Source organism: Calothrix anomala FACHB-343 (assembly GCF_014696435.1).
In the GTDB taxonomy this organism is placed as follows: Bacteria; Cyanobacteriota; Cyanobacteriia; order Cyanobacteriales; family Nostocaceae; genus Aulosira; species Aulosira anomala_A.
In genome coordinates this window covers 1-57,671 of record NZ_JACJQG010000063.1, presented here as the reverse complement: position 1 = coordinate 57,671, position 57,671 = coordinate 1, and the positions used below count along the sequence as shown (strand labels likewise).

General features: G+C 39.0%; 59 protein-coding genes and 2 pseudogenes (1 of these 61 running past the window's edge). 34 read left to right on the top strand and 27 right to left on the bottom strand.

Features of this window, described 5'->3' with window-relative positions; all coding sequences use genetic code 11:
• From H6G08_RS28180 to H6G08_RS38560, 5 genes are all read right to left on the bottom strand, one after another.
• A protein-coding gene (locus tag H6G08_RS28180) for a hypothetical protein (protein ID WP_190549114.1) crosses the window boundary here: on the bottom strand, positions 1 to 286 show its 5' portion. 803 nt of this gene lie to the left of the window's left edge; 286 of the gene's 1,089 nt are visible here — the first part of the coding sequence; it begins with the start codon at positions 284 to 286; the stop codon falls past the left edge of the window.
• A gap of 10 nt (positions 287 to 296) precedes the next feature.
• Positions 297 to 674 carry a hypothetical protein gene (locus tag H6G08_RS28175; RefSeq protein WP_190549112.1) on the bottom strand — a complete coding sequence of 126 codons (378 nt, stop codon included), beginning with the start codon at positions 672 to 674 and terminating at the stop codon, positions 297 to 299.
• 89 nt (positions 675 to 763) lie between these two features.
• Positions 764 to 1,306, bottom strand: a complete 543-nt coding sequence (locus H6G08_RS28170) for a hypothetical protein (RefSeq protein ID WP_190549110.1) — start codon at positions 1,304 to 1,306, stop codon at positions 764 to 766.
• Positions 1,303 to 3,516: a dynamin family protein gene (locus H6G08_RS28165; RefSeq protein WP_190549108.1), complete on the bottom strand. Its 2,214-nt coding sequence runs from the start codon at positions 3,514 to 3,516 to the stop codon at positions 1,303 to 1,305. The genes H6G08_RS28170 and H6G08_RS28165 overlap by 4 nt, the downstream gene beginning before the upstream one ends.
• An 868-nt stretch (positions 3,517 to 4,384) precedes the next feature.
• Complete coding sequence (locus H6G08_RS38560; protein ID WP_313943009.1) at positions 4,385 to 5,326, bottom strand: site-specific integrase; 942 nt, start codon at positions 5,324 to 5,326, stop codon at positions 4,385 to 4,387.
• A 105-nt stretch (positions 5,327 to 5,431) separates the two neighbouring features.
• Between H6G08_RS38560 and H6G08_RS28155 the strand changes: the two genes are divergently transcribed.
• Positions 5,432 to 5,785: a type II toxin-antitoxin system RelE/ParE family toxin gene (locus H6G08_RS28155; RefSeq protein WP_190549106.1), complete on the top strand. Its 354-nt coding sequence runs from the start codon at positions 5,432 to 5,434 to the stop codon at positions 5,783 to 5,785.
• Between the two features lie 12 nt (positions 5,786 to 5,797).
• Positions 5,798 to 6,148: a type II toxin-antitoxin system RelB family anti-toxin gene (relB, locus tag H6G08_RS28150; RefSeq protein ID WP_190549104.1), complete on the top strand. Its 351-nt coding sequence runs from the start codon at positions 5,798 to 5,800 to the stop codon at positions 6,146 to 6,148.
• Between the two features lie 51 nt (positions 6,149 to 6,199).
• On the opposite strand, the gene H6G08_RS28145 is transcribed toward relB, so the two are convergent.
• The 3 genes from H6G08_RS28145 to H6G08_RS28135 all read right to left on the bottom strand — a co-directional run bounded on the left by H6G08_RS28145 (position 6,200) and on the right by H6G08_RS28135 (position 8,339).
• Positions 6,200 to 6,700, bottom strand: coding sequence for a hypothetical protein (locus H6G08_RS28145; RefSeq protein WP_190549102.1), 501 nt, complete (start codon positions 6,698 to 6,700; stop codon positions 6,200 to 6,202).
• A gap of 188 nt (positions 6,701 to 6,888) precedes the next feature.
• Positions 6,889 to 7,488, bottom strand: coding sequence for a hypothetical protein (locus tag H6G08_RS28140; protein WP_190549100.1), 600 nt, complete (start codon positions 7,486 to 7,488; stop codon positions 6,889 to 6,891).
• Between the two features lie 209 nt (positions 7,489 to 7,697).
• Positions 7,698 to 8,339: a peptidoglycan-binding domain-containing protein gene (locus tag H6G08_RS28135; protein ID WP_190549098.1), complete on the bottom strand. Its 642-nt coding sequence runs from the start codon at positions 8,337 to 8,339 to the stop codon at positions 7,698 to 7,700.
• Positions 8,340 to 8,828: 489 nt separating this feature from the next.
• On the opposite strand from H6G08_RS28135, the gene H6G08_RS28130 reads away from it, so the two are divergent.
• From H6G08_RS28130 to H6G08_RS28115, 4 genes are all read left to right on the top strand, one after another.
• Positions 8,829 to 9,488, top strand: a complete 660-nt coding sequence (locus H6G08_RS28130; protein ID WP_190549096.1) for a general stress protein — start codon at positions 8,829 to 8,831, stop codon at positions 9,486 to 9,488.
• Between the two features lie 179 nt (positions 9,489 to 9,667).
• Positions 9,668 to 10,675 carry a mechanosensitive ion channel family protein gene (locus H6G08_RS28125; RefSeq protein ID WP_190549120.1) on the top strand — a complete coding sequence of 336 codons (1,008 nt, stop codon included), beginning with the start codon at positions 9,668 to 9,670 and terminating at the stop codon, positions 10,673 to 10,675.
• On the top strand, positions 10,672 to 12,042 hold the full coding sequence (locus tag H6G08_RS28120; RefSeq protein ID WP_190549094.1) for a DUF2254 domain-containing protein: 1,371 nt from the start codon (positions 10,672 to 10,674) through the stop codon (positions 12,040 to 12,042). The genes H6G08_RS28125 and H6G08_RS28120 overlap by 4 nt, the downstream gene beginning before the upstream one ends.
• Positions 12,039 to 12,641 carry a DUF2238 domain-containing protein gene (locus tag H6G08_RS28115; RefSeq protein WP_190549093.1) on the top strand — a complete coding sequence of 201 codons (603 nt, stop codon included), beginning with the start codon at positions 12,039 to 12,041 and terminating at the stop codon, positions 12,639 to 12,641. The genes H6G08_RS28120 and H6G08_RS28115 overlap by 4 nt, the downstream gene beginning before the upstream one ends.
• A 115-nt stretch (positions 12,642 to 12,756) precedes the next feature.
• Here the strand turns inward: H6G08_RS28115 and H6G08_RS28110 are convergent, their stop codons facing one another.
• The 6 genes from H6G08_RS28110 to H6G08_RS28085 all read right to left on the bottom strand — a co-directional run bounded on the left by H6G08_RS28110 (position 12,757) and on the right by H6G08_RS28085 (position 19,671).
• Positions 12,757 to 13,848: an AI-2E family transporter gene (locus H6G08_RS28110; RefSeq protein WP_190549091.1), complete on the bottom strand. Its 1,092-nt coding sequence runs from the start codon at positions 13,846 to 13,848 to the stop codon at positions 12,757 to 12,759.
• A gap of 89 nt (positions 13,849 to 13,937) precedes the next feature.
• On the bottom strand, positions 13,938 to 15,740 hold the full coding sequence (locus tag H6G08_RS28105; protein WP_190549089.1) for a response regulator: 1,803 nt from the start codon (positions 15,738 to 15,740) through the stop codon (positions 13,938 to 13,940).
• 214 nt (positions 15,741 to 15,954) lie between these two features.
• Complete coding sequence (locus H6G08_RS28100) at positions 15,955 to 16,158, bottom strand: hypothetical protein (protein ID WP_190549086.1); 204 nt, start codon at positions 16,156 to 16,158, stop codon at positions 15,955 to 15,957.
• Between the two features lie 80 nt (positions 16,159 to 16,238).
• Complete coding sequence (locus tag H6G08_RS28095) at positions 16,239 to 17,117, bottom strand: DUF8173 domain-containing protein (protein WP_190549083.1); 879 nt, start codon at positions 17,115 to 17,117, stop codon at positions 16,239 to 16,241.
• Positions 17,118 to 17,270: 153 nt separating this feature from the next.
• Entirely contained in the window at positions 17,271 to 17,897 is a 627-nt protein-coding gene (locus tag H6G08_RS28090; protein ID WP_190549081.1) for a hypothetical protein, read from the bottom strand.
• A gap of 220 nt (positions 17,898 to 18,117) precedes the next feature.
• Positions 18,118 to 19,671, bottom strand: a complete 1,554-nt coding sequence (locus tag H6G08_RS28085) for a PAS domain-containing sensor histidine kinase (protein WP_190549078.1) — start codon at positions 19,669 to 19,671, stop codon at positions 18,118 to 18,120.
• A gap of 172 nt (positions 19,672 to 19,843) precedes the next feature.
• Here H6G08_RS28085 and H6G08_RS28080 point away from each other — a divergent pair, with 172 nt between their 5' ends.
• The 15 genes from H6G08_RS28080 to H6G08_RS28010 all read left to right on the top strand — a co-directional run bounded on the left by H6G08_RS28080 (position 19,844) and on the right by H6G08_RS28010 (position 33,573).
• Complete coding sequence (locus H6G08_RS28080; protein WP_190549077.1) at positions 19,844 to 20,215, top strand: response regulator; 372 nt, start codon at positions 19,844 to 19,846, stop codon at positions 20,213 to 20,215.
• A 355-nt stretch (positions 20,216 to 20,570) separates the two neighbouring features.
• Positions 20,571 to 21,140, top strand: coding sequence for a DUF3611 family protein (locus H6G08_RS28075; RefSeq protein ID WP_190549074.1), 570 nt, complete (start codon positions 20,571 to 20,573; stop codon positions 21,138 to 21,140).
• 284 nt (positions 21,141 to 21,424) lie between these two features.
• Positions 21,425 to 22,087, top strand: a complete 663-nt coding sequence (locus H6G08_RS28070) for a hypothetical protein (RefSeq protein ID WP_190549071.1) — start codon at positions 21,425 to 21,427, stop codon at positions 22,085 to 22,087.
• Between the two features lie 151 nt (positions 22,088 to 22,238).
• Positions 22,239 to 23,042, top strand: a complete 804-nt coding sequence (locus tag H6G08_RS28065) for a hypothetical protein (RefSeq protein ID WP_190549068.1) — start codon at positions 22,239 to 22,241, stop codon at positions 23,040 to 23,042.
• A gap of 121 nt (positions 23,043 to 23,163) precedes the next feature.
• Complete coding sequence (locus H6G08_RS28060; protein WP_190549066.1) at positions 23,164 to 23,988, top strand: hypothetical protein; 825 nt, start codon at positions 23,164 to 23,166, stop codon at positions 23,986 to 23,988.
• Between the two features lie 139 nt (positions 23,989 to 24,127).
• Positions 24,128 to 24,976 carry a M48 family metallopeptidase gene (locus H6G08_RS28055; protein WP_190549064.1) on the top strand — a complete coding sequence of 283 codons (849 nt, stop codon included), beginning with the start codon at positions 24,128 to 24,130 and terminating at the stop codon, positions 24,974 to 24,976.
• A 40-nt stretch (positions 24,977 to 25,016) separates the two neighbouring features.
• A complete protein-coding gene (locus H6G08_RS28050) occupies positions 25,017 to 25,532 on the top strand; it encodes a PRC-barrel domain-containing protein (protein ID WP_190549062.1) in 516 nt (171 codons plus the stop codon).
• Positions 25,533 to 25,575: 43 nt separating this feature from the next.
• Entirely contained in the window at positions 25,576 to 25,968 is a 393-nt protein-coding gene (locus H6G08_RS28045) for a peptidoglycan-binding domain-containing protein (RefSeq protein ID WP_190549060.1), read from the top strand.
• A 75-nt stretch (positions 25,969 to 26,043) separates the two neighbouring features.
• Positions 26,044 to 26,640 (top strand): Nramp family divalent metal transporter, encoded by a 597-nt coding sequence (locus H6G08_RS28040; RefSeq protein ID WP_242046308.1) that lies wholly within the window; start codon positions 26,044 to 26,046, stop codon positions 26,638 to 26,640.
• Positions 26,641 to 26,680: 40 nt separating this feature from the next.
• Entirely contained in the window at positions 26,681 to 27,415 is a 735-nt protein-coding gene (locus H6G08_RS28035) for a ZIP family metal transporter (RefSeq protein WP_190549058.1), read from the top strand.
• A 6-nt stretch (positions 27,416 to 27,421) separates the two neighbouring features.
• Entirely contained in the window at positions 27,422 to 29,821 is a 2,400-nt protein-coding gene (locus H6G08_RS28030) for a glycoside hydrolase family 15 protein (RefSeq protein ID WP_190549056.1), read from the top strand.
• Positions 29,822 to 29,849: 28 nt separating this feature from the next.
• Positions 29,850 to 30,710 (top strand): HAD family hydrolase, encoded by an 861-nt coding sequence (locus tag H6G08_RS28025; protein WP_190549054.1) that lies wholly within the window; start codon positions 29,850 to 29,852, stop codon positions 30,708 to 30,710.
• 275 nt (positions 30,711 to 30,985) lie between these two features.
• The gene (locus H6G08_RS28020) at positions 30,986 to 31,849 is read left to right on the top strand and encodes a DUF1206 domain-containing protein (protein WP_190549052.1); all 864 of its coding nucleotides are present in this window, start codon (positions 30,986 to 30,988) and stop codon (positions 31,847 to 31,849) included.
• A 27-nt stretch (positions 31,850 to 31,876) separates the two neighbouring features.
• Positions 31,877 to 32,839, top strand: a complete 963-nt coding sequence (locus H6G08_RS28015) for a TIGR03885 family FMN-dependent LLM class oxidoreductase (RefSeq protein WP_190549050.1) — start codon at positions 31,877 to 31,879, stop codon at positions 32,837 to 32,839.
• 8 nt (positions 32,840 to 32,847) lie between these two features.
• On the top strand, positions 32,848 to 33,573 hold the full coding sequence (locus tag H6G08_RS28010; RefSeq protein ID WP_190549048.1) for a ZIP family transporter: 726 nt from the start codon (positions 32,848 to 32,850) through the stop codon (positions 33,571 to 33,573).
• On the opposite strand, the gene H6G08_RS28005 is transcribed toward H6G08_RS28010, so the two are convergent.
• On the bottom strand, positions 33,570 to 34,481 hold the full coding sequence (locus H6G08_RS28005; RefSeq protein WP_313942987.1) for an S-layer homology domain-containing protein: 912 nt from the start codon (positions 34,479 to 34,481) through the stop codon (positions 33,570 to 33,572). The two genes, H6G08_RS28010 and H6G08_RS28005, sit on opposite strands and share 4 nt — an antisense overlap.
• Before the next feature lie 435 nt (positions 34,482 to 34,916).
• Here H6G08_RS28005 and H6G08_RS28000 point away from each other — a divergent pair, with 435 nt between their 5' ends.
• Positions 34,917 to 35,768 (top strand): DUF2382 domain-containing protein, encoded by an 852-nt coding sequence (locus H6G08_RS28000; RefSeq protein WP_190549046.1) that lies wholly within the window; start codon positions 34,917 to 34,919, stop codon positions 35,766 to 35,768.
• A gap of 75 nt (positions 35,769 to 35,843) precedes the next feature.
• On the opposite strand, the gene H6G08_RS27995 is transcribed toward H6G08_RS28000, so the two are convergent.
• The 7 genes and pseudogenes from H6G08_RS27995 to H6G08_RS27965 form a co-directional block, all read right to left on the bottom strand.
• Entirely contained in the window at positions 35,844 to 36,443 is a 600-nt protein-coding gene (locus H6G08_RS27995; protein WP_190549044.1) for an SH3 domain-containing protein, read from the bottom strand.
• 71 nt (positions 36,444 to 36,514) lie between these two features.
• Positions 36,515 to 37,420, bottom strand: a complete 906-nt coding sequence (locus H6G08_RS27990) for a DUF3267 domain-containing protein (protein ID WP_242046307.1) — start codon at positions 37,418 to 37,420, stop codon at positions 36,515 to 36,517.
• A gap of 245 nt (positions 37,421 to 37,665) precedes the next feature.
• Positions 37,666 to 39,426 carry an alpha/beta hydrolase gene (locus H6G08_RS27985; protein ID WP_190549041.1) on the bottom strand — a complete coding sequence of 587 codons (1,761 nt, stop codon included), beginning with the start codon at positions 39,424 to 39,426 and terminating at the stop codon, positions 37,666 to 37,668.
• A gap of 15 nt (positions 39,427 to 39,441) precedes the next feature.
• Positions 39,442 to 40,230, bottom strand: coding sequence for an alpha/beta fold hydrolase (locus H6G08_RS27980; RefSeq protein WP_190549039.1), 789 nt, complete (start codon positions 40,228 to 40,230; stop codon positions 39,442 to 39,444).
• A gap of 126 nt (positions 40,231 to 40,356) precedes the next feature.
• Positions 40,357 to 41,541 (bottom strand): annotated as a pseudogene (locus H6G08_RS27975) (cation:proton antiporter); the annotation flags it as partial.
• A 118-nt stretch (positions 41,542 to 41,659) separates the two neighbouring features.
• Positions 41,660 to 42,889: a zinc-dependent alcohol dehydrogenase gene (locus tag H6G08_RS27970; protein ID WP_190549035.1), complete on the bottom strand. Its 1,230-nt coding sequence runs from the start codon at positions 42,887 to 42,889 to the stop codon at positions 41,660 to 41,662.
• A gap of 732 nt (positions 42,890 to 43,621) precedes the next feature.
• Positions 43,622 to 44,446, bottom strand: coding sequence for an amylo-alpha-1,6-glucosidase (locus H6G08_RS27965; protein ID WP_242046306.1), 825 nt, complete (start codon positions 44,444 to 44,446; stop codon positions 43,622 to 43,624).
• Here H6G08_RS27965 and H6G08_RS27960 point away from each other — a divergent pair.
• Genes H6G08_RS27960 through H6G08_RS27950 form a run of 3 tightly spaced genes read left to right on the top strand, consistent with a single transcriptional unit; the run spans position 44,403 to position 45,708 of the window.
• Entirely contained in the window at positions 44,403 to 44,840 is a 438-nt protein-coding gene (locus tag H6G08_RS27960) for a DUF2231 domain-containing protein (protein WP_313943013.1), read from the top strand. The genes H6G08_RS27965 and H6G08_RS27960 overlap by 44 nt on opposite strands.
• Positions 44,837 to 45,442, top strand: a complete 606-nt coding sequence (locus H6G08_RS27955; protein WP_190549031.1) for a DUF2231 domain-containing protein — start codon at positions 44,837 to 44,839, stop codon at positions 45,440 to 45,442. Before H6G08_RS27960 ends, H6G08_RS27955 begins: the two co-directional genes overlap by 4 nt.
• Before the next feature lie 2 nt (positions 45,443 to 45,444).
• Entirely contained in the window at positions 45,445 to 45,708 is a 264-nt protein-coding gene (locus H6G08_RS27950) for a cytochrome c oxidase subunit II (protein ID WP_242046305.1), read from the top strand.
• 72 nt (positions 45,709 to 45,780) lie between these two features.
• Here the strand turns inward: H6G08_RS27950 and H6G08_RS27945 are convergent, their stop codons facing one another.
• Positions 45,781 to 46,515, bottom strand: coding sequence for a cation:proton antiporter domain-containing protein (locus H6G08_RS27945; protein ID WP_190549029.1), 735 nt, complete (start codon positions 46,513 to 46,515; stop codon positions 45,781 to 45,783).
• Between the two features lie 132 nt (positions 46,516 to 46,647).
• Between H6G08_RS27945 and H6G08_RS27940 the strand changes: the two genes are divergently transcribed.
• The 4 genes from H6G08_RS27940 (at position 46,648) to H6G08_RS27920 (ending at position 48,630) form a co-directional block, all read left to right on the top strand.
• Positions 46,648 to 46,827, top strand: a complete 180-nt coding sequence (locus H6G08_RS27940; protein WP_190549122.1) for a hypothetical protein — start codon at positions 46,648 to 46,650, stop codon at positions 46,825 to 46,827.
• A gap of 407 nt (positions 46,828 to 47,234) precedes the next feature.
• A complete protein-coding gene (locus H6G08_RS38365) occupies positions 47,235 to 47,606 on the top strand; it encodes a GMC oxidoreductase (RefSeq protein WP_199322775.1) in 372 nt (123 codons plus the stop codon).
• Positions 47,607 to 47,614: 8 nt separating this feature from the next.
• The gene (locus H6G08_RS27925; protein WP_190549027.1) at positions 47,615 to 48,115 is read left to right on the top strand and encodes a DUF1622 domain-containing protein; all 501 of its coding nucleotides are present in this window, start codon (positions 47,615 to 47,617) and stop codon (positions 48,113 to 48,115) included.
• Positions 48,112 to 48,630, top strand: a complete 519-nt coding sequence (locus H6G08_RS27920) for an HPP family protein (RefSeq protein ID WP_190549025.1) — start codon at positions 48,112 to 48,114, stop codon at positions 48,628 to 48,630. Before H6G08_RS27925 ends, H6G08_RS27920 begins: the two co-directional genes overlap by 4 nt.
• Before the next feature lie 95 nt (positions 48,631 to 48,725).
• Here the strand turns inward: H6G08_RS27920 and H6G08_RS38360 are convergent, their stop codons facing one another.
• Positions 48,726 to 48,857, bottom strand: coding sequence for a hypothetical protein (locus H6G08_RS38360; protein ID WP_277877863.1), 132 nt, complete (start codon positions 48,855 to 48,857; stop codon positions 48,726 to 48,728).
• Between H6G08_RS38360 and H6G08_RS27915 the strand changes: the two are divergent.
• Positions 48,819 to 49,499 (top strand): annotated as a pseudogene (locus H6G08_RS27915) (universal stress protein); the annotation flags it as partial. The gene H6G08_RS38360 and the pseudogene H6G08_RS27915 overlap by 39 nt on opposite strands.
• 9 nt (positions 49,500 to 49,508) lie before the next feature.
• On the opposite strand, the gene H6G08_RS27910 reads toward H6G08_RS27915, so the two are convergent.
• Together H6G08_RS27910 and H6G08_RS27905 are read right to left on the bottom strand one after the other, a co-directional pair.
• Positions 49,509 to 50,342 (bottom strand): ion transporter, encoded by an 834-nt coding sequence (locus H6G08_RS27910; RefSeq protein ID WP_190549023.1) that lies wholly within the window; start codon positions 50,340 to 50,342, stop codon positions 49,509 to 49,511.
• Between the two features lie 28 nt (positions 50,343 to 50,370).
• On the bottom strand, positions 50,371 to 51,657 hold the full coding sequence (locus H6G08_RS27905) for a DUF389 domain-containing protein (protein WP_190549022.1): 1,287 nt from the start codon (positions 51,655 to 51,657) through the stop codon (positions 50,371 to 50,373).
• 384 nt (positions 51,658 to 52,041) lie between these two features.
• On the opposite strand from H6G08_RS27905, the gene H6G08_RS27900 reads away from it, so the two are divergent.
• Both H6G08_RS27900 and H6G08_RS27895 read left to right on the top strand, forming a co-directional pair.
• Positions 52,042 to 52,419 (top strand): response regulator transcription factor, encoded by a 378-nt coding sequence (locus H6G08_RS27900; protein WP_096602306.1) that lies wholly within the window; start codon positions 52,042 to 52,044, stop codon positions 52,417 to 52,419.
• Positions 52,416 to 53,837: a sensor histidine kinase gene (locus H6G08_RS27895; RefSeq protein ID WP_190549020.1), complete on the top strand. Its 1,422-nt coding sequence runs from the start codon at positions 52,416 to 52,418 to the stop codon at positions 53,835 to 53,837. The genes H6G08_RS27900 and H6G08_RS27895 overlap by 4 nt, the downstream gene beginning before the upstream one ends.
• 11 nt (positions 53,838 to 53,848) lie before the next feature.
• Here H6G08_RS27895 and H6G08_RS27890 read toward each other — a convergent pair whose 3' ends face one another.
• Complete coding sequence (locus H6G08_RS27890; RefSeq protein WP_190549018.1) at positions 53,849 to 55,498, bottom strand: cyclic peptide export ABC transporter; 1,650 nt, start codon at positions 55,496 to 55,498, stop codon at positions 53,849 to 53,851.
• Between the two features lie 253 nt (positions 55,499 to 55,751).
• On the opposite strand from H6G08_RS27890, the gene H6G08_RS27885 reads away from it, so the two are divergent.
• Positions 55,752 to 57,035 carry a flavin-containing monooxygenase gene (locus tag H6G08_RS27885; RefSeq protein ID WP_190549016.1) on the top strand — a complete coding sequence of 428 codons (1,284 nt, stop codon included), beginning with the start codon at positions 55,752 to 55,754 and terminating at the stop codon, positions 57,033 to 57,035.
• Between the two features lie 137 nt (positions 57,036 to 57,172).
• Positions 57,173 to 57,352, top strand: a complete 180-nt coding sequence (locus H6G08_RS27880) for a hypothetical protein (protein WP_190549014.1) — start codon at positions 57,173 to 57,175, stop codon at positions 57,350 to 57,352.
• The last annotated feature ends 319 nt before the right edge of the window (positions 57,353 to 57,671 follow it).

The window sequence follows — 57,671 nt, the reverse complement described above, 5'->3', positions numbered from 1 at the left end:
TGCTACTCAACCAAGCTACAGAATGATAAATTGCTCCGCCAGGAGCATCCCATTCTGCTTTGATACCAGTTAATAGAAGTAGTAGTTGTTCCTTAGATCTCACAACTATGATAGAAGGTTGTTCGCAATCATAAAAATGTGTTATGTAAAAAACTGATTTATTATTTCCATAAATAACTGGACGTAAAGGATGCAATATAGAGGGTTCATCTGTCTTTTGATTATTTTTGACCCAAGTATATTCCTGTGACCATTTTTCGCCTCTACTTTGTACAAAGATATCCATAAATTTAGGTTTAACTATTTAGTAAGCTTCCCCCGCTAACAATTCTAAAAGCGCCTTCCTGCTTGCAACTTTGAGAGAATTGTGCCAATCCTGACTTCATCAATATGATCTGTTTCGTCAGATTTTCTTTTTCTTGTCTTGCCCCTGAGGGAGGGCATAAACCACCTTCTTCAATTTTTTGGTTAATCTCATTAAATCGAACAAGATTTTCTTTATTGATACGAGCCAGTGCAAAGCGAGCTATATACCTGAGTAATTGATCTCCATCCTGTGGTTTATATTCGCCTTTAGTATTAACGTATGTCGGTCGGATTCCTTTATTAGGATCTTTTTTAAAGCCAGTAAATACTGCCCCCCAATTGTTTGAACTGGTGCTATAACAATACAATTCTTTCTTAAATCAGGTTCTGCACTGAGATAATGAAGTAGATTTTCATATACATCTTCTACTTTCCTTCTGAGTTCTTCACCTCTTTGTTATTGAATATATTTTTCACACTTAACAGGTGATAAGATAACCAATCTGGGGGTATTTCTATTCATCTCTGACCTGAAAATATTTTCAATGCCCTCAGGATTATTCCATTCATCGATCAACTTAGCCCACTCACCTTCACTTTCCATCAGAGATGGTGAGTCAATAGGAATAATGACAGCAACACATGTATTTAACCACTCTCGTACCGTTGCTGCATCAGAAGTACTCGAATCCATTAGTCTACCACCTTGGTAATCCAAAAATTCCACTTGAAAAAGCATTTGCTCATTCGAGTACATTTGAAATAAAAAGGTACGTAATACATTCGTGGGTGCAATTGCATCACCAAAAATATATTCAGTTGCACATTTTAAGTTATCTTCTGCTTTACTCAGAAGTTGAGATGTTAGATCATTTCCATGTTTTATTTGGAATTGATAATTTCCAGCAAGCTCTTTTTGAGTTGCTCTGTACATAGAAGCTAAAAGACTTGTCTTACCAACTCGTTGATAACCAAGCATTAAAACTCTAAAAGTAGTCATAATACACCTTCCAAATTGCAGATTCGCTGTAATTTCGTTATAGAGTTTCTCGCTTGCTCCACGGCGTTAGATAGTTTGTCTCTCAACTCAATCTCTTGCTCAAGTTTTCCGAAATCTTCTGCCCAAATTTTTCTTTTATGGGGTTCTAGAAAGTCTTGCCATTCACCTGAGACGATTCCTCTACCCTGCTCGTCCCAAGCATAAAATACTAAATCAATAAACTCCTCCAAAGCTGCTCGCACAGCATTATTTGGAGAAAAGTCATCTGTAGCATCTCCACCAAGCAAAGCAAGTAGTTTAGACTTAGCTGCTATGCAGCTTGCATCTAGAGCTTGGTAAAATAATTCTGCTGTCACTGGTTTGCTAGAATTGCTGCTGTCTGGTTTTAAATTATTTTTCCGAGGATCTAGAATTTCTAGCCCTTCATAAATCTTAACTCTAATTAACCAAAAGTAAGCCAATTCAAATTCTTTAAGCATTTGAAATGCTAATTTGAGCATTGGACAAGTTTTTGGAATTAAAGTATAAATATTTTCAATGAAATCACTGCCCTCTCTGTTTGATAACCTGTCTAATCCAATTTTATGGAACTCATCTGCAACAATCTTTTTTAATTCATCTACCAATGGACTAAGTTGAATATCAAGGTCTTGAAAGTGCCGCCATCCTTGTACACGAAGTTCTCCTAATATTTCTATAAATACTTTGTCGTAGGTTTCTTTTGGCGTTCTTCGTAACTCAATTTCTTGTGCAGAAGGAATGCTAAACTCAAGAGCATTGACCTTATCTCTCACTATTTTCTTAACTGATGAAATATCTTGCCTGTTAAAAAAATACTGTTGCATTTGCTTGAATGCATTACTCAGTTTTGGCACAAAGTCCTTCTCGAACAGTTTTCTGTATCTTTGGCTAGAAATGTCTATATTTCCAGATGATTCTACGTTAATTCTATGCAGAATATCAGAGGTCTGGGCACATTGTTCAAGAATACTATTAAACCTATGTTGTGTGTCATCCCAATCAAGCGAAGAAATTTTTTCAGCTAAATAATTAATAGTGGGATCGACTACTTGAGATTGAACTTGCTCAGGCTTAGAGCAATTAGCAACGAAAACTTTAGCGAAAGTTAAAGTCCACTCAGCTAGCTTATCTTGCTGAGAAAGTCTTTGACAAGCTTGAGAGTTATTACCGTCATCGTTCAGTACTAGCAGACATCTCTTATCCGCCTGTCCAATTCCTTTCTGCATTAGACTGAAAAAGTTAGTGTGGCTTTCCTGATAAGTAAATGCTTTATGTTTTGGAAGAATAAGACAAATTACAATATCTGCACTTTTACGAAGGATTTCTACCAATTTCTCTTCTTCTCTACTTCGTAATTCTCCCAGCCCAGGAGTATCTAACAAAGCAATTTGACCAACATCATGATTGGGAAATTTTGTATATATTGTGGCATTTTTTACAGACCGGTATATATCAATTGGTTGTTTATTTATATCTACCTGAGCAATGTATTGCCGAATATCATTCTCTGCAACTCTTATCTGCTTTTGGTTTAAGTAGTCTTTATATTTAGAGTATTTTTCATAATATGCTAACAGACGCTTGTACTTTGTCTGTTCGATCGCATCTTGCTTTGTAAATGAAGGTTGCTTCCATGCGTCCAAACTTATCGGCTTATCTGTTAGGTTTAATTCATTATAATAAGGTTGAATTACTTCCTTAAGGAAAACATCACTAGAGTAAAACTCTATCTCTCCATAGGTTTCAGTGCTGTCATGATTATAAATTGTAGATGATGCACCTGTGCATAATTCTTCTGATGAAGGAATTACCTCCTCCCTTAGTTCAGTAACTGCACGGATAAAAGTGCTTTTTCCTTCCTTTGGAAGACCAGCCACAGCAATTTTTAGAGGAGGTTTAGAGAAACGTTCGTATAAGTAAAAAAGATGTTCTAGCTGAGAATTTAGAGTTGACTGAATGTCTTTAGTAACGATAATTTCATTTATTGCAATTTTCTTGAGATTTTCAGAAGATGCGCTAAGTCTCTGATACTCTGGAATCAAGTCGTCAAGCAAGCTCAACGCTGACAATAGTTCTTTAACATAGTTACGTGCTTGGTCAATTTTTTGAGACAAAGGTTTGCGTTTCTCAAGTATCTCAGCTATACGTTCCCTTCTAGTAAGAGGTTGATTTTCACCCATTTCACTCATACTTTCTCATACGCCTTAATAATTGTGTATTATTTTACACTCTTAATTCGAGTTATAGCTGATTATACTTAAAATGTAAATATTCAAAAGTGCCATGCCAGCTAATACTCCACAAAGAGCGAACTGCTTTAGCTTCTAAAAGCATGGTATGTATGTCGTATAAGCAGTGCAAGGTAAAGAACTACCATTACTTAATTTTGATGAACTTGTTCTCAAAACGATAGTTAAAAATTTAACTTAAAGCATTTTGTATAGATTAAAATTTATATTACTTAATACTCAAGTTATTGGCTAAATCATTATGGGTGCTCACAAGTTGCCATTAAAAACTTACCCAACATAGTTTTAGCTACCATTACCAAGATCCCCCAATAAATATGGTTCCTTCAATGTTCAAAAATCCTTCACAAGGCATTTTTCGAGCAAATCAGGAAAGTAGGTAAATTTGGTGTATCTAGCCTCAGGTATGGCATTATCTTAACTAGCTTACAATCATGGCTAGAAATCTATTGCGATAGCCTACCATCTGTGCAGCTTTTCATGGTGTGTGGATTTAAGGAACATATTCTTGTGGGGAGTCTTAACAAACTTCTGGGCTTGGAAATAGTTCTGTGAGATAGAGCAGATTTTCCCCTTAAGATAAATACCATTCACAGTAAAGACAGAAAGTTTTAAAATTACATATCTTTCAGTCTTATTCTCTGAACTTTGGTTTTTGCATCAGGTAAATTAGTACTCTAAATCAGCAACACCAATTCAGATTTTTAAAGGCATCAATCATCTTGATGTAATTTCAGGTTCTACAGTTTTCTTGATCCTAAAGTCTAAGAGAGTCATAGAACCTGATGGTAATCTTTACATTGCAATTTTAGGAAAGCTCAGGTGGTCTGAGATTTGTAAAGTTGGTTGCACCATAGTGGTTGTCGATCATTTTGGCTGAAGTTCCAGTCCATCTACCAATCGCAGTGCTATTAATATGTGCTTCCACACATAAACTAATAAAGGTATGTCGTGTCTGGTAGCTTTTACGATAAGGGACATTACACTTATCTAAGATTGACTTCCATGCACGGTTAGCAAAGTTGTGATGGTCAATAAATTTTCCTTTGGGACTTATAAACAATAGAGATTCAGGGTTATCTCCCTCAGGTCTAATTTCATCTAAAATTGCTTTTACCTCTGCATTAATTGGAAAATCCCGTTTTCTTTGGGTTTTCAGTCCTTCTTTGAGGACTAAGCCATCTTCGGAGACAACAACAGATTCCCGAAACTGAATCACACTATTAGTAATGTTCCTCCATTTCAAGGCAACTGCTTCCGATGGTCTGCACCCCGTGAAGAAAAGGAAGCGCACATAGTTCGTGTAATGGCTATAGTAGCGATCGCTAGCGAAAGTACGAATAATTAAATCTCTCTCTTCCTTGGTAAAAGGATTAACGTCCTGTTCCTCGGAAGTACCCTTAGGGACTTTGATTTTCATAGTGGCAAAAGGGTTAGTGTCGATTAATCCCTCATCCATTGCCCAATTACAACAAGCTTTCAGTTGGGTTAAGCAGCGCTTTGCTGCATCTGGAGTGAGATTCGATAACAGATGATCTCGAATAGCAGATGCCTCATCTAGCGATCGCGTTGGTAACTTAGCAATGTGATTTCGATGCTTAGTAAAGTCTTTGGCGAAAGTACTCGGACTAACTTGCGGTTTCTTAAACTCGCTATACTTGTCCCAAAGTTCATCTAATTGAGGTTGGGACTTTCTAATGGGTGTAATGGGTGTAACTTTACCCCCAAACTCAATTTGACCAAAAATCACTCCTCCTTTTACTCCTATGGTCTCGGTATTTAGGCGCTGAAAGTACAACTTTCGGATTTAAAATGGACTTGAATCCATATGGCTTTGAAGTCATAATATTAGAGTATGGCGTGGGAAGTTTTATTTCATGAAGAATTTGAGCCTGAGTTCTATGAGCTTCCCCAAGAAGTTCAGGATGAATTGCTGGCTTATGCAAAATTGCTTGAATGTCAGGGACCGCATCTTAAAAGACCTTATGCGGATACGCTCAATGGTTCTTCGTATGACAATATGAAGGAACTTCGGTTTAAAGCATCAGGTGGAGTGTGGCGAGTCGCTTTTGCTTTCGATCCAAAGCGCCAAGGAATCTTGCTTATGGCTGGAGATAAAGCAGGAACGAGTCAAAAGCGCTTTTACAAAAAACTTATAGCAAAAGCTGATAAACGATTTACTGAGCATCTGAGTCGATTGCAAGAATAAGGAGTATTGGTGATGGCGAAGAATCTCAATGAAATAATGCAAAAACTTCCACGCGATCGCGTCGAAAAAATCGAAGCACGAGCAGCCGAGTTAATTGCTGAATATATGACGCTTCAGGATATCAGAAAAGCAAGGGAGCTTACTCAAGAGCGAATGGCAGAATTGTTAGGGATTCGCCAGGATAGTATCTCAAAGCTGGAAAAACGTACTGATCTTCTGCTGTCAACTCTACGCGGTTATTTGAATGCAATGGGAGGGGAACTTGAACTTGTTGTCAAATTTTCCGATCGCCCACCTGTTGTAATTAGTGGACTTGCAGAACTCGATGATGAGGATTATGAGAAAGAAGAAAAGGCAAAATAATACTTGTATACAACCTGATTGTTCTCGTCATTAAAGGTCGAATTTTTGTATTTAATTTGGCTCAAAATCATCAACTTCATAGGGAAGGTCATCAAAGCAATAGCCGATTAATATTATGTCCGCAGTTCTGATGAAATTAACTTCTCCATCTTCGTCAATCACCCTAACAAAAGATTTCTTTTCCGTATCACTATCCATAATAGTTACGTTATCAATAAGTTGCTGTAACTCCTCTGATTTTACGAAAGAATAATATAAATTCTCGTTCCTATCATTTAAAACCAGCATTAATGAATGACGGGTATCCTCACTCTCACTAATATCTTCATCAGGTGAAAAATCCCATAAAATCTGACAAATCTGTATGTAAGAACTTCTAATGTAAAAATTTTGACGTTGGGCTGTATCTTCAATTTCCAAAAATCCACCATCTGTAACAAGTTGATTGTTGCTGAGAAATTCTTCGACTCGTTTTGCTGTTTGCTTTGTTATTTGATAAATAAACGGTTCTTGTTTGCCTTTGAGAAAAAACTTTAAATAATAATTTTGCATATTACGAAGAAAATTACGTAATTATTAAATTAACTAATAAAAGTATCGTACCGAGAAAGTAAGAGTATTAATAATATCTACCTCGATAATAATTCCCGCATGAATTCCACTCTGGTAACCACGTCCAAACGTCTTCAGATGTTTCTTCGATTCCTTTGAGAATGCGATCGCGAAATACAACTGGGGATTCAAAGCCAAATCGAGAAATTTCTGACCGCAATACCTCCATTGGAATCAACCAATAAAATTGTCAGGTAAACTGGTATATCTTCATTATTTTTCACTTGGAATTGAAATAATTTATTTACAGGTAACTTCCGGTCATAAATGTTTTGTTGCTGACGATTAGTTCTCCCTTTTGCTGTAGTTATTCTGGCAATAATTTGATTGAGCTCCTCGACTAAATTCACTGCTAATTCTACATCTAGAGCAGAAGAATTAGCATTTAAAGTAGTTTTGAGAATGCGAGATGCTACCAGAAGTTGAAATGTAGCTGTTAAACGCTCAACAGCATCTTTAACATTTTCTCCAGGCTGCTTAAAAGTTTCTGTTAATGGTTCTAGCCCAGCCGTAAATAAACCGATACTCCCAACAGCAGGAATATTTGTCAATTTTAGTTTCTGCAACTGTTGTTGATAAGTAGCAGTTAGGCGGCTAAATATATAATTTACATTAGTAGGATAAGGTCTGTCTCCTTTTATGGTTGGTATAGGTTCGACACGTTTGATATTTGAAAGCGATGTTTTAGCTATGTTGATTTCACTACCAAGAGAAGGACTCGAACCCACGAAGTTCACCTTGGGAAGGTGAATTCAACCTTTATTTTCCAAGACTTCGGGCTTGCTCATCATCTTTACACCCATTTTACACCCAACCAAATATTTAGGCTCAGTCTAAGTCCAAGGTCTATCTTCCAGCACTGTGGACAGATTGTTATAGCGGTAATAGCGACCGCCATATTATTGTTATGAGAATAGTGCGATCGCTACTGTTGAGACTAACTTACAGTATCTAGGATGGTACTCCAAGTATTTCGACCAACAATGCCATCATTTTGTAAATTGGCATAACGTTGCTGGAATGCTTCTACAGATGCAGCAGTTGCATAACCATATATGCCATCAACAGCACCTGTATAATACCCTTGCTGTTTCAAAAATGCTTGGATATCCTTAACAGCTTGACCCTGGCTACCAATTGTCAGAATAGGTGCAGTGTTTAGCGAGTATTGGCTGAGGTTATTGGAATTGACAGGAGTGTTGCGATTATAGGCATCCAGCAATGCCTCCCAAGTGTTTTGGTCAATTCGACCATCGGCAGTTAAATTACGCGATCGCTGAAAAGTGACTACGGCAGAATATGTATTAGGCCCATATATCCCATCAATCGATCCATTGTAAAACCCTTGCTGCTTTAGGAAGGTTTGTACATCTCTGACTGCTGGTGTCACAGTACCACGAACAAGTATGGGTGCAGTTGATGGTGAGTATTCAGTGAGTTTACCATCAGCTATGATGTTGGTAAGTGTAGAGCTTGTTTGTCCTCTAGCTGGTGTCATACTAACAGGTAGCACTCCTAACACCAATGCTGAGAACAAGCTAACTCTAAGAATTTTTGAACGTATAAATTGAGTATTCATAAACTAATACTCCTTGGAAAAACAACAACAAAATCTTTTAGCCTCAAGTATCACCAAGGCTCATAAATACAAAACTAATTAAAAAAAGTTTTGGCAGCAATTCTCTCAATGCGCTGCAAATATTCGCTTACAAGTAATTGATTTTGCTGGATTTGACAAACAATTTTGATATCTCAAAATCTCAGTAAATCATCATTTGTCAATTACTTTTTACAAATATTTCCTTGTTTAACTATTAATTTGATAATAATTAATTATTTTTTCATTAACTTCAGTCATAGGTCAGAGATGATAGTCAAAATTTTTTTATAATTCGCATTTTTACAACTTTATATGATTGCGATTTTATGCCTTGCTGTCTGGTGCAATACTGACTTTGGATAGATAACAAGTAAACCTCTTGGCTGATGAAAATTCTGATTTGAGCAGAGAGACTGTAACAGTAATTGAACAAATGTGAATACATTTGTCATAGTCTTAGGAGGAAAAATGACAACTCAACAATACAAGCGTGCAGTTGGTACATTTCCTAATCGACAAGCAGCCGAAGAGGCTTTAAATGAACTGCGAAACTCAGGTTTCTCAATGGATCGAGTTTCTGTATTGGCGAAAGATACAGAGCAGAACGAGCAAATTGCTGGTACTCAGGTGAGAGATACAAGTGATAATGAGGCACGAGAAGGTGCTGGTGCTGGTGCAGTCACTGGTACAGTCTTGGGGGGTGTTGGCGGTTTACTTGTCGGTCTTGGAAGTTTAGTGGTTCCAGGCGCAGGGCCATTTTTAGCAGCCGGAACCTTCGCAACTACTTTGGCTGGTGCTGGTATTGGCGCAGCAGCAGGAGGTATTATCGGAGCGCTAACTGGTTTAGGAATTCCAGAGGAAGAAGCCAGAAGTTACGGCGATCGCGTTTCCCAAGGTGACTACTTGGTAATGGTGGAAGGCTTTGGTGATGAAATTGAGCGTGCTGGTTCAATTCTCAGAAGTCGTGGGGTTCGTGATTGGAGAACATATAACATCTCTAATGCTCCCGATCGCACTCCTTCGAGAGCCGATGAGATGTATGGCGATCGCCAAAGAACTGTAGATACTCCCGCTACCAGCAATGATTCCACAGTAGAAATTGTTGATAAGCGTCAACAGATGCGCTAATTTCAGTGCAATTTTGCAGATCGCAAATGCATTGATTAAGAAAGTTATGGATGTCCACCAGCAATAAAGCACTATTTATTGCTGGTAGGCTTTGTACTAGTCTTTTTGGCTATTTACTACCAGTGTCACTTCTCAACGCTGGAATTTTCATCTTTAGTTTATCAGTCACAGCAAGTAACATGAATGCAGAAATATCCGTAGTTTGGAAGCAAATTCAAGACATGCTCAATGGATTTATTGCACTGCTTCCTAATATGGTGTTGGCATTAATTGTCTTTGTCATCTTCTTTCTCATTGCGAGGGCAATTAAGAAAGTTGTCAAACGGTTAACAAGAAACCGTCGTCAAGCCCGCAACTTAGGATTAGTACTGGGGCGTTTAGCACAGGGGACAACAATTCTCGTAGGACTATTCATCGCTCTATCAATTGTCATACCTACATTTAGAGCAGGTGATTTAGTACAACTTTTAGGAATCAGTGGGGTAGCAATTGGTTTTGCTTTCCGCGATATTTTGCAGAACTTTTTAGCAGGAATTTTAATTTTACTCACTGAACCTTTTCAAATTAATGACCAAATAGTCTTTAAAAGTTTTGAAGGAACAGTAGAAAATATTGAGACCCGCGCCACCACCATCAGAACCTATGATGGTAGGCGGATTGTGATTCCTAATTCGGAATTGTTCACCAATTCTGTGACTGTAAATACTGCCTTTGAAAACCGTCGTTTAGAGTATGATGTCGGCATTGGTTATGGTGATGATATTGACCGAGCCAAGCAATTAATTTTCCAAGCAATGCAGAGTGTTGATGAGGTGTTGTCAGATCCTGCGCCTGATGTATTGGTGATGGAATTAGCTGAAAGTACTGTGAATATCCGCGCCCGTTGGTGGATTAAACCACCCAGAAGAGCCGACGATCTGACCTCACGCGATCGCGTCTTAACTGCAATCAAGAAAACCCTCACCGCCAATGGTATAGATCTACCTTTCCCCACCCAACAAATTTTATTCCATGACCAAACTGAAGAGACAGATGGCGATCGCTCCCGTCAGCGCGAAGGTTGGCCATCTGGTAATCGGGAAGTACCAAAGCCTCGCCGCATCAGCGATTCTCTAAGGTTCCTGGCGCAAAAACGTTCTTCTCATGATGGGAATGGCAACATAGATTCTCAATTTGACGAACAATGAGAAATGTTAAGTTAAGCAAGCTTTGGGATCAACTGCACTCAAGCTACTGGTTTATTCCCGCAGTTATGGCGATAGCGGCTACAGCTTTGGCATTCATTATGCTAAATCTTGACCGCTCTGGCAATGCAGATATTAATTACTGGTGGATTTATACTGGTGGTGCAGATGGAGCGCGATCGCTACTGGAAGCTGTTGCAGGTTCGATGGTGAGTGTTGCGGCTACAGCCTTTTCAATTACAATTGTTGCCCTGCAGCTTGCTGCATCCAATTTTGGCCCTCGGTTGCTACGTAACTTTATGCAAGATACGGGTAATCAATTTGCTCTGGGGACATTTCTTAGTACATTTATTTACTGCTTGCTGGTACTGCGGACGATTCATGGAGAAGGGGACGGATACAGCCTATTTGTGCCGCAACTTTCTGTGACAGTCGGTATTTTACTAGCAATTATTAGCATTGGTGTCCTGATTTATTTTATCCATCATGCTTCAACTATTATTCAGGCATCCCATGTCATTATCAATGTCAGTCATGATTTAGATAAAACAATCAAGCGCCTGTTTCCAGAAAAAGTTGGAGAAGATCAAACCGAACAAGATGTTACTGCATCAATTCCCATGTTTTTTGAGGAGGAATCATACCCGATTCCAGTGATGAAAACAGGTTATCTGCAAGCCATAGATGACGCAGAAATTATGAATATTGCTTGCAAGGATAATCTGCTGATTCGCTTGGAAACTCGACCAGGAAAATTTCTAGTTAGAGGTAGCGATTTAGTCAGAATTTTTCCCCAAAAAAGCGTGAATTCCAAACTTGTCAAACAAATCAATGATGCCTTTATTTTAGGTATGGAACGTACAGAGCAGCAAGATATAGAATTTCCCATAGATCAATTAGTAGAAATTGCCTTACGGGCCATCTCTCCGGGTATCAACGATCCATTCACAGCAATTCGTTGTATTGACAGACTCAGTGCAGGTTTTTGCCAATTAGTTCAAAGGGATTTTCCTTCACCTTACCGCTACGATCAAAACCACAAACTACGCATTATTGCCCCAGGAACTAATTTTACAGAATTACTTGATCGTGCCTTTAACCAAATTCGGCAATATGGTAATTCGGATGTAGGAGTAACTATTAGGTTGTTAGAAGCTATAGCGACTATCGCTAACTATACAAACAATCGGCAATATTCTACATCCCTCAAGCGTCATGCTGACATGATTTTACAAGATAGTCGAGAAGGGCTTTTGCAAGAGCAAGACTGCCAAGATGTAGAGCGAAAGTATCATGCAGTAATTAAAGCTTTAGACTACAACAATACAATTAAAAATTGGAATTTTATCGAACATAAGAGCAAAAAATGAAAACTATAAATTGGCGAGGATATCGATTATTAGCTTGGGTAGGACAAGCACTATTAGCAATATTTGTAATTTTTGCCTCAGTTCAGGGTAATTGGGTAAATGCTTTAGCTTTAGGATTTTTTTTGATAGCATCTCTGGTATTTGTAATTCGGGATGACAAATTACCAACTTTATTTGATTTTTTATTTGTAGTAGCAGCTTTGGTAAATGCGATCGGCTGGGTTTGGGGTTTATTTAATATGCCGGGGCCCTATGATGAAATTGTTCATGCTTATACAACTTTTGCAATTACCTTAGCACTGAGTTTTTTAGTTTATAGTTCCATGTTGAATATTTTTCGGAATCATAGAATTTTGTATTTACTAACTATTACTAGTTTTGGTATTGCTATTGGTGCTGTATGGGAGGTTATGGAATGGTCGGCTGGCAAAATTTTGAGTACTGAAGTTATTGAAAGCTTAGATGATACGATTATCGATTTAGTTATGGACTCTTTAGGGGCTGGAATTGCAGCTTTAATTAGTCTTTTTGCATTACAAGAATGGACAAATAATTCTGCAACATCTGAGTATTCGCTTACTCGTGGAGGTAGACGATAAGTTAGAATTACAACGCAAAAGACAGACTCTACAATTAACAATCATACCTGAAGCACTACTATTAAAATAATACCCAGCCTTAAATTTATCGGCAAATTTTAGGTGACAAGATCAGTTACTTAAGGACTGAATTAGCTTGCTTATTATCTGTAATTAAAGGTTGTGTTACTTGATTATCTTTTTTATATTCCTGCCAATTATTGAGTATATCTTTTACTAAAACTTCTTTAATCCAAGTTTGCAGCACAATTACCAATGGTACAGCCAGAAACACACCTAAAAAGCCAAAAAAGTTACCACAAATTACTACTGCTACCAAAGTAACTGCTGGCAATACATCGGCCTGACTTTTCATAATGAAAGGTAGTATAACTAGGCTTTCAAACTGCTGGATACCAAAGTATAGAGCTACCACCGCAGCAGTTTTCCAAGGCGCTACACTCAAGGCTAAAAGTGCAGGTGGAATTACACTCAATGTTGGGCCTAGGTTGGGAATAAACTCTAGCAATCCAGCCAAAGCAGCGTTTACTAGTGGTAATGGTATTCCTAAAATTAATAGGCCAATATAGCTCAATGTGGCGATAAGTAACATCGTCAAAAGTGTGCCTTTGATCCAGCCAGTTAAAGATGCTGCACACTTATCTAAAATTTGATCAATCCGCCGACGATAGAAAGCAGGAAATAAAAGTATAAATCCTTGGCGATATGGCGCTGGATTAACTAAGAGCATGATAGTGAGGGCAACAAAGAGCAATAATCCTAAAGCAATGCTCAAAGACCTACTAAGCAATGAAAAGAAGTTATTAATTAGTTGATCTAACCAAGATTGTAAACCTTGAGTTATATATCTCAACCCTCGAATATTTTCTAGCATTTGGTCAGGAATAACATTTAGTAACCAGTTATTCCACGATCGCAACCGTTCTAATGCCATAGGCATAATATCACTAAATTGTTGCAATTGCTCTACAAGACGCGGCACAATCAGGGCAAAGAAACCAACTAAAACAAGCAGCACAAGCACAACTGAGATAGTAACGGCAATACCCCGCTTAATACGAAATCTTTGGAAAAAAATCGCGATTTGATTGAGAATTGTCGCTAAAACTATGGCTGCAAATATCACTAACAGAATTTGCCGAATTTGCCACGAAATGTAAAGACATATAACAAGAGCGAGAAAGCCGATTAATTGTCCCAACCGCACAATGCACCCCCAAGGTTGCTGTTATTTTTAGCAATTTTGTCTACCTATGTAATTTAAAATAGCTACTAAAATACTGATATTAAATCCACCTAAGGTTGAGTTCGTTTTAAGAGGTTAAAAATGCGGTTGATAAGTTTTGCACATAGGATAGGCTTACTCAAACAATCATCAGCGCCAACTGCAAATAACTGCTCAACAATATTTGCATCTAAACTATCAATAATACACAACACTGGTAATGAGTTAAAGTTGGGTTCATTGCGTACTACCTGACAAATATCGATGCCATTTATATCAGCCATATCTACATCTAAAATCAATAAATCGGGAGAAAATTCTAAGAACATATCCCAAAAGCGTCGTGAATCATTCAAGGTATTTAATTTTACTCCCCAAGGTACCAAGTGTTTTTGTATATCAGTTAAGACTTTTGGTTCATCATCAACAACCATGATTCTTTTACCAGTGATCTGAGTTGGTTGTATGACTTGAGTAATCGCCTGTAAAATTTGCTGGGGTGGCAGAGATTTCTGTAAAAAAGAGCGTCCGCCAGCACGCGCTACTTCGAGACGCTCAAGAAAATTATTCTTGTCTGTAATTACTAATGTAGGTATTGCAGGCGATCGCCTAGACAACTCCTTAACAAAATTTAAGCTATCTTGAGTGTAATTACCAATACTTAAGTCAAGTAAAATTGCATTGGGGTTTGAAAATGCGATCGCATCATCTAAAGCAGCAAGATGATTGACAATCTTCACTTTCATTCCCTCAGTTGCAGCTTCTTTAACTAAAGGTTCTACTACTTCTGCATGATTGCTAACTACAAGTAGCAGATTTTGACGAGGTTCACTATTTATTAGCTCAACAGGAGTTTTATCTAACTCCTGTTGTAACTGCATCACGAGTTGATCTAAACGTAAACACTCTGATACGGAGATAAATGCTTTACCCTCAAGTAAATCTTCTATTTCCTCAGCTAATTGTGAACCCTCAATAAAACCAAAACTTCCCAACGAACCAACTAGCTTATGAGCTTCTTGCTCTGCTTCAGCAAGCAGTTGAGTATGAATAATACCTTGTCTGTAACTATTGACTACTTGCTCTAATACAGCAATGCGCGAGCCAACTTTAGCTTTAAAAACCTCTCGCGCCTGAGCAACGGCTGTTAACAAAGTTTGCTGCTGCTCTTGTGTTGCTTGTGGCTCGATTTCCTGACATAAGGGTTTTAAGCGATAACCCACACCATAAATCGTTTCAATAAAATCATAGTTAGCACCTGCTGCTTTCAGTTTTCGCCGCAGACTTTTAATATGAGACTTAATAGTATTTGCTGCTGGTGGATCTTCTTCCGCACCCCACAATAAGTCTACAATTGCACTCCGACTATATACGCGCTGATTGTTGCGTAAAAAAAGTTCTAAAATACTAAATTCTTTGGCGGTTAAATGTAGAGTTTGACTATCATAAGTTACTTCAAAACTACTCGGATCTAGACGTAAATGTCCCCATTCTAAAACCGGAGGTAAAGAAGAATTTCCCCGACGAAGTAAAGCGCGAATCCGAGCCGATAACTCTTGAAAATCGAAAGGTTTAACAACATAATCATCTGCGCCTGCATCTAAACCCATAACTTTATCAGTCTTGGTATCTTTTGCAGTTAACAGCAGAATCAGCATTTGATAGCCTTGTTGCCGTAATTGTTGACAAAGGCTAATACCATCTAGCTTGGGCAGAACGATATCGAGCAAAATTAAATCATAGTTACAAACATTTACAAACTCCCAAGCCTCTTGTCCATCAGCAGCAATATCAACTACATAATGTTGTTTAGTTAGATGTATTGCTACAGCTTGAGCCAGCAAATCATCGTCTTCAACCAATAAAATTCTCATGAAAAATATTTATTTATCAACTTAACCATAAGCGCTATCATCAAATTTTGAAATCTTGATAACTTAGTTTATGCTAGTTTTCTTGTTATCATACATCTATCAAAAGTAATGCTTAGGCGAAAAAATGTGAAAATTCAGATACCCTAGAGACAGCGAATTTTTCCGAATTCATTTTTAATTTTGAATACTTAATTAATAAACTTACTGAAATTTTTCAATTCTGAGGATTAGCGAGTTTTGCGGCGGAATCTGATAATCGCTCCAGTGCTTCTGTTTGTAGTTGAATTTGTTTAGTTTGCTTTTGCAATTCCTGCAATTGCTTTGTCTGAGAAATCGCATCGCTGGTGTGAGGAATAAAGAATTCACAACCTGACAATAGGATGCAGAACGACATTGCAAGAATTAAAATGTAGCGCATTCTCTTTTTCTTCCTTAAACTATTTTTGGGCTAGATGAAACACTAAATTGGACTATTCTAATTTTTTTAGCGAGATTTTTTTATACTGCTTTTAAACGCTGTTTTTTGGCTAACCATAGCAGTAATGCACCAAAACCAAAGATATTTACCACTGACAAAACTAGTCCACCCAGTACAGGAATCACACCGATTAAAGTTAAAATCAGCACGCCGATGAGAAATTGTTGCATAGGCGATCGCTCCCTAGAAGCGGCTCTTTCTCCCACCCAAAGCGTCACTCCCAGGGTTCCGAGTACGACTGTAACGCCAACCATTAAACCAATCAAGGGTAAAAACGGGATACCAATCAAGCTCACTGCAAGGATAATAACTAGTAAAATCACAGCAAATAAACCGCCTAATCCCCATAACCCACTTTGTAGGGGATATTGATTAATAGTTGCTGCCAAATTGAGCAAAAAGTTTGGTCGCCACATTAAGATGACAACACCAATAATAGTTCCGATGAGGACGTTGATCAGGTGAAACGCAGTATTTAATAAATAGCGAACAACAAAACTGCTAGTTCCCCTTCGTCTACCATGCATACCCCATCTACCATTTTCTAAGACTGTACCTGAAGCACCACCAATAGTAGCTCCTGCAGATGTGATAATTTCGCCTCCCACTGCGTAAGCATCACCATCAACACGAGCATCCTGTTCTAAAATTACATTTCCGCCAATAGCGATCGCAGTTTGGGTGACTCTTGCACCCTCTTGGAGTGTCACATCACCACCAATCGCATTAACATTCTCTAATACTTGCCCAGGAGGGACAATTACATCACCTCCAAACCGGACAATATTACTGTTATTAATGTTGACATCAGTTTGTGCTAGAGCCGTTGTGGAGAGCAAAATCACACTCAGGGCTGCTACTAATGCCAAAATAAATGAGTTGATTTTTATACTTTTCATACCTCATCTCTCACTTTGTTCTGGAGCCTCAAGCACACTCACATCAACCAGAGGTTTGAGATTACAGTTTGGTGCAGTAGATTGTTATATGCTAACCATCTTGCATTAGAGAAAGTTTTGTCTCTAGCTAAGGGTATAAACTCAAAATTTTGCTTACAACCCTGTGAAGTTGTAGCCAACTCCGATCATCAATCCCACATCTGTTTGATCGAGAAATGCTGCATTTACCCCTGCTGTAGCGGTGAAGTTACTATTTAGCGGAACATCTACACCACCAGTAACAAGCAAACCGACATCTGCATCACCACTAGTTTCAATAGCTACACCAGCGCCAACATAGGGTGCAACAGCTAAGTCTTCATCCAAAGCATCTGCACTACGCAAGTTAAAGTCATAAGTTAGAGGAACCAAAACCACAGGATCGTCCTCAATAGCCACAGATGGACGCACAGATATACTACGTGTCAAGCCAATTTTACTGATGATCATAAAGCCACCTTCACTTAAAGCTGAGTCACCACCTAAACCAATGTTCCCAGCCACGCCAATATAGCTGGAGCCACTACGAGTAGTTCGACCTGGGTTAATATCGACTTGCGCCACCTCAGCAGCAGTTTCCGCAGCAGGTTTTGTTGGCTGAGGAATCAAATCGACTGCTGTTGTTGAGGTTTTACCAGGAGTTGGTGGAGTTTGTGCTTGAGCAGATAATCCACCACCAAATATTGTCACTGTGGAGCAAATAAGCAACGCAGAAAATCGTTGTGACCAAATATTATTCATTGTTCAATTTTTCCAATATTTTTACATCGTTGACTGTTTTGTACAGACGCGATTAATCGCGTCTGTGCTGTTGATTGTTGACTGTCAACTACTCTTCATTTAGGATTGCTATAGTATCAGGCAATTTTATGAACTACATGGATCGCACCATTAAATGCCTGAGTTACACCTTTGAAGTTAGCTGGCAAAAGTGGAAAAGTCGTGGATAGAAGCGATATTTTCAAAATTGCTCAGATTTAATCGGTAACTTGACTGTAAATGTCGCTCCTTGTCCTATCCCTGGACTTTGAGCGGTGATTGTACCACCATGCACCTCTACTACATGATGTGTGATCGCCAATCCTAAACCTAATCCTTTATTTGAGCGAGTATGGGTACTATCTGCTTGGCGGAAGCGCTCAAATACGTGAGGTAGAAAATCAGCACTAATACCTTGGCCTGTATCACTCACTTCAATGAGTGCTGAGTAAGAAGAATTTAACTCAGCAGTTAATGATAATCTCACTTCAACTCTACCGCCCTTAGGTGTAAATTTAATTGCATTGGTGAGTAAATTTAATATAACTTGTTGCAAGCGATCTGAATCACCGCAAATTTTAGCGATAGAAGTATCAAGTATAGTTTCAAGTTGAATATTTTTAGCATCTGCTAATGTTTGGACAACTTCTATGGCGGCTGTAATTACTTCTACTAAATCAACCAAATCAATATAAAGTGAAAGTTCTCCTCTCACAATACGCGAAATATCAAGTAAGTCTTCAATCAGTTGCATTTGTAAGTTAGCATTACGCTCAATTGTCTCAAGTGCAAGACTGGCTCTATCCTCATCTAATGCACCTGTTCGCAACATCCCCACCCAACCAATAATTGCAGTCATGGGGGTACGTAATTCATGAGAAACTATCGCTAAAAAATCATCTTTAGAACGGTTTGCGGCTTCTGCTTCGCTGCGTGCGGCTTGTTCTCTTAATAGTAATTCCTCTCTTTCTTCTTCAGCTTGTTTGCGCTCAGTAATATCTTGCATGATTTTCGAGAAGCCGCGCAAATTGCCATTTTCATCTCGTAAAGGTGTGATTATACACTGAGCATAGAAAAATGTGCCATCTTTACGAATATGCCAGCGATTCTCTCTAGAAAAACCTGAATTTAGCGCTGTGCTTAATACTTGTTGTGGTAATCCTTGCTCAATTGCTGCGGGTGAAAAAATTCGCTCAAAAGATTGACCAATAATTTCTGCTTCTTGATAGCCTAATATACGTTCTGCGCCAATATTCCAAGTGGTAAAGTTACCATTTGGATCTAGCATGAAAATTGCATAATTAGTTACTCCTTCTACTAGTAAGCGATAACGTTCTTCGCTTTGCCGTAAATTATACTGACTTTGATGTAGACGTTCATAATTTTCTTGAGCTATTCGTGCGTTCATTTGAGCTTGCGATCGCGCTTGGCGCAGTGCGGAGTTGAGTGAGCTAATCAACAATCCTACTAACACAAACTGAACTAATCCCACTACACTAAACCCACTCACCGCCAGAGAATCAAAAGGGGGTAAAAGGAAGTAGGCGCAGACGATAGCAGACAAAAGAGTAGCCACCAATCCTGGTTTGAAACCACCATACCAGGAACTAACCATGACGGCAGCTAAAAACAACGGGTAAATAGAATTCAGCCTATGTAGCTGCCATAGAAGCAGTGTCAGCAGTAAAGCCAGTAGAACGCTGAAGCAGGCAATGCTATAGCCTAGAAGTTGCGATCGCCGCGTCAATCTCTGCATTTTTGATTAATTCAAGTTGTGCCCTTAGATAGATTTGGTTTCTACACGAGTTTTCCACTTTCAAGTTTTACCTTAGAAATCAATCTTAAGAGTATGGTCATTCTCAATAATCGCTCTTAGGAATTAAAGTAGTCAGAGATAATAAATTCTAACAGCAACGAACATATTAACGATGAAAACTAAACAAATTTTAGTCATTGATGATGAAGATGACATCCGTCAATTGATTCAGACTTGTCTAGAAATCATGGGGGGCTGGAATGTTTTGACAGCTACTTCAGGTAGTCAAGGATTACTTTTAGCTCAGTCATCTCAACCCGATGCCATTCTTTTGGATTTAATGATGCCTGATATGGATGGTTTGACAACTTTTAAAAAGCTACAAGCTAATCACATAACCAAACATATTCCCGTGATTTTATTAACAGCTAAAGGACGTATATCTGAGCAGCGTTCATTTATGCAAGTGGGCATTAGAGGCATTATTAGTAAGCCATTCAATCCTCAAAAATTAGCAGTTCAAGTAGCAGTAGCTTTGAAATAAACACATAATCAATCAAAAACATTATTCCATATTTAGCTATTTCTTTCCTAAAATCATGAATAATCTTGCGGAAAATTTCTGGCAGATTTGCTAAAAAATAATCTATCTATAGTTAGGGAAGGTCTTTCTCCAGTAGTAATTTTAGATAAATATATATATTCTCCACTAGTTTTCCACTTTTAATATTTAATTTATAAATAGTTCATTTTTGGCTTTGAGTTGAGGCTGAATTAAGAGAATCTTGTTGTCCATCTAAATTACAAAAATCAAAGTACAAAAATCAGCAACTAAATTCAGCAATATTTTGCAAATAGTTACTCTGAGCTATTTATGAAACACATATTATGAGGTACAAATGTTAAATAATTTGGAATCTTTTTCAAATCCACCAAGTAAACAAGAATTTGCTACTACCTTTCGTTTAGTAAGTAAAATTAGTTTTTGGGTACAGTTAGTTCTAGGCTTAATTTCTGGTATTGCTGTGTTATTGGCTTACTTCAGCCGTAACATTACTACCCAAACAAACAATGCAGGTATAGGATTTGGTATATTTTTAGCTATTGTTGGGATTTTGTTACTGTGCTTTCGGGTATATTGGGCTTTCCGTTACAGAAAATTAGCGAAACTTTTACAAACACCAAATCCTCAAAATCATCCCAGGAAAGGAGATGTAATTCAAAATTTACGTATTGGATTTATCGTGAGTTTGGTAGGAATATTAATAGCGTTTATTGCTTCGGAAGAAACAGTTGCAATTATATTAGGTAAAGCCTTAGCACAACCTCAAGGTGTGGCAATTTATCAACCAGAAAACGTGATTCGTTCACTAGATGTTTTTGTCATGTTAGCCAACGTGAATTTGATTGGCGCTCACTTTTTTGGTGGAGTTACTTCTCTAGGACTCCTCTATTGGGTAGAAGATTAAAGAATTACTTAGTTACTCCTATTGACATACTAGTTCTAATACTCAAGTCATATTCTCTAAATCAACTCGAATTCTCCTCGATTTTTCCACTATTTAGATTTAGTCTCAAAATACAGTCTGTTTTCATGTCTCCTCTATTGGTTGAGCAGCTCAATCTTATCTGAATTTAGATGTTGAATTGAATATTGAGATTCTTGGACAAATCATAGTTAACAGTTGATTCTAGCTACAAATATGATAATTCACCAAAATAAACTAATTAATCAAATGTTCAGGAGGTATTTATGTACAAATTAAATCATTTTAATTGGCAGAAAATTGGATTGGCAGGCACAGCTTTTGGGAGTTTATTAATTAGTTTTTCTAGCATAACTCCATCAGCAGTAGCACAACAACAAAACTCTAAAATTAACCCTTGTCCGAGTATATTTTATGAAGTACCACACCGCGATCGCGTGATGGTTCCCGCTGGATGTCCGCCGAATGCTGCAACTTTAAGAATGCAACAGCAAAGACAAACATTAGGTCAACCAACTATTATAGTGGTTCCTATTCGTCCAGGTGTCAGACCTATACAACCACCGATTCCAGAAAATCGCCAAAGTGCGATGTCTGGCGACAAGCCACTTCGTGTCTACGCAACTATTACGCCAACAGCAGGTACAGTGAATGTGAAATTGAAAAATAACACTAATGCTGGTATTTCTTTTCAAGCCATTGGTTATACAGAACCTCGGTATCTTGCAGGTGGACAAGAGTTTGTTCTCCAAGACTTACCAACACCTGTCAGTATTACTTTGGTACGTCAAGATGGTGGACTACTAAAAGTTATGCCTATGTCTACTTCACAAGGAACACTTGCAGTCTCCTTAGATGAAACGACTAATTTTAATAATGACCAAGGTGTCTTAAGAATTCAAAGAGATGGTCAAGTCTTTTTGAATTAATGGAATATTCCTCACTAATTTGGAGATTACCAAAAGCGTCAGGTTCCTTTGATAAATCACCACGATAACTTCAGTAATAACATGAGTATTTCTGAATAATCATTCATCACATGAGCCTGATATTGTAGTTAACTTTCATGGAGATTTAGAAATGGTTAACTTTTTTGCAACTAAGTGGAGTTCCCAAGGAACTATTGCTTTAGCACTCTCTACTACCTTGCTTGGAGCTTGTAGCAATAACTTAGATCAAGAGGCCGCAGCACCAGAAACCAACGTGACTACAGAAGAAGTTACTGATAATACAAGTCAACTAATTGGTAAAACTGTCACGGTGAGAAGTACACCTATTAGAACATTAGGCCCTTCAACATTTACAATTAGCGATAAGCAATTTTTTGGTACTGAACCAATCATAGTTGTCAATGCATCTGGTAAACCTTTTACTCTACCTAGCGATCCAAATGTACCAATTCAGGTGACAGGTCAGGTTAACAAGTTTGTAATTACAGATATTAATCGCAATTACAACTTGGGTTTAGATCCAAACCTGTATAAAGAATACGAGAGCCAAGCTGCGATTATTGCTCAATCAATTGCACTGGCTCCTAAACCAGGTGAAATTACCACAAATCCCAAGTTATACTATGGTAAAACCCTGGCGGTAACAGGTGAAGTAGAAAATATCAGAAATGCTAATTCGTTCACCTTAGATGAAGACAAGTTATTTGGTGGACAAGACTTATTAGTAATCCGCGCTGGTACTCCCAAAGGAACTGTGAATCAAGGCGAAAAAGTTGCAGTTACGGGTGTATTGCGTCCGTTTGTTGTCGCTGAACTAGAACGTGATTATGATTTGAACTGGGATTTAACTTTGCAGAAGCAACTGGAAGCAGAATACAGTAATAGACCTGTGTTAGTTGCAAATGAAGTTTATCCTTCAGCAATTCCGCAATAGCTCACCAGCTATCTTTAATGACACCGCTCTACTTCAAAAGATGTATTGAATGTGTTCCAAAATCAGAATTTTCACAGCTATCACAACTGGAATAATTGTCTATAAAGCAAACATTTTTACCATGAACATCCTCAAGACCAACCAGAATCAAAACACCGATAGTAACCAACGTCGAAGTTTATTAGAATGGCTTGGTCATGCATCTGTTTTGATTTTCCTGCTAGGCTTGGCTTTGCTAGTGAGAGGAGGTAGTATTTTTAATTCAGAGACTACTTTCACTAATACATCAGAGATTGTTAACAAGAAAAACGAATTTATTGGTAAATCGGTGACAATTAAAAGCAGAACAATTCAAAAAGTTGGTCTACGCTCCTTTACCGTCAGCGATCAACAATTGTTTGATGGCGAACCTATTGTAGTTATCAATGCTTCCAGTCTACCTTTCGATTTACCAGTTGACCAAAATCTAGAAGTTCAAATTACAGGTCAGGTTCGTAATTTGGTGATTCCCAAGATTGAGCGAGAATTTAATCTCAATATAGAGGATGAATATTACACAGATTACATCAATAAACCTGCAATTATTGCTCAATATCTGACCTTATCATCCCAACCTAGCCAAATCACCCAGAATCCTGAACAATATTATGGTCGTAAAGTAACAGTCACAGGAGAAGTAGCAAATATCCGCAGTGGGATTTTATTAACATTAGATGAAAATCAATTGTTTGGTGGGCAAAATTTACTAGTATTATTAACAGCACCACCGCAAGTAGCAATAAATCAAGGTCAGACAGTATCAGCAATCGGTGAAGTGCGTCGGTTTGTTGCTGCTGAAATTGAGCGAGACTACAACTTTACTTGGAGTCTTGATACGAAAAGAAAGTTAGATGCTGAGTACGCTAATCAACCTGTTTTAATTGCGGAAACTATATACCCTTCTTAGGAATTCTCAGTTTGTCATGGTGTAGGGATACTCTCAAAGATGCATCTTTCAACCAACGAATAATTAAACTGCGACGGATTCGCTGGCAAGGAATTTTCGCCAATAATCAATATCTTAATTAATTTGCTGAAATAAGCTTATGTCAAATTCTTTATCTTCCATTTCTTTTAATTTCTATCGTCGCTGTTCGTATTTGTTACTTTCAGGTGTAGTGGCGGTTAGTGTTGGTGTAGCTTCACCCCAAAAAAGCGAGGCAATTTCGTTGCTTGATCTCTTGCGTCAAGGAGTCCAAATCTATCAGTTATCTAATATTTCCGATTCCGAAGAAGTTCAGTTAGGTAAGGAAATTAATCAGCAGTTAGTTAACAATGAAATACAACTTTACCGCGATTCAAATGTGAATAATTACGTTAATCAAATTGGTCAATGGTTAGCAGCAAATAGTACTCGTCCTAATATTCCCTATACATTTCAGATAGTTAAAGATAACAGCATCAATGCCTTTGCCACAATGGGAGGCTATGTTTATGTCACAACTGGATTGTTGGAAGCCGCAGATAATGAAGCGCAATTAGCCAGCGTTATCGCTCACGAAATTGGTCATATTGCTAGTCGCCATGCAATAGAACAGATGCGACAAACAGCGATCGCTCGTGGTTTGGCTAGTGCAACTGGGTTAGATCGCAGTACCGCCGTTCAGATTGGTGTGGATTTGGCACTACAACGTCCCAATAGTCGCCAAGACGAATTTGAAGCCGATCAAAGGGGATTAAGAACTTTAGGACGCGCGGGTTATGCTCAGTCTGCCATGATTGCGTTTATGCAAAAGCTACTCAATCAGCCAACTCTGCCAACATTTTTGAGTACCCACCCAGCAACAACTGACCGTATTGCCGCCTTGAGAAGAGAACTTGCTAGTCAACAAACTAATTTGAGTGGTGGTTTAAATAATTCTATATATCGAGAAAAAATTCAACCATTAAGTTAATTATTAATCAATTTATATATATTTTATTGGAGTCAAAAACATGGCTTTGTACAAACTTGATGAATACAACCATAACTATGCTCAAGAAATTTTTGGTGGTAATGACATCAAGAATTTTGTTGTTTACGCCGATGATGAAAAAGTTGGTTCAGTTGAAAACATTCTAATTGATGAAGATGACGGTCGGTTCCGGTATTTCATCATTGATACAGGCTTCTGGGTTTTTGGTAAAAAAGTGTTGCTTCCTGTTGGTTTAGCTCGTTTGAACTATGAGAAGCAACATTTATTTGTATCTGGGTTAACTAAAGAGCAAGTAGAAAATCTCCCGGAATTTAGCGAAGGTTTAGCAATTGATCAGGATTACGAAGAGCAAGTTAGAGGCGTTTATCGCCCTATAGTACCTTTAGCAATGCCGGGTATGTTCGGCATGATTGGCGCTCCTGCTCCCTACAATTACACAATGGAGCCTTACTTTTATGAACTAACCGATCCCCACTTCAGAAGCTATGAAGAAAACATGAGAGACAGAAAGAATTTAAATGGAAAAACAATATGAAACAATCTGTTGATTGTAGTTCATCCTGGAGGGATATAAGTTTGTGAATCCTCAATTGATTAGCTCAAAAACTCTCCCATTGGGCTTGATTTCTGCATTATTTATCGGGATGCTACCATTCAATTTTGCACCTGCTCAAGCACAAGTAAATAGTAATGGCTCAATTGTCGGTAGGCTTTCAAAATACAATCCCGTCAATGCTCCCTTTCTTAGGGTTGGATCTCGCGGGCAGCCTGTAAGAGATGTGCAAGCTGTTCTACAAAATTTAGGATTTTATCAAGGAGCTATTGACGGTATTTATGGTCTGAGAACCGCTAGAGCAGTAGCAGCATTTCAGCGATCGCAAAGATTAGTGGGTGATGGTAGAGTAGGTGCGCTAACTTGGCAAGCATTACGCGATCGCACTAATGCAGCACCTCTACCTGGCCCTTTTTAACAGGCTTAATTTCCCCTAATTCCAGGCAAATTGAGCATCACTAATCGATACAGGTGTATATGAAGATGGCAAAACATGAATAATGAAAGCGATGTCTCCGACGGGCTGCGCCAACGCAATATCTCCGCACAAACACATAATAGACAACAGCCACAAAACACCGTAAATATCCCCGATTCACCCCAAGGTTGGGAAAACCTGAAGTGGTTAGGCCCGAGTTTTTTATGGATGCTTTCGGCGGCGGGTTCGGGTGAATTACTATTTACGCCGAGAATTGCTGCACTTTATGGTTACACCCTGTTATGGGCGCTACTGGCGGCGGTGATTCTCAAATGGTTTATTAATGGTGAAGTGGGACGCTTTTCAGTTTGTACCGGCACAACCATTCTAGAAGGCTTTAAACAACTTCCCGGCCCCAAAAACTGGGCAGTCTGGCTGATTTTACTACCGCAGATAGTGGTAGCAATTTCTACCGTTGCTGGTCTTGCTGGAGCCGCCGCTACAGCATTAATTTTGGTGAGTGGCGGCACTGTGCAACTGTGGACAATAATTATCATTGTTGTGACAGCTGCGATCGTTAATTATATTTGCTGGAACTGCGATCGCGGGCATCTTTTTTGGTGTATTTGCAGTTATCTATCTTTTACAACTGCTGGGAGTGATGGGATCTAGTGGAGGTTGAAGTTAAAACAGCAGTTTTAAAAGTAATTCCATGCAAAACTATTTAATTGCTCTGGCTTTGTCTACTCTACCCGCCATTGGCAGCTACTTAGGAGGGCGGTTAGCAGAGTTTCTCCCCTCTTCTCAACAAAACTTAAGTTTGGCACTGCATCTGGCGGCTGGTATTGCTTTAGCAGTTGTCGGTGTGGAGTTAATGCCGCAAATTCTGCAAGCTGAACCTCCTTGGTTAGTTATTCTCGCTTTCGTCATGGGTGGTGGCTTTTTTGTCATCACACGCCAGTTAATTAAATGGATACAAAGACGTATTGGCGGACATCGCCGCAATGCTGCATCCTGGTTAATCTTTTTTGGTGTTGCAGTTGATTTGTTCAGCGACGGACTAATGGTAGGTACTGGCTCAACAATTTCTTTCGGATTGGGGTTGATTTTGGCATTGGGACAAATTATGGCTAATATCCCCGGAGGTTTAGTCACCCTAGCCACCTTCAAAGATCAAAACGTTTCCCGCCGCCAGCGCCAAATTATCTCTGCTTCCTTCTGCTTACCTGCTTTTTTAGGTATAACCATTGGTTACTGGGCTGTCAGAGGGCAAGCTGCAATTGTGAAATTTACTCTGCTAGCATTCACTGCTGGGATACTGACTACAGTGGTTGTAGAAAATATGGTTCCCGAAGCAGCTGAGAAGGAAAAAGAAACTTACCTAGAAACTCTTTTTTTTGTAGGAGGCTTTGCATTATTCGCCCTTCTTTCTGTCTATTTTGGCTAGGTTATCATGACACAACAGCAAACTCAAAGCACAGCTTTTGGAAAACCGGGAATTGAACCTCGTTGGACTCAAGGTAACAAAGATGGGGTAGGAACAGCCAAGGCTATCTCTAGTCGTGTTTGGTTTACCCTCTCCAACGGCATTCTCAACGAAGTTTATTATCCCACCATTGACCGTCCCCAAATCCGAGATTTGCAGTATTTAATTACTGATGGCTCTAGCTTTTTACATCAAGAACAACGCCATCTTTACACCACAACTGAACGTATTTCCCCCCATGTCTTAGGATATCGAATCGTCAACTCCGACCCTGAAGGACGCTACACCATCACTAAAGAAATTATTGCCGATCCACAAGATTCATGTATTCTGCAACATACACATCTTACGGGAAATCCGCAAACATTAGAAAAACTCCGGCTTTATGCAATTTGTTCGCCTCATTTGGGTGTGGGTGGTGGGAACGATAGCGCCCAAGTGGTAGATGTTGCGGGAGTAAAAATTTTAACTGCTTATCAAGATGATAAATGGTTGGCAATGGCAGCCACAGTTCCTTTTACTCGTCTTTCATGTGGCTATGTCAGTGAAAGTGATGGGTGGACAGACTTAGCAGATAACTTGCAGATGGATTGGGAGTTTCAGCAAGCTCAAGGCGGAAATATTGCTATTACATCTGAAATTGACCCAAAAAAGCACCATAAATTTACCTTAGGCTTGGCATTTGCCAGTCGTCTCCATGATGCAGTCACAACTCTTTTACTGTCTTTAGATATTCCTTTTGCAGAGAAGAAAGCATTCTACATCAATCAGTGGAATAGTGTTTGTCAAGACCGTCTGCCATTAGAACAAGTCTGTGGTGATGGTGGGAATCTTTACTGTAGTAGCTTTAGTCTGTTACTTGCCCATGAAGATAAAATTTACCCTGGTGCAATGATAGCTTCGCTGTCAATTCCTTGGGGTGAAGTACACGGTGACGAACAGCAAGGAGGCTATCATTTAGTTTGGCCGCGCGACATGGTAAACAGCGTTACAGCATTGCTGGCCGCCGGACATAGGGCAACTGCTTTAGAAGCCTTGATTTACTTAGCTGCTAGCCAACAAGCAGATGGGGGATTTGCCCAGAACTTTTGGATAAATGGCGAACCATATTGGACAGGGGTGCAACTAGATGAAGTAGCATTTCCGATGCTGTTGGCGTGGCAACTTTATCGACACAACGCCTTACGCCAATTCGATCCCTATGAGATGGTGATGCGAGCAACTAAGTACTTAATTCATCATGGCCCCGCTACACAGCAGGAACGTTGGGAGGAAGCAAGCGGTTATTCGCCTTCAACTCTGGCATCAAATATTGCAGCTCTTATTTGTGCGGCTACTTATGCTCGCGAGCGAGGAGATGAAGACACGGCTAGGTTTATTGAAGATTACGCCGATTTTTTAGAAAGTCATTTAGAAGCCTGGACAGTAACAACCGAGGGAACTTTGGTTCCGGAGATTAAACGACATTATATCCGCATTAATCCGGTGGATATTCACAACCCCCAGCCAAATGAAGACCCAAATCAGAAAATGCTGGCTATTGCTAATCGTCCTCCTGGTAGCCAGTGGCAATTTCCCGCCAAAGAAATTGTTGATGCAGGGTTTTTGGAATTAGTTCGCTATGGTATTCGTCAGCCAAGCGATCGCTTGATTGTCGATTCGCTTCAAGTTGTAGATAAAATACTGAAGGTAGACACGCCTTTGGGTGCTTGCTGGCATCGTTACAATCACGACAGCTATGGACAACGCCCAGATGGCGGCCCTTTCTTGACTTATGGCAAAGGTCGTGCATGGCCGCTATTAACAGCAGAACGAGGACAATACGAACTAGCTGCCGGACATGATGTCCAACCTTTCATCCAAGCGATGGAAGCCTTTGCGTCAGATACGGGAATGTTACCAGAGCAAATTTGGGATGAACCAGATTGTCCAGACTCTCATCTATATTGTGGACGATCTACAGGTTCAGCAATGCCTCTAGCATGGGCGCACGCAGAATATATCAAACTACTGCGTTCTGTGCAGGATGGCAAGGTGTTTGGTTGGATTCCAGAAGTAGCAAACCGTTATTCGGAACATAAAAAACCAACTCAATTTCTAGAAATTTGGAAATTTAACCGTCAAATCCGCACAATTAAGCAGGGATATACAATGCGAATTCAAGCATTAGCTCGATTTTGCTTGCATTGGTCAAATGATAACTGGCAGACAATCCAAAATACTCAATCTACAGCCACATCAATTGATATTGAATTTGTCGATATTACTATTGCTTCCCAGCAGCCATCCTGTATTGATTTCACCTTTTTCTGGACTGATTCACAAAACTGGGAAAACCGCAACTATCAAGTTGCTTTTGTTGATTAGTGTTCTTCATTTTATTGAAGCTTTAATTATGACTCTTTCCACCAAACCCCTATCTAATCGCATCGCTGTAGTTTTCGACTTCGACGATACTCTTGTACCGGATACTGTTGATGCTTTGTTATCTAGTTTAGATATTGATTCGCTGGAGTTTCGGAAAAATAAAATTCGCCCTTTCATTAACGAAGGTTGGGATAAAATTTTGGCTAGATTTTACGCCTTAATTTCCGAATCAAAGCGACAAGGAAATAAAATAACGCAGGAATATCTTGCCAAATTTGGGCAAAATTTAGCTCCGTTTGATGGCGTAAATCAAATGTTTGATCGTTTGCGTCACTCTGCCCATAAAATCAACCCAAAGGTAGAAGTAGAATTTTACTTAATTACTTCTGGGATGGTAGAAATTGCTCGTCATAACTGTATTTCTCCATATTTCAAAGCAATATGGGGTTGTGAATTTTTCTATGGCGAACATGGCGGAATTGAATTTGTGAAAAAAATAGTTACCCACACAGAAAAAACTCGCTATATATTTCAATTAGCAAAGGGAATTGAGGGTCATCAAGATGATGGTCAAATGTTTGTTTACCGTGATGTACCGCCAGAGGAACTGCACATACCACTGACACAGGTAATTTATGTTGGTGATGGTGAGTCAGATATTCCTTGCTTTTCCTTAATGCATCAAGAACAGGGTACAGCGATCGCATTATATAAAGACAGCACTCCCGAAGAATGGGGACGGGAGTTAAGCATTACCCAAAGTCAACGAGTTGCAAACCTTGCACCTGTAGATTACAGCGAAAATTCTGAACTGATGCATTCTCTCACATTGGCAGTAGAAAGTATCTGCAAACAAATTTCTCTACAGCAATTAAGTGTTGGCGAGTAGAAATTTATAGATAATTAAACTAGCACAATTACATATTTATTTACTAAGAAAGATGAAAAAAAATTACCCTAATCTCCATATTATTAACAGAATCAATTTTGAAAGACTCAAAATATTTAGTCTGAACTCAACCTGAATAGGACTTACGCAACTGGCACAGAATTTCATCTTGTAGGTAGGGCTATGCCTTACGAAACTCTGATATGGTGGGCAATGCCCACCCTACGAATGGTTATTTAATTGTGACACCTGCGTAAGTCCTGCTGAATAACAATATGGCACTACACGATCCAGTACCGGAAAACATTAAACAGCCAGTTAGACAAGTAGCTGCTTATCTTTGGGTTGAACGATTAGCAAGATTAGGCTATGGGGCAAAAGGTTTAGTTTATTTTATCGTGGGTTTACTAGCAGCACAGGCAGCATTTGGTACTGGTGGCGAAACTACAAATACTAGTGGTGCGTTGGAGGCAATTGTTACTCAGCCTTTCGGTAGATTTCTCCTCATTATCGTTACTATTGGGTTGATTGGTTATGCATTTTGGCGGTTTGTGCAAACTATTCTCGACCCCGAACATTCTGGTGAAAAAATCAATGCTCAACGAATTGCCAAGCGTTTAGGCTATGCTTTTAGCGCCATCGCTTACTTGAGTTTGGCTGTAACATCTATCAAACTAATTATTGGTTTAAGTAGCGGCGATAGCGATTCCGTCGAAGATTGGACAATATATTTTTTGAATCAACCTTTTGGCAGATGGTTAGTCTTACTTTTAGGTTTAACAGTAATTATTGTTGGGATTGCTTTCCTTTATCAAGCATATAAAGCCAAATTTCGTCACCATTTCAAACTTAATCAAATGAGCCGAAATGAGCAAATTTGGGCAGTACGTCTAGGTAGATTTGGAATTGCTGCCCGTGGCATTGTTTTTGCGATCATCGGCATTTTTATGATGTTAGCAGCTATTCAATTAGATGGTACTCAAGCTAGAGGATTAGGTGGTGCATTGTCAGCTTTAGCAATGCAACCTTTTGACCCCTGGATCTTAGGTGTGGTGGCTTTGGGTTTGATTGCTTATGGTATGTATTCCATAATCGAGGCTCGCTATCGAAATCTTACTAAAGATATAAATTTACGTTAACTAATTCAAATTATCAAGTTTACCCTTATGGCAAAAATTGGATATCACGCTTCTCACGAACAATTCAAGCCGAGCGAATTGTTGGAATATGTGCAAATGGCTCAACAAGCAGGCTTTACCCATGCTTTATCTTCCGATCATTTTCACCCTTGGAGCGAAGACCAAGGACAAAGTGGTTTCGCTTGGTCTTGGTTGGGTGCAGCCATGCAAGCAACTCCAATGCTTTGCTATCGGGTTGTCTGTGCGCCCGGACAACGGTATCATCCTGCTATCATTGCCCAAGCTGCGGCAACTTTGGCAGAAATGTTTCCCAACCGCTTTTGGCTGACTGTCGGCAGTGGTCAAGCGCTTAACGAACATATTACAGGAGAACACTGGCCTTGTAAGCGCGATCGCAATGCTCGCCTCAAAGAATGTGTCGATGTGATTCGCGCACTTTGGGCGGGAGAAACTGTCACTCATCACGGTTTAATCTCGGTGGAATCAGCAAAGCTTTATACCCGTCCTCAAACAATACCGTTAATTATTGGCGCTGCTATTACCGTTGAAACCGCAGAGTGGCTGGGCAGTTGGGCAGATGGATTGATTACCATTTCCCGACCACCAGAGAAGTTAAAAAAAGTTGTCGATGCTTTCCGTAGAGGCGGAGGTGAAGGTAAGCCAATGATTTTAAAAGTGCAGCTTTCCTACGATCGCAATCCAGAAACCGCAATCCAAAAAGCACATCAGCAATGGCGCAATAACATCTTTAAAAATATCTTGATGACAGAACTTATAACTCCTCAACAGTTTGATGCAGCTGGGGAATTTGTTCAACCCCAAGAGTTATATGAGCACGTTCGCATTTCCCCAGATCCTCAACAACATATTGAATGGTTGCACAAAGATATGGAATTAGGGTTTGATGAATTGATTCTGCACAACGTTAATCGGGAACAACAACAATTTATTGAAGTTTTTGGTGAGAAAGTCATTCCTGCTTTGGTTTAAGAATCAAGATGTACACAGCAATATGTGCGATCGCCCTAGCTATCGTACATTTATTTTCCGGTAAACTACGATTCCTCCACTACACGCCTCGTAGTCGCTGGCTGTCTTTTGGTAGTGGGGTATCTGTCGCTTATGTTTTTGTCCATATTTTGCCAGAACTAAGTCAAGCTCAAGAAACTCTTCAAAATAGTTTAGATACTGGGTTGGCTTTTTTAGAACATCATGTTTATTTGGTAGCACTTGTCGGTTTAGCAGTATTTTATGGCTTAGAGCGATTTGCTAAAAAGTCACGTCAACGTAATCAAAAAACAGGTAAGGGGGATGTAACTTCCTCAGAGGTTTTTTGGATACACATCGCTGCTTTTGCTATTTATAACGCCTTAATTGGCTACCTATTAGTACACCGAGAAGAATCAGGTATCAAGAGTTTGTTGTTCTTTTCTTTCGCAATGGCGCTGCATTTTGTAGTTAATGATAATGGTTTGCGCGAAAATCACAAACAAGTTTACGATCGCTTAGGAAGATGGTTATTAGCAGCAGCGATCGTTGTTGGTTGGGTAATTGGTACTGTTACAGCAATTCATCAAGCAGCCATTGCAGTTCTCTTCGCCTTTTTAGCTGGAGGTATTGTACTGAATGTACTCAAAGAAGAACTACCAGAAGAACGAGAAAGTCGATTTTGGGCTTTTGCTGTCGGTACAATCAGCTATGCAATTCTTTTGTTAGCTTTTTAATTGTTAGCCTCTTGGGGATTATTACTGCTCAATTCACTGGGACGAACAATATAGTTAGCAGCCTGTATATTGCTAGGTAATGGTTCAAGTCTTCCTTGATTAACCAATGCTTGATAGATAAAAGCTGCGATCGCGCCACGAGTAGCTGGTTTAGTAGGATTGAGAACTTTAGGATCGGGATGATTGACAACTATACCTGCTTTCGTTGCTTCGGCTACTTCATCAACTGCATACTGAGGAATCTTTTGAGCATCTGTATAATAGTTACTAACTAAAGTAGAAGCCGGAACTGGTGGGGAAGAAGCAGCAGCAGTTTTATATACAGCTTGAGCAGTCATCAGTGGCTGCATTAAATTAGTCATTCCTATGGGAAATAACAACTGTCTCCTAGTAGTTTGAGGGTTATTAGGTTGAGTTGCGACTGCTGTGGTCAAATTTAAGTTTTGCGCCAAAGCAACTAACGCTTCCACCCGGGAAACTGGCTGTCTAGGGCGAAAATATCCTCCCGGAAAACCATGCATAAATCCCATTTCATAAGCTTCTTCAATCGCTGGCGCGGCCCAATAGCCATTAGGAACATCTTTATAAACACTACCACTGGCTATTTTTCGCTCTTGATTTTGGTTGAAAGCTTGACGAATAATTGCCGCAAATTCATCGCGATCGACAGACTCATTGGGTCTATAAGTACCATCTGGATATCCGGTGACAATGCTGCGTTCTGCTAGCCTTTTAATAAATGGTTGTGCCCAATGATCTTTGGTATCGGGAAAGTAAGTTTCTGCGTTTTGAGCAACGGCTGCTTGCGGATTGGCAAAAATTAAAGGCTCTACGACACAGGTTAAAGCTATTAGCCCTAAAAAGAGTGAAGTTGTAGTTAATGATGATTTACTAATACAGTCAGACACAATAATTCTCCTAATTACTAAGAAGCTTTTTATCTCTAAGCTTAACCTCCATTATCTCGATTTTTTTCTACCTCTTGGTATATTCAAAGTTGAGAAAATGGATTATAAAGACTGTAAACTTATATGTTCAGCATTAGGAATCAAAAATTAAATTCCTTTCTCCACCAGTTTTCCACTTTCCGCTTCTAAACTAGAAAACTATAAAAATCACATCACAATTGTGAGATTTGGTCTAGATTTTTGTTGAAGATTGTCCCCACAGCTTTTATCGGAGGTCATCTCCGATAAAACTTTTCATAATCATCTGAAAAATATTAATCAGAATTGATGGTTTAAGGTTTTTATTGAACTTTTAAATAAACAGCCTATACAGGTTTAAGTAGGTACTGCCTACAATACTTATCTATCAAAATGTTGAACTCTGAGGCAAATAATATGGCACTCGTAAAGCTTGAAGATTTTTATCCCAACTACCGAGAAGATTCCTTTGAATTAGATGACATCAAAAAATTTGATGTTTATGCTAACCGTAATGAAAAAGTAGGCTCATTATCAGATATTTTAGTTGATGAGCATACAGGTAACTTCCGCTATTTTGTGGTAGATACAGGTTTCTGGTTTTTTGGTAAAAAAGTCCTGTTACCTGTCGGACTAGCTGACATCCATTACACTGAAAAGCACATTTATGCCAAAGGCTTAACCAGGGAGCAAGTAGAAAATCTGCCTAATTTTGATGAATTAGAAAAGGTTGATTACGACTATGAAGAGAGAGTTCGCGGCGTGTATCGAGGTTCTGTGACTAATTCTGATGTAAAACAACCTGCCAAGTACGATCGCAACAATTACAACTACGACCAAGAACCTTCACTTTACAACATTGATAACCAAGATAAACAAAGCCTAAAACTTTACGAAGAAAGGTTAATAGCCAACAAACAACGCCGTAAAGCCGGGGAAGTAAAAATTGGTAAACACGTAGAAACGCAAAAGGCTCGTGTAGCAGTTCCCGTAGAAAAAGAGCGTGTAGTAATTGAGCGTGTTAATCCCACAGAGACAACACCAAGCAATCCTGAACACGCCTTCCAAGATAGTGAATTCGCTCGCATGGAAATTTACGAAGAAACGCCTGATATTTCCAAAGAAGCTGTTTTGCGTGAGGAAGTTAGAGTGAATAAGGTTGTAGATACAGATACAGTTGAGGCTAGTGATACAGTTAGGCGCGAAGAGTTAGATGTGGATAGTGAAGGCCTTCCAGTTGTAGATAAGAGTGATAGGCACAATAAATAGGGAAGAGGTATAATTTTTAGCAGTGAGAAAAGCGATCGCAATACTGCGATCGCTTTTTTTTGACTTCAAAGTTTTTTATAATTGGTTATATTCGTAACCCTGAATCCCAAAGCCTTTTTCCTGCAAATAAATTCGACCACTACTGCTTTCACCAATTATCAATTCTGCTTGACCTGATCGAGTTTGAGTTACAGGAATAAATCTTACTTGATAAACAGTTGTACCTTTGATTGATATATAGCTAATCCAAGGTTGGTAATCATCACTTTTAGGAATTCGCACCGCAGCCACACGCAGTAAATCCGTGCTATCAGTTGTTTTAACGTAAATATTCATATAAGGCTGTTCCCTACCATAAACACGTACTTGTCGGCTTTGGGTTTCAAAAAACAGCCGCGTATCTGATGGTGATGGATTGGGATTTGGTACAACATTAATTACATCTTCACGTACCCAACCGATATCATTATTACCCTCTGCATACCGGATACGATACCACGAATATCTATCACCAGCAGGCTGACTTTTCTCCAGAATAGTCACACGAGTACCAGCTGGTTTGGTGAGTTTCACATTGTTGCTCAACGAAGGGACAGAACGGATATTAATTTGCAAATTCTGGTTATTTGGATTATTGGTTTTGAGAATCCCAATTTGTTCAGTGCCAGTAATCATAATTTATTTCCTTGCAATTGATGTGTGTGATATATAACAACTGTAATAATTAAAAATTTTAATATTAAGTATTATTGAATACGACCTTGAAGAAACTTAACCAAGAAGCCGATAAAAACTAAACTCAAAACCATTACTAAAATTGAGATCCAGTTAAAACCCAGATTAAATCCTGCTGCGGTATTTTCCCAACGTAAAATCCAAAAATAATTATTACCAATAATAAATGAAGGTACTGCTAATATTTTCAACAGCGGTATCAGCAAAAAAGTAGATATCAATAATAGACACAAAGCCATTAAAGTAAGATTCAATAAAGATGTTGCTACTGAACGAGGTCTACTTTTATCAGTTCTACCAAACGGAAGTTCTCGACGAGTTACATGAAGAGGAGCATAAATAGCCATCCCTTCTTCCCTATCTTCAACTCGAATTGACTGCGGACAACGTAGCAATTGCACCGCCATCCAGATATCGCCAATTGCACCGCCTGTATTGATTGCAATTACCCAAATTAACCAAGGTGCTTGGGGAAAAATTGCTAATAGTAACAAACATAAAATATCAATGACTACTAATGGTGCTAGACCAATGACAAGAAAATTATTGCGGCGGAAAAAATTGCCAGGTGAAGTTGCATAAGCTAGAGGTAATAAATATTTAAATTTCAATCCATAGCGTGGCGAACCACCAAAGACAGCAAACGCAATTCCATGAACAAATTCATGAACAATGATAGTACCAAAAGTAATCCCAAATAAAAAGATAAAGGGGATAATTCCGCGCCAAACTCCACCTTCAGAACTTTCTACATTGAAAATCAGTGTTTCTCCGTGAATACTCGCGTAATACCAACTCGCACCTGCGGCTGCTATTATTAACAATAATGAACCCAAAGTAGTCCAAATAAGTGAGATTTCCAGAGTTACCTGGAATACATAAATCGGCTGTTGGCGATTTGTGAGATTCATAATCATTGCAAATTCTACCCTTACGTTCCAGATTAATAATCTTCCCTGACTTTTTCCTCAGTCTCTGGGTTTAAATACTCTGGCGATATTGAAATAAATTTTGTGTGATTTTATTCAAATTTAAGATTGAATTTTGCTAGTTTATTTGTATTACTTTTAAAATGAAACTGGATTAGCTTGAGGATTCATCTAGAGACTTAATATTTAGAGTAGGCACTTTGTATCTGCCTTCATTAACCCCAGCAATTAAACTATTTAAAAGCTTGTTGTAATTGCTCAGGATTCAAAGATTTAACTAAACTTAAAAGTAGCGGTTGCTGACTAATAGTATTGGTATAATCTGCACTGAGATAAGAAATATAGCTTGGTTGTTGGGCTACATAAGTTTTAAAGAAAGGAACGCTTAAAGCTTTAACATAACTACGAGCTAATTCTGGTCTCGAACCGATTACTTGTGTAGGAACTGGCACAACTGCATTTGATGATTCTACGATAGTCGAAAAGTGAGTGCCACCATTAATTAATACTAAATATTTACTGGGAGTAGTCAACCAAGTAAATGGTTTAATTTGTTCTGGTAAAGCTGGAGCTACGGTATCATTACTACCAGAAACAATCATCACTGGAATTTTAATTTGACTGAGACTAGCTTGCCCAAAAATTTGGCTATCAACAGGATTAATGGCAATAATCGCCTTCACTCTAGGATCGGATAAATTATATTGATTCTGTGGTAAACGTACAGCCAAGCACTGAAATAATATTGAAATATTGAGCGTATCTTCAGAAGCTGGGCAGTCTTTTTCTAGTTTTGTGAAATTAATTTTAGCTCCCGCTAATGCTAAAGCTGTATAGCCACCGTATGATTGCCCAACTACACCAATCTGGTCTAAATTTAAATGTCCCCTAAATGTTGGGTTAGATTGTGATAACCGAGAGACTTCATCTAATAGATATTTCACATCTAAAGGTCGATCGATAAATTCTCTAGGGTTAGTAACTCTATCTGCTGTACCTGACAATAATGCTTGTAACTGCTGAGAATTACTACCAGGATGTTCAGGAACAGCAACTACAAAACCATAAGAAGCAAGATGTTCAGCTAAATACGCAAAACTATTTCTGTCAGAACCTAATCCGTGGGAAATTACAATCACCGGAGAAGGTGTTTCTGTCATTGGTAAGTAAATATCAGCAGGAAAAGTTCGGTTACGTGATACATCATTGAGTGTGATAGTTTGCTTTTGCCAAGTAAAACTTCCTGGTTGTCTGAGGTTGATTAATGGTGCAACATTCAACGCAGAGACAGTTGTTGCTTGTTGTTGAGATTGTTGGTTAATGAATGCTACTGCTGCTTGAGTTTGATTGACTAAATCTTGTAATGTATCAACAATTTCTAAACTCCTTGCCAAATTAATAGAAATTGATGGAGCAGGAAATCTTTCTAATACATCTAAAAGAGTAAAACCTTTTGGCTCTGTGGCTGCTGCTAAAATCAGTGCGGCGCGAATTGCATAGAATCCAGATAAATGAGATTCTGTCTGAATAATTTTTCCTAAATTGGTTAACAGTCGCTCACCAATTGGTGTGTAAAGAAACTGGGAAATTTCTGTGGCATTTAAAGAAATTGGAGTTACTAATACTTTTCGTAATTGAGTTAGTTGCTTTTTATTTATAGAATTTGCATAGGTAGCTAAATCTTCATCTATTTTACCTGTTTTAGCATAGGTATCAAGTGATTTAATGGGAATAGACTGTTCTAAAAGACTATAAGAAAAAGTTATGCTTTCTGCACCTAAAGCCGGATGAATAGTGGGTGTAGGTAATAAACTAATGCCTAAACTACCCAAAGCTAATTGTATACAAACAGCTTTCTTACCTAGAAGATTACTAATTTTTTTCCACTTACAATACTTGCTTGAAGTGGGATTTTTACCGCTATTGTATAGATGCAAATATTTATTAATTATCGTTGACACTGTACTAAAATTTCTTAACTGTGACTTCTTCATACTTGTCAAGCTAAATTACATCGTAAATTTTTCAGCAAGCAAAAGTTCATAGAGATTAACATCGTCTTCTAGCAAACAGGCATGACCACTATCAGGTAAAATTTTGATTTGATGATGAGGAAAAATCTTAGCTAAACGTTGAGCCTCATCTGCTGAAGGTAAAAGTCGATCGGATTTACTGCCAACTATTAACACAGGTTGAGTAATTTGAGCTAGTTTTTGCTGGTCAATATTAAATTTTCTCATTAGAGATAAACGCTCATTAGCTGTTGCTTGAGGTGCAGAACGGGTAGATTTCAAAAGTTCTTCTCTAGCAGTAGATGAAAGTTTATTTAAATGCGCTAGAAAAGGTAAAAATATAAAAGAAGAGAATTTGTAAAAGAATTTTGGTGTTAAAGGAAATAAAAGGGAACCGAGAGTTAACCAAGGGACACGAGAAAAAGAAGAAGCAGAATTAATTAAAATAACTCTAGTAAATAGTTGTGGAAATTTCTCTAAAATTTTTAGTGCCAAACAACCCCCAAATGATTCGCCACAAAGATAAACAGATGAACGTGGTGCTTTTTCTAGTTCTAGCTGAGTTAAAGCAGCTACTCGTTGTGTCATTTCATCCCAACCTTTTAAATCATCAGGGGGAATGACAAAGCAACGTACATTAAAAGCCACCTCTAAACCTGCTGTTTGAATATACATCAACTCTTTTCCAATCTCATCCATACCAGGAAGAAATACAAATAGGGGATTGCGAGGATTAGAAGGCTGAGTAGCTAAGAAATAAGAATGACTGCGAACTTGAGATTGCATAGCTATAAGTTCAAACTAAGATTCAACTAATTCAGAAATACTAATATTGTTGTCTTCTAATTTTTCTGTACTGATATGATCGCTAGCTGGTTGTAAATACTCTTGCTCGGTTTTACTGCTTAGGCCTACATTGAACCAGCTAGCAACGTAACCAGCTGTTATTCCCTGCAAAAATACTGTCATCATAATTGTCAAAAATACCAAGGCTTTAATCGCATCACCACCATTGATACCTTGTTTTGCCAAAGAAACTGAAAACAAAGAAGCTAAGGAAGCAGCTACAATTCCCCGAGGCGCAACCCAAGATAAAAATACCTGCTGTTGCCAATCAAAACCTTGATTCCAAGTAGATATTAAAATATCAACTGGGCGCACTATAAACATTAATACTAAAACTGTCAGTACACTACCCCAACCTAAAGCAAATACACTGGCAATTGATAAGTCTGCTGCTAATAAAATGAACAAAACTGAATTAGATAAAATGCTCAATTGCTCATGAAAGTGACGCAGTAAAGGTTCTGAAGATAGGTGATTAGCTCTTAAAACTATGCCCATAAATACAGCAACTACTAGGCCAGATTCACCTTGTAAAACCTGTGCCAAACTAAATAAACCCCAAACACTAGCTAAAACAACTAGATTTTTTAGCTCTTGTAAGATAAATTTCTCTTGCTTAAAAATTTGAGCTAATAACCAGCCGCCACTTATACCAATTATGCCACCAATACCCAAACGCAAAACCAGACCCTTAATTAAAATTAGCGGCTGTACATTTCCACTTTGGACAAAGTGCAGCACAATCATAGACAAAATTGCACCAATTGGATCGATAAAAACGCCTTCTCCTTCTAAAAGTGTAGCTATTTGTTTATCAACAGCAATTTGTTTGAGAAGAGGATTAATAACTGTTGGGCCTGTGACAACTACTAGAGAAGCATAAAGAAAAGCAATTGGCCAAGGAAATTCACTCAACCAATGTGCAGCCATTCCAGCACCAACAAAAGTAATCCCAACTCCTAAGCTAACAAGATTGCGAAGACTACTAGAAACTGCTTTTAACTCTCTTAGTTGTAGATTTAACCCACCTTCAAATAAAATCAGTGCTACCGATAGCGAAACTAAAACTTCTAAACCAACCCCTAATAAAGATGGATCTAAAACACCTAATCCATCCCTTCCTAGAAAAATCCCAAATAGGAGTAGTAAAACAATGCTAGGTATTTGAAAATAACCAGCAAGAACTTGAGCAGCAATACCAGCTACAACAGTTACACTAATTAAAATAGTAATTTGTAATGATTCTTCCATAAGCAAACCTGAAATTTTTGCAGTACAACCTCCTATGCTCAAAAGCAAAAACTATCAGCAAGTTGGGTAACTTGCTGATGTAAAATTTTCGGTTTATAACACAGTTTTGATAAAAACTCTAAACCTTAGCTAAAGCTTTTCCTGGTACTAATTCTACCTTCACCCAGCCTGGTTGCCGTTTGTCAAATGCCTTGTATGCATCAAGAACTGACATTAGCGGTTCGATTTGAGTTAAGACTTTTGTTGGGTCTACTGTGCTATTGCGAACCAAATCTACCAAAGTAGGAATATACTTGCGGTGATTACAATTACCCATGTTTATAGTCAGATTTTTGTTCATCGCCATGCCAATAGGGAAGAAATTGTGGCTTGGTGGATAAACTCCAATAATTGAGAGTGTACCGGCTTTAGCTAATGCCTGAACTGCCCATTCTAATACTTGAGAAGGAGCATTACCAGGATGCCAATTGCCATTTTGAGGATTAGTTTTAGGGGCAATTTGTTGTAACTGCTGCTGAAATTGTTTTGCTTCTTTGCGTGCTTTTGCGGCTGCTGGGCCGCTATCAGGTGCATTCGCATCTACACCAACTGCATCGATCGCTCTATCTACACCAATTCCCCCAGTCAGTTCGCGGATTGCCTCAATCGGATCTTCGGCATTATAATCGATGACTTCTGCACCCAAATCACGCGCCATTTCTAAGCGTGAGGGAATTGTATCTACGGCGATAATCCGTCCTGCACCAAATAGCCTAGCACTAACGATCGCAAACTGTCCAACAGGTCCACAACCGAAGATGGCAACTGTATCCCCCGGTGTGATCTCTGCAATATCAGCACCAAAGTAAGCTGTAGGAAAGATGTCAGACAACAGAATTGCTTGGTCGTCTGTAACTTCTTTTGGTAGCTTAACTAACCCTGCACTGGCGTAAGGAATCCGCGCATATTCTGCCTGCAATCCATCAAAGGGGCCAGCTGCTTCTGGTCCTCCGAAAAAGGCTGTGCCAGCGTTATGTCCGTGGGGATTGGCATTATCACATTGAGCGTGATAACCTGTGCGACAGTAGGAACAGTAACCACAGGCAATTGTCGAGGGAACGACAACGCGATCGCCTACTTTAAAATTACGCACGTTGGAACCAATCTCTTCAATAATTCCAACACCTTCATGCCCTAAAATTGTGCCGGGTTTCATCCCTGTAAATGTACCCCGAATCATGTGTAAATCTGTGCCACAAATTGCACTAGAAGTTAAGCGAATAATCGCATCTGTGGATTCTTTAATTTTGGGTTCTGGGACGTTATCTAAGCGAATATCTCCAATTCCGTGAAAAACCACTGCTTTCATGTTGAATATTCCTGAATTTATGAAGGTTGCATCTCAAAAAACTAGTACCATCGTGAAGTCAAAATTATATTTTCGGCTTTTGCACTCTTGGGAAGGGAATGTTTATTGAGGCTGTGGTGTACTAGTATCTGTAAAGTTTAGCCACTACAAGATTTGATAAATTATTGATGCAATAAGGTGAGGAAATTGCTACCAAAATTTAACTTTCTAATGACTAAATCAAAAAAATTAGTTGATTTTAGTCTCGATGACATACGCACTTAAAAACTATAGTATCGATATTGTTATAGTTTCTTATCGTCCTCTAGAAAGAGATAAATTGTAGAGAGCGTAGATAGTTCCCTCTAATGGAGATACAAAAAGGAAAGTCATAGCACACTTGTTAACAAGATACTGCTTGCACTCTGCGAAAAGCTCGATCGCTGGCTGATCAGTTGCGATCGCAATATTTATCTTGTCATGACTGTGATCGCAGTTGATGCAATTATCTATGGCTGTTACTATGGCGGAGAGTTAGTCTATGAATATGGTGTAGGTACAACATTCAAAAAATCAAATTTAATCTAAAAAACCACATCTATTTTGAAAACTATAGTTTTCAAAGTAGTAGGAGTATCTTGCTCCCTACTGATAGTAGCGGGCTAGAGCGCCATCACTACTCCAGGTTTCAAAATGGACGAGGTTAAGTTTATAGATTTGAATTTGTTGTTGATTTTTGGCGAATTTATATAGCTATTCAGAAACTTGTAATTCCCCATCAATATGGGTAACTTCCCAACGGGTTTGTTCTTCCTCCCGCCAAAAACGCAATGAGATATTAGCGTCTCCCACACTCAAATTTGTTAATTCCAAGTCTGGCAAGCACTCTGGTAGATCAGGTTGTAACTTTAACTTTCGTTGTGGTGCATCAGCCTCAATTCCTAAGATGCTGCGAATAAGTAAGAAAATTGAACCGGCTGCCCAAGCTTGGGGTATATTGGCATCTGGGTAAGGAACTGGAAAGTTATTATCTTGGCGTTCAATTCCCGCAAATAATTCCGGCATTCGCCCAGCTTGAAAATAACTAGCAGCCGCAAAAATCCCCTCAGCAATGGAGTTAGCTTCTGTGTGATAGCCGTATCGCTTCAATCCAGCCACAATAATAGAGTTGTCATGGGGCCAAACACTTCCTCTTTGATAACTAATTGGGTTATAAGCTTGATTTTTCGCCGAAAGAGTCCGCACACCCCAACCACACCACATATCTGGTTGAAAAAGTCGCTCCACAACTTTTTGCGATCGCTCTTGAGGTACAATACCAGACCATAGTAAATGACCGGGATTTGAGGCGATAGACTTAATTTGTTGCTTGTGGTTATCTAAGCCAAGACAGTAAAAGCCTTCCTCTTCCATCCAAAAGCGATCATTAAAGCGTTGATAAAGTTCATGCGCTTTTTGACGTAGCTTTTTCCCTTGCTCTTTTTCTCCCCACACCTCATAAATGAAAGCTGCTTTTCGCCAAGCATCGTAGACGATTATTGTCCATTTCGTGATTGCAATGGTGTTTTTCTCATTCATTTGCGATGTGGTGGGTTATTTCACCCGCAGTCCACGTCTGTTTGAGGTTGGTTTCTGGAATATGTTTGTCGCGGCGATCGCAATTTTTGTCGCCATAATTTTGGGACAGTTTGAAGCCGGTCTAGCACAACTGTATCCAGCAGTCCAACCCACACTTAATTTTCACACAGTCATGGGTTGGTCACTGGGGGCGATCATTGCAGCTATTACAGCTTGGCGGTTTGTAATTCGCGATCGCAACCCTCTCAAAGTTCCGCCTGCTTACCTTGGTGTGGCAACGTTTTTGATTTGCCTGGTGTTATTGCAAGTATATCTAGGAACCAAATTATTTTGGGTATACGGCTTGCACGTTGAGCCTGTTGTCCAAGCCATGAAGCAGCGAGTTTCGCCATGAACTCCCAATTCATTGACTCTTTAGGATTGAGGTTAGGTGCGAACGGATTACCTTACGAAATTCCCATGCACCCACAGTTGGTGCATCTAACTTTGGGTTTGTTCATCATCGGTATCTTGTTTGACATAGCCGGAGCTATTTTTCTCATCGAAAGACCAATCTTCAAATTTTTGGGTATTACTGCCATCCGTTCTGGCTTCTTTGATGTTGGTTGGTACAACCTGCTAGGGGCAGCTATCGTGACATTTTTTACCGTTGCATTTGGTTTTTTCGAGCTACTGCTAGCAAACCCACTAGCTGATAAAAAGACTGCTTGGGGCTTGAGTCCTGGTTTGACAATGCTTTTGCATGGTTTGGGTGGTGTTTTGTTGCTAGGAATTATTGTGTCCATGACCGTATGGCGAGGTTTGCAACGCTACCGTTGGCGCAAGGACACTTCCAGGCAGGTGCAGTGGAGTTACTTATTAGCAGGGATTGTCATCTTAGGTATTTTGTATATTCACGGAACTTTAGGAGCGCAATTGGGAGAGGAATTAGGCATTCATGTTACAGCAGCTAAGTTAATCCAAGAGGGCACAAACCCAAACTTGCTATTCAAATAATTATGCAGAGATTTTTGGAATATTTACTAATAGCTGGTTGTATAGCAGTGCTGCTTGTTGTTAGTCATGGGATTGGGCAGTTGGCATATTCTTGGATGCCTGTGGAAGCTACAGTGGAAGCGCAAAAGGTAGATAGCTTGTTTAGCTTCTTAACTTCAATTGGCGCGTTTATTATTCTTGGGCTTGTAGGCATGATGGTATACTCGGTAATTTTTTTTCGTGCCGCCAAATATAAAACGTGTTGTGCCGATAGAGATTATTCTTGAAGCCGAAGCAACAGCCGTTCGCCCCACCGCAGTTGAATATAAGTCTGGTGATCGCGTGGAAACGCTGCCAACTTATACGACAATCTGGACAGCTGGCACCTCTACTAATCCATTGATTAAAGATTTACCCATTCCTTCAGAACATCGAGACAAACACGATCCTATATAACCTAAAACTGCGCCGCACAATACAGCCCCGCCAACTTCCCACAGCACAACATGATAAAACCACTCAGATAATGCTTCTGTTGAGTTTCGCTGGAGCATGAGGATAGACAATAGCACAAAAGGATAAGCTAACCCGTCATTGGCAACGGATTCAGCCGAAATGAGATGTCGTAAACGTCCAGGCAAATTATCTTCAGCGACAATACCAGTCACGATGGAATTAGAAACAATCGGGTCAGTTGGTGTAATTGCCGCCCCAACCAGCATGGCTTCCCAAAAGGGAATTTTTAAGATCCAATAAACCAGCAAACCACTAACCACCCACATCAAAGGCATGACTAACCCTAACAGAACTGCCAGAGGTCGCCAGTTGCGGAAAAAATAGCCCTTAGGCAGTCGCAATGCCACCCCCATCAATCCGATCGCTAAAGTAAAGCGCGGTGCTTGCTCTAGAAGATGCTCTTTTGGTAAACCCCAACCACTAGGGTTCACTAATCCTAATACGTCAAGTAATATCCCCAACAACAGCGCTGTTAAGGGGTCAGAAGTCCACCAATTACGCCGGAAATAGTCAGATAACAATCCTAGAAATAGAACGATCGCACCAATCGCTGTGATTAAAATATTCAGTTCATTCAAGCTCAGTAACTGGTTGCATGATTAAGTTTTTTAGCCAATTGATAAATATATGTAGGTGATTACTGCCCACAGCAGCATCCATCTATAGGGTAAGATGATATTTATTCCAAAGTTGAGATACAGTTTTGATAATTGACGATTCACCGTCCCAATATCAAAGCATCTATAGAATATGCGCCAGGGCCTAAAATTGCGATCGCAATCAACAAGCGATCGCGTTCCTTGCCTTTGAAAGTGAGATTGACGCATACTTCCGGTACGAGAATTCTCCCTAACCGAGTTCCATCAGGAGCGTATACCTGCCCTGAATAAAACCCTGTGGAAGATTTATGGTTACAGGCTAAGAATTTTTTAAGAAAGTTTTAGCATCTGTGTAAATCATTTTCCGTTGTCAAGTGGCTATTTAAGTTTTTTACCGATCGTCAAAAATTCGATTTTTCTAAAATAGAACAATATCAACCTTGTTTGATTCTCATTTAGGATCGCTATATATGCAAAAAATAAAATTTAAAGGAAATTATTTACTAACTTTAGATATAAAAAATCATAATACCTCAGGCAGAAGAATTATTAAAATTAAAGTTTTAGCCTAAAAATAAGAATATATCTTTAGAGCTATTTGACATTTTCAAAACTTCAAAACCAAATCAAAATATAGCTAAATTACTTTGCATAAAACAGCAGAGTGAGACTTTTTTACTCGTAATAGATATGAAATTATGACGAGCATCACAGAGCGTTACGACATCATTATTACCGGTACAGGAGCAGGTGGCGGGACTTTGGCTCACCACCTTGCGCCTACGGGTAAAAAAATCCTAGTGCTGGAACGAGGCGACTTTTTAGAAAGAGAACAAGATAACTGGAATCCACAGGAAGTTTATCAAAAATTTAGTATTTATCCTAGTTATCGATTTGGCACAGATCCCAAAACATTTATTTTGGCTCTCAATTGTCGTACCCATGATGTCGAGAATCTTTATGTTTTAGATAGTAGTTTATTTCCTTCAAATTCCGGCACTAACCCCACGCTGACAATTATGGCTAATGCTTTGCGCATAGGGGATTGCATAGCTGAAAGATTAAAGTAGAAACAGCTATGAAAACAGAGACATCACAGGATTCTTTGATTAGTTTGATATTGCCCATAGCACTCATCTTCGGGCTAGATCTACTGTTGAGTTTGAATGTAGAAGGTGGGGGAGAGGGCAGAGAAACTACTCCTTTAGAGATAGGGCTGAAAGTCATTGTCGGTTACTTGGCTGCGGGCACAGAAATTGCCGCCGCCGTTGTGATTGGCACAGCAGTGATCCGAGGCATTGCTGCCTATTTGCGCTTGTTATTTTCTCGTTCCAAACAGCATTTTGATGCTACACAAGGAGTGCGTTTGCAATTGGGACGAGTTCTAGCATTGGGCTTGGAATTCACTGTTGCTAGCGATATTTTGCGGACGGCAGTAGCACCAACACGCCAAGATATTTTAGATTTAGGAGCGATCGTTTTGCTGCGAACTTTGCTGAATTATTTCTTGGAACGTGAGATTCAGCAGGGAGAGCAACGCCGTTTACCAGAGTCGGAACTTGATAGGAGTAGACGATGAAATCCCATCGTTCCAGCTTAAAACCTTTAGAAGGTGCAAATCGATCGCTCCGTCGCCGCCTCAATTGGAAGGGTGAGTTAGCATTAGCTACTGCTCCAACAATAGTCATCTTGAGCGTGTTTGCCCTAGTTGAAGTCCTAACCCGCCAGCGTTTGTTGTTTGCGTCCCTAGCTTCGAGTGCCTTTCTGATTTATCTCGATCCCCAACACGGTACAAATACAGTACGAACTCTAGTCATTTCCCAAATGATGGCAGCAGGGATTGGTTTTGCTACTTATATGTTGTTAGGTTCAGGTTATCTATCTGGGGGAAGTGCAATGATCATCACCATTGTGCTGATGATCTTGTTAGATGTGATGCATCCTCCAGCTGTTGCTACATCTTTAAGCTTTGCTTTAAAAGCTGGCAACGAAAACAACCTAGTTTTATTTGGTTTAGCTGTGGGCATTACTACAGTGTTAGTTGGACTGGAACGCTTTGCCCTGTGGCTTCTGGCAAAATTTAGCCTGAAGTAGTTTCATGCTGATGATAGTTGCAAGGAGAAACAAATCATGAACTAACAACACCCTACTTCTAACCAAAAAAATGAAAATCAAGCGCCATCAAATACTCATCCGATTGCCACGGGATTGGGAGCAGCCGGAGGTGGAATTGCCAAAGCCGCAATCGCTCGCTCAATTGGTGGAGTTGCAGGTGCGATCGCTCTCCCTGTGAAACACCAGTGCCAACTGTCAAAAGTCATCGTCTGTTGCAGCAGGCTGTACAGTTAGGAGAAGATTGGCGAATTCCTGTGCATACACAGATTCGGGTTGCCCATGATGTTGCAGGGGCAATATTAGAGACTGTCAAAGAACGGCATATAGATTTAGTACTCATGGGTTGGAAAGGGAATACTTCAACTCCTGGTAGAGTTTTTAGCCGAGTGGTAGATACTGTGATTCGCCAGGCTGCTTGTGATGTTGTGTTAGTTAAATTAAATTACCAAAAAGGTTTTAAGCGTTGGTTGCTGCCAATGGCAGGTGGACCCAACTCTAGCCAAGCAATTCAGCTATTACCTGCGCTGACTACCCTAAGTTCATCACCTGCGATTAAGCTATATCAGGTTTTCAAACCTACTGAATCTCAACCAGATACCACATTGCTCGACAACTGTGTTCGCTTTCTTCAGCCGAGAATTAGTGGTAAGGTAACTGCAACTCCAGTCTGTGCTAGTTCTGTTCCTGAGGCTGTCATTGATTGCGCCCAACAAGACCTTAGTGATGTGATTATCCTGGGTGCTAGTCGTGAAAGTCTTCTCAAGCAAGCGATTAACGGCAATATTCCTGAAAATATTTCTCGTAGGAGTAATTGCACAGTTATTTTGGTACGCAGTGCCACAGCTTAAATAAGACCGCTAATTTTTCCCATCTTGTTTTGGCTCTATATGTTGATGCAGCAGTGCTTGTATATCAGCCCTTAATGCAGCAATTTCGGTATGAAGTTCGGCAATTGATTTTGCACCGACTAACTCTGCTTCGTCATCATCTGCATCACGACCGATAAAAAACGTTGCTAGTGTTGCCGTAACATAGCCAAATACTGCAAAAGCATACATCGCCAGAATCAAACACAGCACTCGACCTTCAGGTGTTTTGGGCCAATACTCAGAACCCATTGTTGTCATCAGCATTGCCGTCCACCATAGGGCTGTGCCGTAGTTATTTAAACCAGAACCATCGGGAATATCGCTTTCAAAAGCATACATCCCAGCAGCACCTACCAAAGTGACAATTGTGGTCAGCGACACTACATAAGCAAACCCTCGACGCTTAACACTTGCTGCTAAAGCCCGCATTCCTCGGTTGGCACGGGTCATTACTCGCAACAACCGCAACCCTCGCACTGCCCGTAATGATGAGAGACTTCGTACTATTCGGACAATGCGAAAGGTACGTAAAGCAGGTAATAGCAAAGAAAATGCAGTTAACCAGTTACTTTTTAGATATGAAAGTTTGCGCGGAGCGAGGATAAATTTAATTGCAAAATCTAGAATAAATACAATCCAAATAGTCGTACTGACAACATCTAGCAGAGGATTTAACCCCCAAGTCAACTCGATAATAAATAGTGCTAGCCAGCCAAATGCCAATATCAACATCGGCATTTCTAGCCAATCTTCAAGTTGTTGTAAAACTTCGTTGCGCTCTTGTTCTAGGGCTTGTTGATCAGAAAAATTTACGTTCCTCATGAGGTATTCATATTAGGGAAAAATCTACTTATTTCTTATTAGTAGGTAATTCTAAGACACTAACATCAACCAATGGTGTAACATTAAAGCCTTGGTTTAATAAATGAGTTTGAATTGCTTGGGTGAGGCGAGAACGAATTTCCTCAGATGACTCACTAACTCCTGGTTGACGTTGAACATAAACAACAGATAACAGCGTATTTTGTCCAGAAATGTTGGCACGGGTGAAGCGAACATTTGATTCAACTAATTTTGCTAAACCAACTTGCTCCACAACCTTTTGGACTTCAGCATTTGCACGTTGGGCGCGACTAGAGCGTTCTAAATTGGGAGAATTGGAAAATTGCCAAGTTAATAGACCTACAAGTGCTATGACTGTAATTGCCATAGAAAAGCGAAATACTCCTTTTTTACCACGCTGATAGCGAGTTGCTTGAGTAGATAGTCCGAAGATGCGGAATAAGAGGGAAGCTGATAAATTGATGCCGCATAGTTGCAGTAAGAGCAAGAATAGCCCAGCTGTTACCATCTCCCAGCGACCAATTGCACTAGCCATACCCACAATTCCCGCAGGTGGAGCTAAGGAAGCAGCTACTAACATTCCTGTTGCTGCACCTGAGACTAAACTACTACGCTCAGATTGCATGAGGTTAAGCGCACCTGCTGCACCAGCCGCTAGGGGTAGTAGTACTGCGACAGCTGAAAGCTGACTGCGTTCAATCATCAGGCTGGTAGCGATTTGCTGGCGCAGAACTAGGCTCAGTAACCAGGCGATCGCAATCGTCACTGCTAATGCGGCAAAATAACGTAATAGACTCCGCCATAGCAGTTGGCGATCGCCTCTGGCGGTAGCGATCGCAGTATTCATTGCTGGCCCTGCAAATGGTGCAATCAGCATTGCTGCTACTAATAAATAAGTTGTATTGGTAAACAACCCAATCCAAACTACTACCCCAGCTAATGCTGCATAACCCAGAAAACCACGCCAAGAACCAACACTTTGCAAACTAGAGAGAAAAACTTCAATCGGGCTACGTTCTTCTACATCTTTGACTTGCTGTGCTGCTTCTTCTGGCGGTGGTTTTAAAGCCAAAACTCCTGTAGGGAGTAGGGTAATATGTACTTTCGGTAAGTCTTGCAACTCATCTATAAACTGCCCAACCTTGTGATTAGAAAGGTGAACAATCACCAGGTCAATTGCTTCGTTGCTGTTTTTCGCCTCAATTTGTGACAGGTTTGTGCCATTATGAGATTCTGCAATATCGAGAACCTGTTTGCCGCAGCCATGTTGTACTTGGATAATAATCTGACGCATAGCACCCTTTTATTATTAACCATCTCGCATTGCGGACAACTACGCTCTCTAACTAAGGGAGTATTTTGTTATCTCTGATATCTTCTAAATTTCAGGCAGTTCAGGTTTATAGATTGTTTTGCCTTCCTCAAATAAGAATACTACTCTCTGAAACTTTAAAAGTATCTCTATAAAAGATAAGCAAAATAAATTTTAAATACATTTATTTAAACAATTTTATGAGTTTCTAGTATTTAATGCAATTTTTTTGATAAAAATAAATTTTTTATTTTAGCTTTTATTTACTATTGATTAACTTAATTTATTTCTATTGATAGATGTCAAATATAAAAAACTAATACATCTTATAATTACAAAAAGTTGTCTCAAATTTACTAATGTAAAATGCCACACGTTTTACTCGTGGATGATGAAGCGGCCTTGCGCGACAGTCTCACATATACATTACAAAAAGAAGGCTATACAGTGAGTACAGCCGTTGATGGGCATAATGCAATCAAACAGTTCCACAAGCAAGTACCAGATATAATTTTGCTTGATCTGATGTTACCGGAAGTGAGTGGTATGGAAGTCTGTTGGCGAATTCGAGCCTTTTCCAATGTACCCATTGTCATGCTCACAGCTAAAGATCAGGATGTAGATAAAATATGGGGCTTAGAAGCTGGAGCAGACGATTATGTGACTAAGCCCTTCAATACTCGCGAATTACTAGCACGCATCAAAGCAGTGTTGCGTCGTCGTTCTGAGGAACAGCCTTCATGAGAGGCTTCTTACCCCGAATTAAATTAAATACAATTCATGCAAAGCTGTTTGGCACATACTTGATGCTGACAGCTTTTGGAACGTCACTGCTAGCAGGTTATATCCTGTGGTCGTTCGCTGATTATTTCATGCGAATGCGACAAGTAGATTTGGATAACTGGACAAGTGCATTAAGTGAAAGTGTTGCAGATGGACTAGAACAAAAAGATATTCCACAGGTAAAATTGCTGGTGCAACGGTACGGCGCACCGCAAAATTTGACGTTGCGTGTTTTTAATCAACAAGGTAATCTGATAGCTACTTCTGACCCAAAGTTAGACTCTCAAGTTAAAGACTGGTATCAAATTCCAGGAATGCGCGCAGCTCTAAAAAATCGTGTAGAACAAGGAATTGCTAAAGGAGTTTTATCTAACAAAGATCGCCTCTACATTGCTAGACCGATTGAACGCAACGGTCAATTTTTGGGTGTGTTGCGAATGTCAATTACCCTGGAGCAGTTTCAGCGACAGTTTGCAAGGGTGTTTTGGAGCGTTTTGGGTACGCTAGCAATCACAATTTTACTGTGTGCATTGATTAGCAGTCGCTTTGCTCGCAGTCTCTCTAAACCGATTGAGATTATGCAGAACTTTGCAATTCGCTTGGGTGGAGGTCATTTTGGCGATAAGCTGATCATCCAGGAGAACAATGAGTTGGATCAATTAGCCGCAGAACTCAACCGGATGAGTGAACGATTAGCTTCCCTAGATCAAGAACGCCGGGTATTTTTAGCCAATGTTTCCCACGAACTGCGTACTCCCATCAGTAATGTTCAGGTAACAGTGGACGCACTCAAAGGCGGAGCCTATGAAGAACCAGAAATACGCGATCGCTTTTTTCAAACTATCGACAGCGAAATCAAACGTTTGGCAAGATTAATTCATGACCTCCTCGATTTAGGACGTTTAGAAGCGGGAGTCACGCAACTCGAACAGCAAAGCATTTCACTGCAAGGATTGATTAACCGTGCTGTGAACGCAATCGAACCGCGAATGCAAACTGTGAAAATTGCTCTCCAAGTGAATGTAGATCCCCTCACGATTCAAGGCGATCCAGAACGATTATTACAGGCAATTCTCAATTTGTTAGATAATGCAATCAAACATTCACCAGCCAACTCGCAAGTTTTTATTTCTGGCTATAGCAGAGGAAAACAAGCAATTATTCAAATTCAAGACCAGGGGAAAGGAATCAAGGAAGCCGATTTACCCAGGATTTTTGAGCAATTTTATACTACAGATCCCTCACGCAAAAGTAGTGGTAATGGTTTAGGATTAGCCATCACTAAGCGGATTATTGAAGCTCATCAAGGTAGTATTACAGCTACTAGCACTCCCAACCAAGGCGCAACTTTCATAATTTCTTTGCCCTTAAAAGGTTAAATATATGTGAATTAAACTAAATTCTTTTCACTAGGTATGAGACAAGTATAAATGTTCTCTACCTTGCCATAATCAAACTTAACTATCCTGTCTGATAAATAGAAATATTGGTCATCATGAGTGACTACTATTACAGTTTTACCTTGTTTTTTCAATTCAGGTAATATTTGGGTATAAAAAATATTTTTAAATATAGGATCTTGATCGGCAGCCCATTCATCAAATACATATATAGGACGGTCTTCTAAATAAGCTGTTAACAGGGCTAGGCGTTTTCGCTGCCCTTGAGATAATAAAGTTGTCGAAAGTATGCCGTTTTTAATTTTAACTTTTTTATCTAATTTTAATTTAACTAGATAATTTTTAATTTGCTCGCCAGCAATATTTTTACCTATATTCAAAAAATTATCGAATAAATAAAAATCAGAAAACACTGCTGAAAAATGTTGGCGGAACCAATCTTGATTTTCCGCAGTCACTAGTTTGCCATTGAAATAAATTTTTCCACTTTCAGGAATATATAAACCAGCAATTAATTTGAGCAGCGTAGACTTTCCACTCCCATTACCACCAACAATAAAAACAATTTCCCCACCCGAAACTGTTAAATCAATTGAGCCAAGAGTAAAAGCTGTATCTTCTGATTCTTGGTAATAAGTATGAGTGATACCCACAAATTCTAAACTGTGACAAAAATTATCTGCTTGTTCCCAAATCATTAAATTACTTTCGTAACAGCGAGCGAACAATGATAGTTTGAGAGCATCAATATTTTTTAAAGCAACAGTTGCTTTGCTAAAAGTAGGAATAGCACTCATAATGTAGTCTAAAGGTGAAAGCAGGTAGAGAATTGTCAGTGCATATCCAGATAAAATATGAGTGGGGATAGTTTGGAAAGTAGGCAAAGCAAAAATTACCAATCCTACAACTACAAAAAATAAGCTATTTCCCCAACTAGCAGCAACTGCAAATATAGTCATGCCAACTACATTATTACGTCTAGATAATTGTGCCGTTTCTCTCAGTTCTTGCTTTAAAAATATTTGTCGTCGTTCTTTGTGAAGCTTTAGTTCTTTAGTTCCCTCAGTTAGACTCTGAAAATGCTTAAATAATTTATCTTCTTGCTGACGAGCTAAGGTGAAAAATGAATTTGCTTTATGTGCAACCTGTTGATAGCTAATTATTCCTAGCAATAAAGAAAGCAGTACTAAAAAAAATATAGTTGAGGATAACCAAAATAAATATAAAAGACAACTGGCTACGATAGTTATATCAATACACAAAGTAGGAATAATATAAACTATGCGCGAAATTGCTAAAACATCATCTGTTAAGGTAGCTAATAGCCGATGTTTACCTAAAATTTCTAGATGATATAGCGGTGCGGCTAAAATTCTTTCACTCAATGTGAGACGCAATTCTACAATTGCTTTTTCTGTCAAATTAATTAACAAATATTTAGAAATTATATTAGTCAGAAATTTTATTAAGCAAAGACTGATAAAACTCCAAATTAATGTTACTTGCTGTGATGAATTATTAAAAGTTGCATTAATAGTTACTAGCAAGCCTGCTGTACTAACTCCACTTAATAACCCGATGAAAGCAGCAAGAGTTAGAATTTTCCTAGAAGCACGTAACAGCAAAGTTATTAAGTTCATCTCAATTGTTTCTTCATGAACGGTATTGCTGTTTATATATAGAGGTTGTTCATTGCAGTGTCGATACAGAAAAGTTAAGGATATAGGAAAGAAAATGGCTTAACTTGCAAACTCAACTAATGAATAGAGGAAGCAGGAACGAGATTTCAGGACGTTTGCAAACAGTTCAAATTCCCTAACTAATCTATATCGACTATTAAAGTTACAAGTTTTATAAAGATAAGAGTTAAGTTTTGCAATCTAAGTCAATGTTATGAACGCTGAACTAGACGTTATCATTATTGGGGCTGGTTTTTGCGGTATTACTGTAGCTGCAAGTTTAAAAAAATTTGGAATTGATAACTTTGTGGTGATAGAGAAAGGTGAAACTGTCGCAACTATCTGGAAAAACGCCTACGAGCGATTAGTTACTCAAAATCCTTATTTTACTCTACCTTTTTTTGAGGGTAAGGGAAAATATTCCACATTTAAGACGAAAGAGGAAATGGTGGAGTATTTAACAGAATATGCATATCATTTCCAAGTTGATTCACATATTCGTTTTGGGGAAGAAGTACAAAATATTACTAAAAATTATCATCAGAATCAAACAGATGATAACTGGCAAATACAAACAACTAAAGACATTCTATACTGCAAGGTTCTTGTTATCTGTACTGGGCTAACTAATGAACCTGTGATACCAAAGTTTGTGGGGCAAGAAGATTTTTTAGGTAAGATTATTCATAGTAATGCCTATAAAAACGGTATTCCTTATCAAAATCAGCAGGTTTTAGTCATTGGTTCGGGGAATTCAGCAGCAGAAATAGCATTAGATTTATATGAACACGGTGCTGCGCGTGTAGATATGTTAATTCGCGGTAAACGTTGGGTATTTCCTCTTTATCCGAGACTGCGATCGCTACAATATTGGTTATGGCGCACTAGGTCATACTTTAAACGTTTTTTTAATAACAATACAATAGATTCTCGAATAGAAGCTATGGCTTTTGCCATAGATTTCTCACCAGAAGAATTACAAGCAGACATCAAGGAAACTGATAAATTTATTCAGCGTTTTGCTTTAGATTTGAGTGCATACTCTATCTATCCAGAAGATAAAGGGCCAATGGATATAGAAGTTAATCATGGCCGTGTAGCTTGGGTAGATAGAGGTACTGTTAAACAAATCAAAAAAGGCAATATTCGAGTCATCTCTAATAGTATTCAACAACTCACAAAAACAGGCGTAATCTTTAGCAATTGTGTAGCACAAGATTATGATGCAATTATTTTAGGTACTGGCTTTCGCCCTGGTATAAATAAAATTTTGAGACAGCCGCAATTGTATCTTAATGCGAACGATAGGTTATTACCAAAAACAGATGCTAAATGCCAATCTATTGTTGACCCTACACTTTACTTTGTAGGTTTTGAGAAAACTGTTGCTAGATCCGCAACTTATGGATATTACGGTTGGTGTACAGGGAAAAGAATTGCTTTGCAATTGCTGCAAAGAAAATTTGTATCGCGTCAAAAATTGCAGATTTCACTCTAGTTAAGCATGATGCTGTAAAAGTTAAGTTTCAAGTTAAGTTAGCTTCTACATTTAATTCCTTAACTTTTCTGTATCGACTTTTAACTTTGCAAATTCTATAAAGATAACATCACACTTGCAACCAAGGAGTTGAACTGATGAAGACTTTAACAAATTCTCTGAACAATATGCGCTGGAATAGACTGTTTACACTTGCCTTATCATTCAGCATTTTATTATTTGCACAAGCCTGCAATTCTCATTTTGCAAAAATAGATTCTCCACAACCTACTGGAGAAAATTCTGTTAATTATTCGCCCAAGCAAGCTGGTAATTAAATTTTTATAAGCTTGAGAAATTAGCCAGATTTATCTATAACTCAAATTATAATTTTTCTGGCTGTAATGAGGTACGGATAATTGTCAGGGCACGGCAGTGTTCACGAAGTGCGTACCTCATTTACCTGAAATACGCTGTAACTTGTCGAATAACCATTAACTGAACTAATAAATAGGAGAAAAATATGCAACCTCAATGGGATAATTATTTAGGGACTTCCAGAGAATAAAATATACAGTAATTAAAATGATAATCATTTTAAGTGTGAGAAAGCAGTTGCCGATAACAATCGCTTTCTCACCCCAATAAATTGTTAAT

Excerpts from the sequence above, each read along its gene's own strand:
- H6G08_RS28170 (WP_190549110.1), bottom strand. The coding sequence starts at position 1,306 with ATGACTACTTTTAGAGTTTTAATGCTTGGTTATCAACGAGTTGGTAAG.
- H6G08_RS28165 (WP_190549108.1), bottom strand. The coding sequence starts at position 3,516 with ATGAGTGAAATGGGTGAAAATCAACCTCTTACTAGAAGGGAACGTATA.
- H6G08_RS28155 (WP_190549106.1), top strand. The coding sequence starts at position 5,432 with ATGGCGTGGGAAGTTTTATTTCATGAAGAATTTGAGCCTGAGTTCTAT.
- relB (WP_190549104.1), top strand. The coding sequence starts at position 5,798 with ATGGCGAAGAATCTCAATGAAATAATGCAAAAACTTCCACGCGATCGC.
- H6G08_RS28145 (WP_190549102.1), bottom strand. The coding sequence starts at position 6,700 with ATGCAAAATTATTATTTAAAGTTTTTTCTCAAAGGCAAACAAGAACCG.
- H6G08_RS28135 (WP_190549098.1), bottom strand. The coding sequence starts at position 8,339 with ATGAATACTCAATTTATACGTTCAAAAATTCTTAGAGTTAGCTTGTTC.
- H6G08_RS28130 (WP_190549096.1), top strand. The coding sequence starts at position 8,829 with ATGACAACTCAACAATACAAGCGTGCAGTTGGTACATTTCCTAATCGA.
- H6G08_RS28125 (WP_190549120.1), top strand. The coding sequence starts at position 9,668 with ATGAATGCAGAAATATCCGTAGTTTGGAAGCAAATTCAAGACATGCTC.
- H6G08_RS28120 (WP_190549094.1), top strand. The coding sequence starts at position 10,672 with ATGAGAAATGTTAAGTTAAGCAAGCTTTGGGATCAACTGCACTCAAGC.
- H6G08_RS28115 (WP_190549093.1), top strand. The coding sequence starts at position 12,039 with ATGAAAACTATAAATTGGCGAGGATATCGATTATTAGCTTGGGTAGGA.
- H6G08_RS28105 (WP_190549089.1), bottom strand. The coding sequence starts at position 15,740 with ATGAGAATTTTATTGGTTGAAGACGATGATTTGCTGGCTCAAGCTGTA.
- H6G08_RS28100 (WP_190549086.1), bottom strand. The coding sequence starts at position 16,158 with ATGCGCTACATTTTAATTCTTGCAATGTCGTTCTGCATCCTATTGTCA.
- H6G08_RS28095 (WP_190549083.1), bottom strand. The coding sequence starts at position 17,117 with ATGAAAAGTATAAAAATCAACTCATTTATTTTGGCATTAGTAGCAGCC.
- H6G08_RS28090 (WP_190549081.1), bottom strand. The coding sequence starts at position 17,897 with ATGAATAATATTTGGTCACAACGATTTTCTGCGTTGCTTATTTGCTCC.
- H6G08_RS28085 (WP_190549078.1), bottom strand. The coding sequence starts at position 19,671 with ATGCAGAGATTGACGCGGCGATCGCAACTTCTAGGCTATAGCATTGCC.
- H6G08_RS28080 (WP_190549077.1), top strand. The coding sequence starts at position 19,844 with ATGAAAACTAAACAAATTTTAGTCATTGATGATGAAGATGACATCCGT.
- H6G08_RS28075 (WP_190549074.1), top strand. The coding sequence starts at position 20,571 with ATGTTAAATAATTTGGAATCTTTTTCAAATCCACCAAGTAAACAAGAA.
- H6G08_RS28070 (WP_190549071.1), top strand. The coding sequence starts at position 21,425 with ATGTACAAATTAAATCATTTTAATTGGCAGAAAATTGGATTGGCAGGC.
- H6G08_RS28065 (WP_190549068.1), top strand. The coding sequence starts at position 22,239 with ATGGTTAACTTTTTTGCAACTAAGTGGAGTTCCCAAGGAACTATTGCT.
- H6G08_RS28060 (WP_190549066.1), top strand. The coding sequence starts at position 23,164 with ATGAACATCCTCAAGACCAACCAGAATCAAAACACCGATAGTAACCAA.
- H6G08_RS28055 (WP_190549064.1), top strand. The coding sequence starts at position 24,128 with ATGTCAAATTCTTTATCTTCCATTTCTTTTAATTTCTATCGTCGCTGT.
- H6G08_RS28050 (WP_190549062.1), top strand. The coding sequence starts at position 25,017 with ATGGCTTTGTACAAACTTGATGAATACAACCATAACTATGCTCAAGAA.
- H6G08_RS28040 (WP_242046308.1), top strand. The coding sequence starts at position 26,044 with ATGAATAATGAAAGCGATGTCTCCGACGGGCTGCGCCAACGCAATATC.
- H6G08_RS28035 (WP_190549058.1), top strand. The coding sequence starts at position 26,681 with ATGCAAAACTATTTAATTGCTCTGGCTTTGTCTACTCTACCCGCCATT.
- H6G08_RS28030 (WP_190549056.1), top strand. The coding sequence starts at position 27,422 with ATGACACAACAGCAAACTCAAAGCACAGCTTTTGGAAAACCGGGAATT.
- H6G08_RS28025 (WP_190549054.1), top strand. The coding sequence starts at position 29,850 with ATGACTCTTTCCACCAAACCCCTATCTAATCGCATCGCTGTAGTTTTC.
- H6G08_RS28020 (WP_190549052.1), top strand. The coding sequence starts at position 30,986 with ATGGCACTACACGATCCAGTACCGGAAAACATTAAACAGCCAGTTAGA.
- H6G08_RS28015 (WP_190549050.1), top strand. The coding sequence starts at position 31,877 with ATGGCAAAAATTGGATATCACGCTTCTCACGAACAATTCAAGCCGAGC.
- H6G08_RS28010 (WP_190549048.1), top strand. The coding sequence starts at position 32,848 with ATGTACACAGCAATATGTGCGATCGCCCTAGCTATCGTACATTTATTT.
- H6G08_RS28000 (WP_190549046.1), top strand. The coding sequence starts at position 34,917 with ATGGCACTCGTAAAGCTTGAAGATTTTTATCCCAACTACCGAGAAGAT.
- H6G08_RS27995 (WP_190549044.1), bottom strand. The coding sequence starts at position 36,443 with ATGATTACTGGCACTGAACAAATTGGGATTCTCAAAACCAATAATCCA.
- H6G08_RS27990 (WP_242046307.1), bottom strand. The coding sequence starts at position 37,420 with ATGATTATGAATCTCACAAATCGCCAACAGCCGATTTATGTATTCCAG.
- H6G08_RS27985 (WP_190549041.1), bottom strand. The coding sequence starts at position 39,426 with ATGAAGAAGTCACAGTTAAGAAATTTTAGTACAGTGTCAACGATAATT.
- H6G08_RS27980 (WP_190549039.1), bottom strand. The coding sequence starts at position 40,230 with ATGCAATCTCAAGTTCGCAGTCATTCTTATTTCTTAGCTACTCAGCCT.
- H6G08_RS27970 (WP_190549035.1), bottom strand. The coding sequence starts at position 42,889 with ATGAAAGCAGTGGTTTTTCACGGAATTGGAGATATTCGCTTAGATAAC.
- H6G08_RS27965 (WP_242046306.1), bottom strand. The coding sequence starts at position 44,446 with ATGAATGAGAAAAACACCATTGCAATCACGAAATGGACAATAATCGTC.
- H6G08_RS27955 (WP_190549031.1), top strand. The coding sequence starts at position 44,837 with ATGAACTCCCAATTCATTGACTCTTTAGGATTGAGGTTAGGTGCGAAC.
- H6G08_RS27950 (WP_242046305.1), top strand. The coding sequence starts at position 45,445 with ATGCAGAGATTTTTGGAATATTTACTAATAGCTGGTTGTATAGCAGTG.
- H6G08_RS38365 (WP_199322775.1), top strand. The coding sequence starts at position 47,235 with ATGACGAGCATCACAGAGCGTTACGACATCATTATTACCGGTACAGGA.
- H6G08_RS27925 (WP_190549027.1), top strand. The coding sequence starts at position 47,615 with ATGAAAACAGAGACATCACAGGATTCTTTGATTAGTTTGATATTGCCC.
- H6G08_RS27920 (WP_190549025.1), top strand. The coding sequence starts at position 48,112 with ATGAAATCCCATCGTTCCAGCTTAAAACCTTTAGAAGGTGCAAATCGA.
- H6G08_RS38360 (WP_277877863.1), bottom strand. The coding sequence starts at position 48,857 with ATGACTTTTGACAGTTGGCACTGGTGTTTCACAGGGAGAGCGATCGCA.
- H6G08_RS27910 (WP_190549023.1), bottom strand. The coding sequence starts at position 50,342 with ATGAGGAACGTAAATTTTTCTGATCAACAAGCCCTAGAACAAGAGCGC.
- H6G08_RS27905 (WP_190549022.1), bottom strand. The coding sequence starts at position 51,657 with ATGCGTCAGATTATTATCCAAGTACAACATGGCTGCGGCAAACAGGTT.
- H6G08_RS27900 (WP_096602306.1), top strand. The coding sequence starts at position 52,042 with ATGCCACACGTTTTACTCGTGGATGATGAAGCGGCCTTGCGCGACAGT.
- H6G08_RS27895 (WP_190549020.1), top strand. The coding sequence starts at position 52,416 with ATGAGAGGCTTCTTACCCCGAATTAAATTAAATACAATTCATGCAAAG.
- H6G08_RS27890 (WP_190549018.1), bottom strand. The coding sequence starts at position 55,498 with ATGAACTTAATAACTTTGCTGTTACGTGCTTCTAGGAAAATTCTAACT.
- H6G08_RS27885 (WP_190549016.1), top strand. The coding sequence starts at position 55,752 with ATGAACGCTGAACTAGACGTTATCATTATTGGGGCTGGTTTTTGCGGT.
- H6G08_RS27880 (WP_190549014.1), top strand. The coding sequence starts at position 57,173 with ATGAAGACTTTAACAAATTCTCTGAACAATATGCGCTGGAATAGACTG.